This window comes from Rhizobium sophorae, from assembly GCF_013087515.1.
Classification (GTDB): domain Bacteria; phylum Pseudomonadota; class Alphaproteobacteria; order Rhizobiales; family Rhizobiaceae; genus Rhizobium; species Rhizobium sophorae.
The window spans coordinates 1-55587 of the sequence record NZ_JABFCN010000019.1 but is presented as its reverse complement, the minus strand read 5'-3'; the positions used below and the strand labels follow the sequence as shown (position 1 = coordinate 55587).

Annotated in this window: 59 protein-coding genes, 1 tRNA gene and 1 pseudogene (1 of these 61 only partly in view); 28 read left to right on the top strand and 33 right to left on the bottom strand. The window is 61.4% G+C overall.

Annotation, left to right across the window (positions count from 1 at the left end; translation table 11 throughout):
- The 15 genes and pseudogenes from G9X64_RS11570 to phnG form a co-directional block, all read right to left on the bottom strand.
- Window positions 1-371 (bottom strand): annotated as a pseudogene (locus tag G9X64_RS11570) (GrpB family protein); it reaches 135 nt to the left of the window's first position.
- Window positions 372-390: 19 nt separating this feature from the next.
- Window positions 391-987 (bottom strand): phosphonate metabolism protein/1,5-bisphosphokinase (PRPP-forming) PhnN, encoded by a 597-nt coding sequence (phnN, locus tag G9X64_RS11565; RefSeq protein ID WP_168312766.1) that lies wholly within the window; start codon window positions 985-987, stop codon window positions 391-393.
- A complete protein-coding gene (locus G9X64_RS11560) occupies window positions 984-2123 on the bottom strand; it encodes an alpha-D-ribose 1-methylphosphonate 5-triphosphate diphosphatase (protein ID WP_168312765.1) in 1140 nt (379 codons plus the stop codon). Before G9X64_RS11560 ends, phnN begins: the two co-directional genes overlap by 4 nt.
- Window positions 2124-2136: 13 nt before the next feature.
- A complete protein-coding gene (locus G9X64_RS11555; protein WP_168312764.1) occupies window positions 2137-2832 on the bottom strand; it encodes a DUF1045 domain-containing protein in 696 nt (231 codons plus the stop codon).
- Window positions 2833-2951: 119 nt separating this feature from the next.
- Window positions 2952-4304 (bottom strand): phosphonate ABC transporter, permease protein PhnE, encoded by a 1353-nt coding sequence (gene phnE, locus G9X64_RS11550; RefSeq protein ID WP_168312763.1) that lies wholly within the window; start codon window positions 4302-4304, stop codon window positions 2952-2954.
- On the bottom strand, window positions 4304-5284 hold the full coding sequence (phnE, locus tag G9X64_RS11545; RefSeq protein WP_168317256.1) for a phosphonate ABC transporter, permease protein PhnE: 981 nt from the start codon (window positions 5282-5284) through the stop codon (window positions 4304-4306). The genes phnE (G9X64_RS11550) and phnE (G9X64_RS11545) overlap by 1 nt, the downstream gene beginning before the upstream one ends.
- Window positions 5285-5352: 68 nt before the next feature.
- Window positions 5353-6264: a phosphonate ABC transporter substrate-binding protein gene (gene phnD / locus G9X64_RS11540; RefSeq protein WP_168312761.1), complete on the bottom strand. Its 912-nt coding sequence runs from the start codon at window positions 6262-6264 to the stop codon at window positions 5353-5355.
- Between the two features lie 72 nt (window positions 6265-6336).
- Entirely contained in the window at window positions 6337-7179 is an 843-nt protein-coding gene (gene phnC / locus G9X64_RS11535; protein WP_168312769.1) for a phosphonate ABC transporter ATP-binding protein, read from the bottom strand.
- Between the two features lie 117 nt (window positions 7180-7296).
- A complete protein-coding gene (locus G9X64_RS11530) occupies window positions 7297-7914 on the bottom strand; it encodes a DapH/DapD/GlmU-related protein (RefSeq protein ID WP_168312760.1) in 618 nt (205 codons plus the stop codon).
- Complete coding sequence (phnL, locus tag G9X64_RS11525) at window positions 7911-8618, bottom strand: phosphonate C-P lyase system protein PhnL (protein WP_003544411.1); 708 nt, start codon at window positions 8616-8618, stop codon at window positions 7911-7913. Before phnL ends, G9X64_RS11530 begins: the two co-directional genes overlap by 4 nt.
- Before the next feature lie 30 nt (window positions 8619-8648).
- Complete coding sequence (phnK, locus tag G9X64_RS11520) at window positions 8649-9425, bottom strand: phosphonate C-P lyase system protein PhnK (RefSeq protein ID WP_168312759.1); 777 nt, start codon at window positions 9423-9425, stop codon at window positions 8649-8651.
- Window positions 9422-10297 carry an alpha-D-ribose 1-methylphosphonate 5-phosphate C-P-lyase PhnJ gene (locus G9X64_RS11515; RefSeq protein WP_029873730.1) on the bottom strand — a complete coding sequence of 292 codons (876 nt, stop codon included), beginning with the start codon at window positions 10295-10297 and terminating at the stop codon, window positions 9422-9424. Before G9X64_RS11515 ends, phnK begins: the two co-directional genes overlap by 4 nt.
- Window positions 10294-11400 carry a carbon-phosphorus lyase complex subunit gene (locus G9X64_RS11510; RefSeq protein ID WP_168312758.1) on the bottom strand — a complete coding sequence of 369 codons (1107 nt, stop codon included), beginning with the start codon at window positions 11398-11400 and terminating at the stop codon, window positions 10294-10296. Before G9X64_RS11510 ends, G9X64_RS11515 begins: the two co-directional genes overlap by 4 nt.
- A gap of 4 nt (window positions 11401-11404) precedes the next feature.
- Window positions 11405-12013: a phosphonate C-P lyase system protein PhnH gene (gene phnH / locus G9X64_RS11505; protein ID WP_168312757.1), complete on the bottom strand. Its 609-nt coding sequence runs from the start codon at window positions 12011-12013 to the stop codon at window positions 11405-11407.
- Entirely contained in the window at window positions 12013-12489 is a 477-nt protein-coding gene (gene phnG, locus G9X64_RS11500; protein WP_168317252.1) for a phosphonate C-P lyase system protein PhnG, read from the bottom strand. The genes phnH and phnG overlap by 1 nt, the downstream gene beginning before the upstream one ends.
- A gap of 174 nt (window positions 12490-12663) precedes the next feature.
- On the opposite strand from phnG, the gene phnF reads away from it, so the two are divergent.
- Window positions 12664-13401: a phosphonate metabolism transcriptional regulator PhnF gene (gene phnF, locus G9X64_RS11495; protein WP_168312755.1), complete on the top strand. Its 738-nt coding sequence runs from the start codon at window positions 12664-12666 to the stop codon at window positions 13399-13401.
- Window positions 13402-13440: 39 nt separating this feature from the next.
- Here the strand turns inward: phnF and G9X64_RS11490 are convergent, their stop codons facing one another.
- The 6 genes from G9X64_RS11490 to mepA form a co-directional block, all read right to left on the bottom strand.
- A complete protein-coding gene (locus G9X64_RS11490; RefSeq protein WP_072640036.1) occupies window positions 13441-14076 on the bottom strand; it encodes a 2,3-bisphosphoglycerate-dependent phosphoglycerate mutase in 636 nt (211 codons plus the stop codon).
- Window positions 14077-14097: 21 nt separating this feature from the next.
- Window positions 14098-14922: a 4-hydroxy-tetrahydrodipicolinate reductase gene (gene dapB / locus G9X64_RS11485; RefSeq protein WP_168312754.1), complete on the bottom strand. Its 825-nt coding sequence runs from the start codon at window positions 14920-14922 to the stop codon at window positions 14098-14100.
- A gap of 15 nt (window positions 14923-14937) precedes the next feature.
- Entirely contained in the window at window positions 14938-16725 is a 1788-nt protein-coding gene (locus G9X64_RS11480; RefSeq protein ID WP_168312753.1) for an ABC transporter ATP-binding protein, read from the bottom strand.
- 145 nt (window positions 16726-16870) lie between these two features.
- Window positions 16871-17896 carry a glucokinase gene (locus tag G9X64_RS11475; RefSeq protein ID WP_168312752.1) on the bottom strand — a complete coding sequence of 342 codons (1026 nt, stop codon included), beginning with the start codon at window positions 17894-17896 and terminating at the stop codon, window positions 16871-16873.
- Window positions 17897-17913: 17 nt separating this feature from the next.
- The gene (locus tag G9X64_RS11470) at window positions 17914-18294 is read right to left on the bottom strand and encodes a methylglyoxal synthase (RefSeq protein WP_020052384.1); all 381 of its coding nucleotides are present in this window, start codon (window positions 18292-18294) and stop codon (window positions 17914-17916) included.
- Between the two features lie 85 nt (window positions 18295-18379).
- Window positions 18380-19456, bottom strand: coding sequence for a penicillin-insensitive murein endopeptidase (mepA, locus tag G9X64_RS11465; protein WP_168312750.1), 1077 nt, complete (start codon window positions 19454-19456; stop codon window positions 18380-18382).
- Window positions 19457-19719: 263 nt separating this feature from the next.
- On the opposite strand from mepA, the gene G9X64_RS11460 reads away from it, so the two are divergent.
- The 7 genes from G9X64_RS11460 (at window position 19720) to pncB (ending at window position 28467) form a co-directional block, all read left to right on the top strand.
- Entirely contained in the window at window positions 19720-21552 is a 1833-nt protein-coding gene (locus G9X64_RS11460; RefSeq protein ID WP_168312749.1) for an extracellular solute-binding protein, read from the top strand.
- A 150-nt stretch (window positions 21553-21702) separates the two neighbouring features.
- A complete protein-coding gene (locus tag G9X64_RS11455; RefSeq protein WP_168312748.1) occupies window positions 21703-22791 on the top strand; it encodes a microcin C ABC transporter permease YejB in 1089 nt (362 codons plus the stop codon).
- Window positions 22791-23939, top strand: coding sequence for an ABC transporter permease (locus tag G9X64_RS11450; protein ID WP_168312747.1), 1149 nt, complete (start codon window positions 22791-22793; stop codon window positions 23937-23939). The genes G9X64_RS11455 and G9X64_RS11450 overlap by 1 nt, the downstream gene beginning before the upstream one ends.
- Window positions 23936-25573 carry an ABC transporter ATP-binding protein gene (locus tag G9X64_RS11445; protein WP_171376579.1) on the top strand — a complete coding sequence of 546 codons (1638 nt, stop codon included), beginning with the start codon at window positions 23936-23938 and terminating at the stop codon, window positions 25571-25573. The genes G9X64_RS11450 and G9X64_RS11445 overlap by 4 nt, the downstream gene beginning before the upstream one ends.
- A gap of 8 nt (window positions 25574-25581) precedes the next feature.
- A complete protein-coding gene (locus G9X64_RS11440) occupies window positions 25582-26541 on the top strand; it encodes a 2-hydroxyacid dehydrogenase (RefSeq protein WP_171376578.1) in 960 nt (319 codons plus the stop codon).
- Between the two features lie 87 nt (window positions 26542-26628).
- Window positions 26629-26976: a hypothetical protein gene (locus G9X64_RS11435; RefSeq protein ID WP_171376577.1), complete on the top strand. Its 348-nt coding sequence runs from the start codon at window positions 26629-26631 to the stop codon at window positions 26974-26976.
- A 186-nt stretch (window positions 26977-27162) separates the two neighbouring features.
- Window positions 27163-28467, top strand: coding sequence for a nicotinate phosphoribosyltransferase (gene pncB / locus G9X64_RS11430; RefSeq protein WP_168312744.1), 1305 nt, complete (start codon window positions 27163-27165; stop codon window positions 28465-28467).
- On the opposite strand, the gene G9X64_RS11425 is transcribed toward pncB, so the two are convergent.
- From G9X64_RS11425 to G9X64_RS11410, 4 genes are all read right to left on the bottom strand, one after another.
- On the bottom strand, window positions 28449-28688 hold the full coding sequence (locus tag G9X64_RS11425; protein ID WP_129422351.1) for a CrpP-related protein: 240 nt from the start codon (window positions 28686-28688) through the stop codon (window positions 28449-28451). The two genes, pncB and G9X64_RS11425, sit on opposite strands and share 19 nt — an antisense overlap.
- A 289-nt stretch (window positions 28689-28977) precedes the next feature.
- Entirely contained in the window at window positions 28978-29118 is a 141-nt protein-coding gene (locus tag G9X64_RS11420) for a hypothetical protein (protein WP_168312743.1), read from the bottom strand.
- Between the two features lie 10 nt (window positions 29119-29128).
- On the bottom strand, window positions 29129-29338 hold the full coding sequence (locus G9X64_RS11415; protein ID WP_129422324.1) for a KTSC domain-containing protein: 210 nt from the start codon (window positions 29336-29338) through the stop codon (window positions 29129-29131).
- A 241-nt stretch (window positions 29339-29579) separates the two neighbouring features.
- Window positions 29580-30200: an RBBP9/YdeN family alpha/beta hydrolase gene (locus tag G9X64_RS11410; protein ID WP_168312742.1), complete on the bottom strand. Its 621-nt coding sequence runs from the start codon at window positions 30198-30200 to the stop codon at window positions 29580-29582.
- A 41-nt stretch (window positions 30201-30241) separates the two neighbouring features.
- On the opposite strand from G9X64_RS11410, the gene G9X64_RS11405 reads away from it, so the two are divergent.
- The gene (locus tag G9X64_RS11405) at window positions 30242-30718 is read left to right on the top strand and encodes an Lrp/AsnC family transcriptional regulator (protein ID WP_168312741.1); all 477 of its coding nucleotides are present in this window, start codon (window positions 30242-30244) and stop codon (window positions 30716-30718) included.
- 97 nt (window positions 30719-30815) lie between these two features.
- Here G9X64_RS11405 and G9X64_RS11400 read toward each other — a convergent pair.
- Window positions 30816-30905, bottom strand: a tRNA-Ser gene (locus tag G9X64_RS11400).
- A 230-nt stretch (window positions 30906-31135) separates the two neighbouring features.
- On the opposite strand from G9X64_RS11400, the gene G9X64_RS11395 reads away from it, so the two are divergent.
- From G9X64_RS11395 to deoA, 9 genes are all read left to right on the top strand, one after another.
- Window positions 31136-31453, top strand: a complete 318-nt coding sequence (locus G9X64_RS11395; protein WP_003555860.1) for a hypothetical protein — start codon at window positions 31136-31138, stop codon at window positions 31451-31453.
- A gap of 317 nt (window positions 31454-31770) precedes the next feature.
- On the top strand, window positions 31771-32763 hold the full coding sequence (locus G9X64_RS11390; protein ID WP_129422326.1) for a BMP family lipoprotein: 993 nt from the start codon (window positions 31771-31773) through the stop codon (window positions 32761-32763).
- An 88-nt stretch (window positions 32764-32851) separates the two neighbouring features.
- A complete protein-coding gene (locus tag G9X64_RS11385; protein WP_168312740.1) occupies window positions 32852-34363 on the top strand; it encodes an ABC transporter ATP-binding protein in 1512 nt (503 codons plus the stop codon).
- Window positions 34364-34370: 7 nt separating this feature from the next.
- Window positions 34371-35474 carry an ABC transporter permease gene (locus tag G9X64_RS11380; RefSeq protein WP_168312739.1) on the top strand — a complete coding sequence of 368 codons (1104 nt, stop codon included), beginning with the start codon at window positions 34371-34373 and terminating at the stop codon, window positions 35472-35474.
- 10 nt (window positions 35475-35484) lie between these two features.
- Entirely contained in the window at window positions 35485-36456 is a 972-nt protein-coding gene (locus G9X64_RS11375) for an ABC transporter permease (RefSeq protein WP_168312738.1), read from the top strand.
- A 1-nt stretch (window position 36457) separates the two neighbouring features.
- Entirely contained in the window at window positions 36458-36847 is a 390-nt protein-coding gene (locus tag G9X64_RS11370; RefSeq protein WP_168312737.1) for a cytidine deaminase, read from the top strand.
- Window positions 36844-37644 carry a purine-nucleoside phosphorylase gene (locus G9X64_RS11365; protein ID WP_168312736.1) on the top strand — a complete coding sequence of 267 codons (801 nt, stop codon included), beginning with the start codon at window positions 36844-36846 and terminating at the stop codon, window positions 37642-37644. Before G9X64_RS11370 ends, G9X64_RS11365 begins: the two co-directional genes overlap by 4 nt.
- Before the next feature lie 114 nt (window positions 37645-37758).
- Window positions 37759-38535, top strand: a complete 777-nt coding sequence (deoC, locus tag G9X64_RS11360) for a deoxyribose-phosphate aldolase (protein WP_168312735.1) — start codon at window positions 37759-37761, stop codon at window positions 38533-38535.
- Window position 38536: 1 nt separating this feature from the next.
- Window positions 38537-39844 (top strand): thymidine phosphorylase, encoded by a 1308-nt coding sequence (deoA, locus tag G9X64_RS11355; RefSeq protein ID WP_168312734.1) that lies wholly within the window; start codon window positions 38537-38539, stop codon window positions 39842-39844.
- Window positions 39845-39850: 6 nt separating this feature from the next.
- On the opposite strand, the gene G9X64_RS11350 is transcribed toward deoA, so the two are convergent.
- The 7 genes from G9X64_RS11350 to G9X64_RS11320 form a co-directional block, all read right to left on the bottom strand.
- Entirely contained in the window at window positions 39851-40420 is a 570-nt protein-coding gene (locus G9X64_RS11350) for a TIGR02281 family clan AA aspartic protease (RefSeq protein ID WP_168312733.1), read from the bottom strand.
- Between the two features lie 125 nt (window positions 40421-40545).
- Window positions 40546-41175 carry a uracil phosphoribosyltransferase gene (gene upp / locus G9X64_RS11345; RefSeq protein WP_003544477.1) on the bottom strand — a complete coding sequence of 210 codons (630 nt, stop codon included), beginning with the start codon at window positions 41173-41175 and terminating at the stop codon, window positions 40546-40548.
- 103 nt (window positions 41176-41278) lie between these two features.
- Window positions 41279-42247, bottom strand: coding sequence for an adenosine deaminase (locus tag G9X64_RS11340; RefSeq protein ID WP_168312732.1), 969 nt, complete (start codon window positions 42245-42247; stop codon window positions 41279-41281).
- Entirely contained in the window at window positions 42244-43464 is a 1221-nt protein-coding gene (locus G9X64_RS11335; RefSeq protein ID WP_168312731.1) for a phosphopentomutase, read from the bottom strand. The genes G9X64_RS11340 and G9X64_RS11335 overlap by 4 nt, the downstream gene beginning before the upstream one ends.
- A gap of 208 nt (window positions 43465-43672) precedes the next feature.
- On the bottom strand, window positions 43673-44254 hold the full coding sequence (locus G9X64_RS11330) for a TadE/TadG family type IV pilus assembly protein (RefSeq protein WP_168312730.1): 582 nt from the start codon (window positions 44252-44254) through the stop codon (window positions 43673-43675).
- A complete protein-coding gene (locus G9X64_RS11325; protein WP_168312729.1) occupies window positions 44254-44889 on the bottom strand; it encodes a TadE/TadG family type IV pilus assembly protein in 636 nt (211 codons plus the stop codon). Before G9X64_RS11325 ends, G9X64_RS11330 begins: the two co-directional genes overlap by 1 nt.
- 115 nt (window positions 44890-45004) lie before the next feature.
- Window positions 45005-45409 (bottom strand): pilus assembly protein N-terminal domain-containing protein, encoded by a 405-nt coding sequence (locus tag G9X64_RS11320; RefSeq protein WP_064653455.1) that lies wholly within the window; start codon window positions 45407-45409, stop codon window positions 45005-45007.
- A 379-nt stretch (window positions 45410-45788) separates the two neighbouring features.
- On the opposite strand from G9X64_RS11320, the gene G9X64_RS11315 reads away from it, so the two are divergent.
- The 10 genes from G9X64_RS11315 to G9X64_RS11270 all read left to right on the top strand — a co-directional run bounded on the left by G9X64_RS11315 (window position 45789) and on the right by G9X64_RS11270 (window position 55532).
- Window positions 45789-45977: a Flp family type IVb pilin gene (locus G9X64_RS11315; RefSeq protein WP_168312728.1), complete on the top strand. Its 189-nt coding sequence runs from the start codon at window positions 45789-45791 to the stop codon at window positions 45975-45977.
- 122 nt (window positions 45978-46099) lie between these two features.
- On the top strand, window positions 46100-46612 hold the full coding sequence (locus G9X64_RS11310) for an A24 family peptidase (protein ID WP_168312727.1): 513 nt from the start codon (window positions 46100-46102) through the stop codon (window positions 46610-46612).
- 110 nt (window positions 46613-46722) lie between these two features.
- Window positions 46723-47538: a Flp pilus assembly protein CpaB gene (gene cpaB / locus G9X64_RS11305; RefSeq protein ID WP_168312726.1), complete on the top strand. Its 816-nt coding sequence runs from the start codon at window positions 46723-46725 to the stop codon at window positions 47536-47538.
- Window positions 47539-47549: 11 nt separating this feature from the next.
- The gene (locus G9X64_RS11300) at window positions 47550-49049 is read left to right on the top strand and encodes a type II and III secretion system protein family protein (protein ID WP_168312725.1); all 1500 of its coding nucleotides are present in this window, start codon (window positions 47550-47552) and stop codon (window positions 49047-49049) included.
- A complete protein-coding gene (locus G9X64_RS11295) occupies window positions 49046-49798 on the top strand; it encodes a CpaD family pilus assembly protein (RefSeq protein WP_171376576.1) in 753 nt (250 codons plus the stop codon). Before G9X64_RS11300 ends, G9X64_RS11295 begins: the two co-directional genes overlap by 4 nt.
- Window positions 49799-49812: 14 nt before the next feature.
- A complete protein-coding gene (locus tag G9X64_RS11290) occupies window positions 49813-51090 on the top strand; it encodes a CpaE/TadZ family protein (RefSeq protein WP_077977208.1) in 1278 nt (425 codons plus the stop codon).
- 132 nt (window positions 51091-51222) lie between these two features.
- Entirely contained in the window at window positions 51223-52698 is a 1476-nt protein-coding gene (locus tag G9X64_RS11285; protein ID WP_171376575.1) for a TadA family conjugal transfer-associated ATPase, read from the top strand.
- A 5-nt stretch (window positions 52699-52703) separates the two neighbouring features.
- Window positions 52704-53705, top strand: a complete 1002-nt coding sequence (locus G9X64_RS11280; protein WP_171376574.1) for a type II secretion system F family protein — start codon at window positions 52704-52706, stop codon at window positions 53703-53705.
- A gap of 15 nt (window positions 53706-53720) precedes the next feature.
- Window positions 53721-54707: a type II secretion system F family protein gene (locus G9X64_RS11275; RefSeq protein ID WP_020052420.1), complete on the top strand. Its 987-nt coding sequence runs from the start codon at window positions 53721-53723 to the stop codon at window positions 54705-54707.
- A gap of 192 nt (window positions 54708-54899) precedes the next feature.
- Window positions 54900-55532 (top strand): LysE family translocator, encoded by a 633-nt coding sequence (locus G9X64_RS11270; protein ID WP_171376573.1) that lies wholly within the window; start codon window positions 54900-54902, stop codon window positions 55530-55532.
- The last annotated feature ends 55 nt before the right edge of the window (window positions 55533-55587 follow it).

The following is a 55587-nucleotide window of genomic DNA, read 5'->3' as shown; positions in this document are numbered from 1 at the left end:
GGGTGATCCCTGATATAATCGCGAAACAGCATGCGGTCCCGATGCGCGCGATTATTGGGCCCGCAAAGATAGAGCCTGAACCCATAACCGTCATGATCACGGGTGAGGGCCCATCGTTGCTCTCCAGTATCGCCGTGGAAGACGAAGTCGGCAGCGCGCACGATCTCGATCGCCGCTGGCAGGAAGGCGTCTGATATCATCACGGCAGCAAGGTCGATCTTCGGCTTGGCCGGCAGGCCAGGCACCGACGTGCTGCCGATATGATCGATGGAAAGCAGACGGTCACCGAGCAAGGCAGAGACTTCGGTGCTGATCTCGGTAAACAGCCGCGGCCAGGAAGGATCATAGTCGACGACCTTGATGGCGCGCATACCCTTCCTTTCGATCTGTTCAGGGCGCCTTGGCCAGCAATCCGTCCAAAATCTCGATCATCTTCTGCTCGGCCTCTTCGAGCGAGCCGCTATTGTCGAGCTCCACCACGTCATATTCACCACGCACCGTCAGCGGTCCGCGGGCAAGCCGGGCCATGATATCCTCATGCGTCTCGCGTCCGCGCGCCTCCAGCCGGCCGGCAAGCACCTCGGGGCGGGCGGTGACGTTGATGACCTTCAGCCGCGGGAATGCGGCCTGGAAACGGTGAAGCGCCGAGCGTGAACCGTTGGCGACGACAATGTGGCCTCGCGAAAGCGCCACCGAAACCTCGGCCGGAATGCCGTATTTCAGGCCATGCGCTTCCCACCAGACGGCGAAGGAGCCTGACTGCTCCATAGCGGCAAAACCTTCGAGGGAGACGGAAAGATGATCTTCGCCGCCGGCGTCACGGTGACGGGTGATGACGCGGCGGACGAAATGCACCTCGTCGCGGCCCTTGAAACGCCGGGCCGCGAGGTTCATCAGCGTGTCCTTGCCAGCGCCGCTCGGTCCGACGACGACGACCATGATGCCGCGCTCGGCTCCGGCTCCTGCGTGGGGTTCGTGCGACATCATGCGACACGGCGTCCTTGGCGCCAGACCGAGCGCGTCACCGGCACGCCATGCGAACGGTGGACGCGGACAAGATCGGCGCGCAGCCCCGTTGCGACCCGGCCGCGGTCATCGAGGCTGACGGTGCGGGCGGGCGTCGACGTCACCATGGCGATCGCCTTCGGCAGGCTGATGCTGTCGACTTCGTCGGCGAGGATGAAGGGCGCATGCAGCAGGCTGAGCGGCACGTAGTCGGAGGAAAGCACGTCGAGCACCCCCATCTCGGCAAGGTCGCGGGCGGCGATATTGCCGGAATGGGATTTGCCGCGCACGATGTTCGGCGCGCCCATCAGCACGCTCATGCCATGTCCGTGCGACGCCCGGGCGGCGTCGAAGCTGGTGGGAAATTCGGCCAGGCGCACCCCGTTGTCGATCGCCTCGTCGACATGCGAGAGCGTCGCGTCGTCATGGCTTGCCACGGTGATGCCGCGCTCGGCGCAGACCTTGGCGATGGCATTGCGGTGCGGCGTCGAATTGCGCGCCGATTCTGCCTGGCGCTTGGCGACGAAACGGGCGAAGGCCTCGTCGCTCAGGCCGCGCTTCTTCTGGTAGTAGAAAATATATTGATCCATCGTCTGGAACTGACGCTGGCCGGGCGCATGATCCATCAGCGAGACGAGCCGCACATGCCGGTCGTTTTCGAAATCGGCGAAATGTTCGAGCACATTGTCGGCCGAGACCTCGCAGCGCAGGTGGATGAGGTGCTCGGCGCGCAGCCTGCCTTCCGTCTCCGCCGACTGGATGGCATCGGCCATCTCGCGCATCTCGCCGTGTTCGAAGCCGCCGTCTTCGTCCGCCCCCATGCGCAGGCAGTCGAACACTGTGGTGATGCCTGAGGTGACGATCTGAGCGTCATGCGCCTGAACCGCGGCGGTCTTGTTCCAGCGAATGCCGGGACGCGGCTGGTAATGGCCTTCGAGATGATCGGTGTGCAGCTCGACGAGGCCTGGAATAACGTAGTCGCCTTCGAAATCTTCGCCGGCTACCGAGTTGCCCTCGGAGATGTCGGCGATCTTCCCGTCGCGAATGAGGATCGAGCCCGAGAGGATGTCGTCCTCGAGAACGATGCGGGCGTTGGAAAACACGGTCTCTTTGCTCATAGCGTCAGGTCTTTCAGCGTTTGGCGCCGGCAAGCGGCAGCCAGGAATGAACTTTGAACGGGGCGCCGCGCGTCTCCTCGATGAAGACGGCAAGGCCGGAAATCGAAAGCGGCCGGCCGGTAAAATCGGCAAACTGCTCGGTCAGGATCGCCTTCATCACCTCGGCGCGTGTCTCGGGCACCTGGCCGGTCAGCGTCATGTGAAAGCCGAAATCCTCCATGACGTAAGGGTAACCCCAGCGCTGCAGATGGGCGCGCTGGCTGTCGCTGAGTTTCTCCGGGTTGCGCCGCGCCATATCGGCCTCGGAAAGCGCTGCGCGGAACGGTTCGAATGACCTTACCACCTTCGCGGCGAAATCCTGAAGAGGTTGATGATGAGAACCGGGAACGAGGGCAAAAAAACGGCCGAGCTGGCCAAGCACGAGTTCAGGAATCTCGAAGGCTTGCGTGCGCTGGGCAAAATCCTCGGCAACGGTCATGAGATCTTTCTCGGTGACCGAGGAGGCGAGCGAAAACGGCGCCTTGATCGTTGCGTGAAAGCCGTAGCGGCGGGGGTCGGCGGTCAGCTCGAATTGTTCTGCAGCACCCAACTGCTCATGGTCCGGTGCTGGATAGGTCTCGCCGGTGAAGGCATTGCGGCCGAGCCAGAGCGAGGCCGCGCCGGTCAGGGGATCATCCTTCGGCGGCGAGAAATAGAGAGCGTAGCGCAAGGCTTTTATCCTGGGGATCGTCCAAACGGGGAGCGCACAGTGCAGTGATTTGGCGGCGAACCGCAAGCAGGCTCCCGGCTAAAAGATTTCCGTGACAGAATGATGATGGCGTCAATTCGTCAGTGGCCCTTTTTTCCCATCACGCGCGAACGCAGCGCATTCGAGAGATTGTCGAAGGCGAAGACCACGAGGAGGATCAGCAGGACCATATAGGCGACTTTGTCCCAGTCCGAATTGGTCTTCATGGATTCGAGCAGCTTGAGGCCAATGCCGCCCGCACCGACGGCGCCGATGACGGTCGCCGAGCGGGTATTCGATTCCCAGAAATAGAGCGATTGCGAGATGAACACCGGCAGGACCTGGGGGATGACCCCATAACGTTGGACGGCCACCGGTGCCGCACCGACCGATTTCACGCCCTCACGCTGCTTATCGTCGATGTTCTCAAGCGCTTCGGCATAGACCTTTCCGAGCGCGCCCGTATCGGTGAAGAAGATAGCCGCGATGCCCGGAAGCGGCCCTGGGCCGAAGGCACGGGTGAAGAACAACGCCCAGATCAGCATGTCGATCGAGCGCAGGAAGTCGAAGAGCCGCTTCGTGGCCCAGTTCGCAGCGCGGCTCCGCGTGATGTTGCGTGCGGCGACGAAGGCGAGCGGGAAAGCGACCAGCGTGCCGAAGAGCGTACCGACAAAGGCCATGACCAGCGTCTGCATCAACTTCGACAGGATGTCGCCATGCTGCCAGCTTGCGTTGTTCAGGAAGTTGTCCAACGCCAGCGAGGCATTGGACTGGTTCGGATCGAGCCGTTCACCGGAGAACATCAGGCCGACGACCTCAGGCAGGTTGCGGCCCCAGAAGGGCGAACGCGTATCGAAGAAGAAGTTTGCCCAGCCGAGAAAGCGGCGCTGGACGTAGACCTGGCTGGTACGGATTTCCGCCTGTCCAGCGAAGCCGTAATAGACGTTCACCTTGTTGTCGTCCTGCGCCATCTGGGCGGGCGCATCGGACGGCAGGGAGGCTCGATCGCGGGTAATGGTCACGGGATAGAGCTTGCCGTCGATATAGACGTCGACGTGGCTCGGCGTCACTTCCAAGCGGTCGCCGTCGCTGCCGAAGGTGACGGTGTATCGGCTGCCATCGGCATTGGGTTTCAGCCAGTTGATATCGCCGCCCTCGGGATACTGGCGGCGGCTCGTCCATTGGGGGACGACCTGATCGTTCTGGAAACGCAGGCGCGGCTGGGCGCGCCAGGAATACCAGTCCTGGACATAGATCGCCGCGCGGTCCCAGTTGCCGTTCACGAAGGTGGGGATGACGTTGAAGAAGGCGAAGCAGAAGGCTAGGTAAACGAAGACCGCAGCTGAAATGAGGAGCAGACCCCAGCGCTGCATGAAGCTGCGATGGAAGACGTCCGGATAGGCGGACAGCAGGCGGTTGCGCTCGGCAGCGTTGATGGTCGGAACAGAGGACATCACGCCGCTCCCCGGCCAAATTCGAAGGACTGCTTGCCGATCAGCCGGCGGCGCAGCCAGGCCGAGAACTGGTCGACGCAAATGACGGTGATCAGCAGCAGGATGATGATCGCATAGGTCTTGGCAGCATGGTCGCGTCCGATCGACAGGCTGAAGACCTCGCCTATGCCGCCGCCGCCGACGGCGCCGATAATGGTCGAGGCGCGCACGTTGATCTCAGTCCGCAGCAGCGTGTAGGAGACGAAGTTCGGCAACACCTGCGGCAGGATGGCGAAGCGCACGCGCTCCAGCCAGCCGGCGCCGGCGGCGCGCAGGCCTTCATCCGGCTTCATGTCGGCATTCTCGACGACTTCGAAGAACAACTTCCCAAGCGCGCCGACAGTATGGACCCATACCGCGATGATCGCCGAAATCGGACCGATCGACAGGATCGCGGCGAGAAGACCGGCGATGACGATTTCCGGGAAGGCGCGCATGATTTCCATGATGCGCCGCACGACCCAGCGCGTCACGCCTGCACCGACCAGATTGGTGGAAGCGAAAAAGCAGAGCAAGAACGCGCCGCTCGCACCGAGAATGGTGGAGACGATGGCGATGTTGAGCGTGATCGCGAGCTGGTAGAAGAAATTCGGGATGTAGAAACTATCGGTGATCCAGACGCGGTCGCTTGTATAGTCGTATTTGATCGAACCGTCGGAGAAGGGCGACGGCAGGTCGAACATGGCGCGGAAAATCTCCAGCGGACTGTCCGGCACGAAGCTCTTCATGAAGTCGAAGAAATAGGGAAGGCGCTCGAAGAACTTGCCCGAATTGGCGCTGTTGGCGAAATCGAGCGAGGCGCCGAGGATGATCAGGAAGACCACGATTGAAACGACGGTATAGATCCGCCGCGTTCGAACCTGGCTCTGATAATGATCGAGGATGGTGCGGGAGCTCTCCTGCAATCCGCTCAGAGAGTCCGCGCCGGCCGAGTGCGCCATATGTGGCTTCCTTCCTGAAAAACGGCGGCATCATCATGATGCCGCCGCGAGATTGTTCAGACTGAGGATCAGCCGCCGATAACGGCCTTACGGGCGTCGATGATCGTCTGGTAGAAGCTCTGGTCGACCGGCGCCCAGTCAACGTAGCCGCCGCCCGTGAACGATTCGAAGCAGCTCTTGTCTGTCTTCGGCAGTTCGGCGAAGTAGGCGGTAACCTTCTTCTGGAGGTCGGCCGGCAGCTTCTGGGAAACCATCAACGGACCGTTCGGGATGAGCGGCGACTTCCAGACTTCGACGATATCGTCCATGTCGAGCAGGCCCTTGGTGACCATCTGGTGCAGATTTCCGGAGGTGTAGCCCTGCGCCCAGTCGCCCTGACCGGAACCGAAGGTGGTACCGACATCGAACTTCTTATCGAGAACGCCGAGAACGAGGTTCTCGTGGCCGCCGCCAAAGCCGGTTTCAGAGAAGTACTGCTTGACCGGAGCACCGGTGTCCTTCGGAAGGGCAACGTTCGGAACAAGGTAGCCGGAGGTAGAGTCCGGATCGGCGAAGCCGAGCTTCTTGCCCTTGGCGTCGGCAAGTGTCTTGATGCCGGAGTCCTTGCGCGCAACCATGATCGAGTAGTAGCCGGTCGAACCGTCTGCCTGCTTGGTAGTCAGAACCGGGGTGACGGCGTTCGGATCCTTGATATAGACCGCGGCGTAAGAGGCGGCGCCCATGACGGCGAGGTCGATCGTGCCGCCAAGGAGACCCTGGATGACGCCGTTGTAGTTCGGCGACGGGAAGAGCTGGACTTCGGAGACGCCGGTGGCGGCGATCAGGCCCGGCTTGACGCATTCGGTGCGGCGAACCTGGTCGGCTTCGTTTTCACCGCCATCGAGACCGATGCGGAGGACCTTGACGTCCTGGGCAGCGGCATTGCTGGCGAGGGCGGCGACGGCGATGGTTGCCATCAGGATCTTGCGGAATGCAGACATGGAAGTCTCCTTTTGTGACGTGGTTTGTTTGTCAGTTATTTTTCCGACCGTTGTCCCGTCGGCCGGAAACGGTCAGTGCACGGCAGCGGCTTTGGCCACCATGCCGGATGAGAGATCCGCGGCGCGGCGCTTGGATTCGAGGCTGGTCGAGGTCAGCGTTTCGTCGATGCCGGCGCCGTCCTTGTCGGTCCCGTAGATTTCCTTCACCGCTTCGGCGGTCAGCTCCGAGGGCTGGCCGTCGAAGACGACGCGGCCGCCGGCCATGCCGACGATGCGCTCACAATAGCTGCGGGCGGTATCGAGCGTGTGGAGGTTGGTGATGACGGTGATGCCTTCGCGCTCGTTGATGTCGCGCAGCGCATCCATGACGATCTTGGCGTTCAGCGGATCGAGAGAGGCGATCGGCTCGTCGGCGAGAAGCATCTTCGGGTTCTGCATCAGCGCGCGGGCGATCGCCACGCGCTGCTGCTGGCCGCCGGAAAGCGTGCCGGCTGCCTGCAGCGCCGTCTGCTCGATGCCGAGGCGTTCGAGTGCCGCGATGGCATGGACGCGTTCCTCGCGGGTGAAGATGTTGAGCAGGCTCATAAGCGTCGAGCGATGATTGAGGCGGCCGAGCATGACATTGGTGAGAACGTCGAGGCGCGGCACCAGGTTGAACTGCTGGAAGATCATCGCGCAGTCGCGCTGCCAGTTGCGCAATGCCTGGCCGCGAAGCCCGGAGACCTCGACGCCGGCGAAATGAACGGAGCCAGAGCTCGGCTCCTGAAGGCGGTTGATCATGCGTAAGAGCGTCGACTTGCCGGCGCCGGAGCGGCCGATGATGCCGACCATCTGGCCTTGGGGAATGGCGAGCGTGACGGAATCGACAGCGAGCTTTTTTCCGAAACGACGTGTGACATTCTTCAGCTCGAACATCATGCTCTTCCCTTGCGATCCAGGCCTTGTCAGCATCGCATTAGTCCCGCTTGATGAACCTCGCATGTCATATTTGTGTAAGTCCTGTCACAATTCTCCGCCCCCATATCGGAGGTTTTAACCGCCGTAGCGGGACAGGAAATCTTCCGCGTCAAGGTTGCGGAAATCCTGGAGCGCCTGGCGCAGGCGGTCGTGCTCCCAGTCCCACCACGAGAGCCTGTCCATCCGTTCTCCGATCTCTCTTGGAAAGCGCTCGCGGATGAGTTTGGCCGGTACGCCGCCGACGATCGTATAGGGTGCGACGTCCTTCGACACGACGGCGCCGGCCCCAATCACCGCGCCGTTGCCAACGTTGACGCCGGGCAGGATGGTCGCGCCGTGACCGATCCAGACGTCGTTGCCGATCGTCACGCGGTTTGCGCGCCGCCAGGCGAAGAAGTCCGTTTCCATGTCGCCGTCCGGCCAGTAGTCGGCGGCGCGATAGGTGAAATGATGCAGTGTCGCGCGCCAGGTCGGATGGTTGGTGGCGTTGATGCGCACAGCGGCGGCGATATTGACGAACTTGCCAATCGTCGCACACCAGACGGAGCCATCCTGCATGATGTAGGAATAGTCACCGAAGCTGGCCTCGCTGATGCGGCAGCGTTCCGAGACCTCCGTATACCGCCCGAAAGTGGATTCGCTGACGGACGCCGTTTCATGAAAGTAGGGCTCGATGCCCAGCTTGCGGCTCATGCAGCGATCTTTCTGGGTGAGAACTGCTGGACGTCGAGGATGCGGTCGGCGACGGCTTCGCGCACTTCCTCGTCGTGGAAGATGCCGAGAAGGGCTACACCCGCCTTCTTCTTTTCCGCTATCATGCCAACAACGACGGCACGGTTCCTGGCATCGAGCGAAGCTGTGGGCTCGTCGAGAAGCAGAATCGTGTGCTCGGTGATGAAGCCGCGTGCGATGTTGACGCGTTGCTGCTCGCCGCCGGAGAAGGTGGCGGGCGGAAGCTGCCAGAGCGTTTCCGGCAGATTGAGCCTGGCAAGCAGGGCGCCTGCCTTTTCCCGTGCCGTGACAGCGTCCTCTCCGCGTGCCACCAGCGGCTCTGCAACCACGTCGATCGCCGCGACGCGCGGCACGGTGCGCAGGAACTGGCTGACATAACCGAGTGTATTGCGGCGGACGTTGAGCACGGTGCGCGGATCGGTGGAGGCGAGGTCGACGATCCGTCCGTCGTGGCGGATGAGGATCTGGCCGGTATCGACGGCATAATTGCCGTAGATCATCTTAAGCAGCGAACTCTTTCCGATGCCCGATGGGCCACCGAGTACGACGCATTCGCCTGACGCAACCGAAAAGGCGACATCGGAGACGACCGGCAGCTTGATGCCGTCACGCAGATGCATGGTGAAGCTCTTCGAGACTTCGGAAACGACGAGGGGCGTTGCCATGATTTCTTCTTTCTGGTTTCGGGCCGAGGATTAGACCTGCAGGATCGAGGAGACGAGCAACTGGGTATAGGGTTCGCGCGGATCGTCGAGCACGCGATCGGTGAGTCCCTGTTCGATGACGTAGCCGTCCTTCATCACCATCATCCGGTGCGAGAGAAGGCGGGCAACAGCGAGATCGTGGGTGACGATGATGGCCGAGAGGCCGAGATCGTTGACGAGGCCGCGCACGAGATCGAGCAGGCGCGCCTGCACCGAGACGTCGAGGCCGCCGGTCGGCTCGTCCATGAAGACGAGGCGCGGGCCGGTGACGAGGTTGCGGGCGATCTGCAATCGCTGGCGCATGCCGCCCGAAAAGGCGCGCGGCTGGTCGTCGATGCGGTCGGCGTCGATCTCGACGCGTTCGAGCCAGTCGATCGCCGAAGCCCGGATCTTGCCGTAGTGCCGGTCGCCGATCGCCATCAGCCTTTCGCCGACATTGGCCCCGGCAGAGACAGTCATGCGCAGGCCGTCGGCCGGGTTCTGATGCACGAAGCCCCAGTCGGTGCGCATCAGGAAACGCCGCTCGGCTTCGTTCATGCGATAGAGATCGCGGTAGTTTTCGTCGCGCATGTGATATTCGACGCTGCCGGTGCTCGGCAGCAGCCGGGTGGAGAGGCAGTTGAGCAGCGTCGTCTTGCCGGAGCCGGACTCGCCGACGATGGCGAGCACTTCGCCGGGCCAGAGCTCGAAGGAGACGTCGCGGCAGCCGATGCGGTTGCCGTAAAATTTCGAAACGTCGTGGACTTTGAGAAGCGGGGTATCGTTCATTCTGCAGCCTCCCGGGCCAGCATCTCGCCGGCATGGCCGTGCGCGCGGCGGTCTTCGCAATGATCGGTGTCGGAGCAGACGAACATGCGCCCGCCCTTGTCGTCGAGAACCACTTCGTCGAGATAGACGTCCTCGGCGCCGCAAAGGGCGCAGGGTTTATCGAAGCGCTGGATATCGAAGGGGTAATCCTCGAAATCCAGGCTGACGACGTCGGTATAGGGTGGAACCGCATAGATGCGCTTCTCGCGTCCGGCGCCGAAGAGCTGCAGCGCGTCCGACATATGCATCTTCGGATTGTCGAATTTCGGCGTCGGTGACGGGTCCATGACATAGCGGCCATGGACCTTCACCGGATAGGCGTAAGTCCGCGAGATGCGGCCGTTATGGGCGATGTCCTCGTAGAGCTTTACATGCATGAGGCCGTATTCTTCGAGTGCGTGCATCTTGCGGGTCTCGGTCTCGCGCGGCTCGAGAAAGCGCAGCGGCTCGGGGATCGGCACCTGGTAGACGAGCACCTGGCCGGGTCCGAGCTTTTCCTCGGGAATGCGGTGGCGCGTCTGGATGATCGTCGCATCCTTGGTATGCGTCGTCACCGCAACATTGGCGACCTTCTGGAAGAAGGCGCGGATGGAAACGGCGTTGGTCGTGTCGTCGGCACCCTGGTCGATGACTTTCAGCACGTCGTCCGGTCCGATGATCGAGGCCGTCACCTGCACGCCGCCGGTGCCCCAGCCGTAGGGCATCGGCATTTCACGCGAGGCGAAGGGCACCTGGTAACCCGGAATGGCGATTGCCTTCAGGATAGCGCGGCGGATCATCCGCTTGGTCTGTTCGTCGAGATAGGCGAAGTTGTAGCTGGCCAGATCGGTCATTCGGCGGCTTCCTTCATGTCTTCGCCACCGTTGCGGGCGGCTTCGAATTCGCGGCGCATGCGGCGGACGAGATCGAGTTCGGCCTGGAAATCCACGTAGTGCGGAAGCTTCAGGTGCTCGACGAAGCCCGTCGCCTGGACGTTGTCGGAATGCGAGATGACGAATTCCTCATCCTGTGCCGGCGCGGTGATATCCTCACCGAGTTCTTCGGCGCGCAACGCCCGGTCGACCAGCGACATCGCCATCGCCTTGCGCTCGCTCTGGCCGAAGACCAGGCCGTAGCCGCGGGTGAATTGCGGCGGCGCCTTGGCCGAACCCTTGAACTGGTTGACCATCTGGCATTCGGTGATCTGGATCGTGCCGAGCGAGACGGCGAAACCGAGTTCCGGCACATCGAATTCCACTTCGACCTCGCCGATGCGGATTTCGCCGGTAAAGGGGTGGTTGCGGCCATAGCCGCGCTGGGTGGAATAACCGAGCGCCAGCAGGAAGCCCTCGTCGCCGCGGGCAAGCGCCTGCAGGCGGAGATCCCGGGTCATCGGGAATTCCATCGGCTCGCGGGTCAGGTCGCCGATTTCGTGATCTTCCGGCATGTCGCCGTCGGCCTCGATCAGGCCTTCCTCGCCGAGAATCTCGGAGACGCGCATGACACGGCCGGTCTCGGCGGCGCGCTGAGCGGGCGTTTCGACCGCCTCGTCCGAAAGCAGCGAGGGATCGAGCAGGCGGTGGGTATAGTCGAAGGTAGGCCCAAGAAGCTGGCCGCCCGGCAGATCCTTGTAGGTCGCCGAAATGCGGCGTTCGATCGTCATCTCAGCCGTGTCGAGCGGCTTGGAATAGCCGAAACGCGGCAGTGTCGTGCGGTAGGCGCGCAGCAGGAAGATCGCCTCGATCATGTCACCCCGCGATTGGCGGACGGCAAGTGCGGCGAGCGTGCGGTCGAAAAGCGAAGCCTCGGCCATGACCCGGTCGACGGCGAGCGCCAGCTGCGCCACGATCTGGTCGATGCCGATCGCCGGCAGCGAACGGTCGCCGCGGCGGCGGTCGGCCAGCAGGCGGTGGGCATTGGCGATGGCGGTCTCGCCACCCTTGACGGCAACATACATGAGCTCAGATCTCCGTTGCTGTGATCTTGGTGGTGCGCGGCAGGCAGAGGAAACGCTTGCCCGCCGTCAGCACGATGTCGACACCGCGCGGAAAGAGCGCACGGTTCTCGGTCCAGAGCCGCAGGAAGGTCTCCGGCAGGCCGATAGGCGCGATCTCCGTTACGCTCTGGATGCCGGGTCCGATCAGCGCCAATCTGCGGCCGCCCTCGAGGTCCGCGAGCTCGATGACAATAGTCGTCGACCGGTCGGGATATTCCTGCGTACCTGATGCAAAGAGGCCGAAGGAGGAAAGGGCGATGCCGGCCTCGGTGAAGGCAAAACGCGCTTCGGCTTTTTCGCCGGTCAACGGCGCGCCGGTATGGAAGCCGAGCCACTCCGGCACGGCGGATTTCGCCAGTCCCTGGGAAAGCCAGACGGGCGTGTCGTGGTCGCAAAGCGTCAGCGCGATGGTGCCGGCGGCGATGCCGAGCGGTGTCGGCGGAGCGACGTCGGGCTGAACGGTCTGGATCGTGCCGGGGCGGGCCATGCCGTCCATCAGCATCTTGAAGACGCTCTGGGCATGGAAGACCGGCTCGGCAAAGCCGCCGGTCAGAGCTTCTGTCTTCAGGCCCATCAGTTATCTCCCCGCACCATGGTGAAGAAATCGACGCGGGTTGCCGCCGTCTCGTCCGCCTTGCGGCGTTCGGCATCGGCGATCCGCTCGGCAACCGGTAAAAGCAGTGCCTGTTCGACGAAATCCTTCGTCGCCTCCTCCTGCCAGAGCGCGTCGAAGATCGCCGCAAGCCGTGCCTTTTCACGGTCGGTGCCGAGCGCCTGTGCATGGCCGACCGAGCCGGAGTCGAGCCGGACCGTGGCCCGCGTCACGGTCACTTCGCCGAGATTGAAGGGAGCTCCGCCGCCGCCGATGCGTCCGCGCACCATCACCAGCCCGGTCTCCGGTCCGCGCACCTGATGGGCCACAGGCTTTTGCGGCAGCGCATCGAAGACTGCCAAGAGTTCGCTGCGCTCCGCGCGCGCCAGCAGATCGGCGGCGCGTTTGCGCCCGGATACCGTCTGTGACGCAGCGTCTGTCCTGTCCGCTGATATCATCGCCGCTTCCCTTAAAATGTCTATTGATATAGACAACCATACAAGATATACTTAGCTCTAAATCGATGCCGTGACAAGCGTGTGACATCCTACAGCGCCGCGCGTCTTTTCAGACGCGCGGCGCTGTAGCGCTTTGAATTATGCAGAAGGCGTGAAATGGCAGGCAGGGGTGGAATGGCGGGATTGAAACAGGTGCAAAGGCAAACCGGCGTGGCGCTCTGGCGCCAGATCGCCGATCGGATTCGTGAGGCGATCAGCACCGGAGCCTATGACGAAACGGGAATGGTGCCGCCGGAAACCATGCTGGCGCTGCAATTCGGCGTCAACCGGCATACGGTGCGCAGCGCGCTGGCGGCGCTGGCGCAGGAAGGTATCGTGCGTGCGGTACAAGGTCGCGGCACGCTTATCGAGCGCAAGGAGCGGCTGAATTTCCCGATCACAAGGCGCACGCGTTTCACCGCTGGCATCGGCGATCAGGCGCGTGAAATGCGCGGCCTGCTGCTCGATGAGGCGAAGGAGGAGGCGAGTGCCGAGATCGCCCGCTGGCTGGGCCTGAAGCCGGGGGAACAGGTGATCCGCCTGGAAACATTGCGCCAGGCAGACAAGCGGCCGGTTTCAAGGGCGACGAGCTGGTTTCCCGCCAAGCGCTTTGCCGGTATCGGCGCGGCTTACCGGGCGGGGGAATCGATCACCAAGGCTTTCGCCGAACTCGGCCTGCCGGATTATGTGCGCGCCACGACCGAGGTGACGGCCGCCCATGCCAGTGCTGCCGATATGGCCGACCTCGAACTCACCCCCGGCGCCATCCTTCTGATCGCCAAGGCGATGAATACCGATCTTGAGGGTATGCCAGTGCAATATTCGATCAGCCGCTTCGCGGCCGACCGGGTGCAGTTCACGATCGAGAACTGAGCGCCTTTCCCCGCCGAAGCGGGGAAAGATCAGCTGAGATCAATGTGCGCCCGACATGTCGCCGAGCACTTCCTTGGAGGCGACGGTAGAATCCGCCTTCAGCGTGTAGACCATCGGAACGCCGGTCGCGAGGTTGAGGGCGAGCACACCTTCTTTGCTCAGCTTGTCGAGCACCATGACAAGCGAACGCAGCGAATTGCCGTGTGCGGCGACCAGCACCTTCTCGCCTCTGAGCACGCGCGGCAGGATTTCGGTGAGGTAGTAGGGCCAGACGCGGGCGCCGGTGTCGCGCAGGCTTTCACCGCCGGGAGGCGGCACGTCATAGGAACGGCGCCAGATATGCACCTGTTCCTCGCCCCATTTTGCGCGTGCATCGTCCTTGTTGAGGCCGGAGAGATCGCCGTAGTCGCGCTCGTTCAGCGCCTGGTCGCGGATCGTCAGGAGATCGGGCTGGCCGACCTTGTCGAGAATGAGCTTCAGCGTGTGCTGCGCACGCACCAGCACCGAGGTATAGGCGACGTCGAATTTGATACCGTATTCGGCGAGCGCCGCGCCGCCTGCATTGGCTTCCTGGATGCCGAGCTCGGTCAGATCGGGATCCTTCCAGCCGGTAAAGAGATTCTTTAGGTTCCAGTCACTCTGGCCGTGGCGAACGAGGACGAGGGTACCGCTCATGAATATGCCTCCGTAGTATCGTTATGAGGAAGAGAGCCCGAGCACGTCGAGCATGGAATAGAGACCCGGCTTCTTGTCACGCGCCCAGAGGGCCGCCTTGATGGCGCCGCGCGCAAAGATCGAGCGGTCGGCCGCACTGTGCGACAGGGTGACGATTTCACCTTCGCCGGCAAAAAGCACGGAATGCTCGCCGATGACGGAGCCGCCGCGCAGCGTCGCAAAGCCGATCGTACCCGCCTCGCGGGCCCCGGTATGGCCGTCGCGCACCCGGACCGACTTCGAAGCAAGATCGATGCCGCGCCCTTTTGCCGCGGCCTCGCCGAGGAGAAGGGCAGTGCCGGAGGGCGCATCCACCTTGTGCTTGTGGTGCATTTCCAGGATCTCGATGTCCCAGTCGACAGAATCGAGCGCACGCGCTGCCTGCTCTGCGAGCACGCCAAGCAGGTTGACCCCGAGGCTCATATTGCCCGATTTGACGACGCGCGCATGCCGGGCCGCCGCGGCGATCCTGGCATTGTCGTCGTCCGAACAGCCGGTCGTGCCGATCACATGGACGATGCGGGCTTGCGCGGCGAGGCCTGAGAATTCCACCGTTGCGGCAGGCGAGGTGAAGTCGAGCACGCCTTCGGCATGCAGGAAGGCCTGGAGCGGGTCGTCGCCGATGACGACGCCGGTCGGGCCGAGACCGGCGATTTCGCCGGCATCCTTGCCGACGAAGGACGAGCCAGCGCGCTCGACCGCAGCATGCAGCTTGACGCCCTCGATGGAATGGATGAGCCGGATCAACGTCTGCCCCATGCGTCCTGCTGCGCCAACCACCACCAGTTTCATCGCAGCATCGCTCATGTCAGTCTCGCCAGATCAGTTTGAATCGGAGGCCGAAGGCCTCTGCAGGTTGTTGAGGCGAGCGTAAAGACCGTCGCTGACCTTCGCAAGCGTCTCGTGATTGCCTTCCTCGACGACGCGACCCTGCTGCATCACGATGATCTTGTCGGCCCGCACCACGGTCGAAAGCCGGTGGGCGATGACAACGACGGTGCGTCCGCTCATCGCCTCGTCGAGCGCCTTCTGCACGGCCGCTTCGGATTCGGTGTCGAGGGCCGAGGTCGCCTCGTCGAGAAGCAGGATCGGCGCATTGCGCACCAAAGCGCGCGCGATCGATAGTCGCTGGCGTTGGCCGCCCGAAAGCGTCACGCCGTTTTCGCCGACCGGCGTCTCGTAACCCTGCGGCTGTGCCGAGATGAAGTCATGCGCATAGGCAAGCCGGGCGGCCTCTTCCACCTCGCCATCGGTCGCTTCCGGCCGGCCATAGCGGATATTGTCGCGGATCGTGCCCTCGAACAGATAGGGCTGCTGCGAAACATAGGCGAGCTGCTGGCGCAGCGACTTCTTGGTGATGTGGGCGATGTCCTGTCCGTCGATCAGGATTTCGCCCTCGCGCGGATCGTAGAAGCGCGGAATGAGGCTGATGACGGTGGATTTGCCGGCGCCGGAGGGGCCGACCAGCGCTGTGGTCGCGCCGCCCTCGGCGATGAAACTGACGCCGCTGAGCACGCTCTCATTGCCGTAGGCGAAGGACACATTGCGGAATTCGATCCTCGCCTGCGTCACCGTCAGCGGCCGGGCATCCGGCAGGTCGCGCTGGCGCGGTTCCATGTCGAGCAGTTCATAGATCATCCGCGCATTGACGACGGCGCGCTCCATCTGCACCTGCAGGCGGGCAAGTCGGCGGGCCGGGTCATAGGCAAGCAGCAGCGCCGTGACGAAGGAGAAGAAGGCACCCGGGGGTACATTGTAGTAGATCGAGCGGTAGGCGGCATAGGCAAGCACGCTGGCGACGGCAAAACCTGCGAAGCTTTCCGTCAGCGGAGACGTGCGTTCGGAAAGCCTTGCAATCCGGTTCGCCCGGCTTTCGGCGCCTTTGATCAGTTTGTTGACCTTGCGCTCCAGTTCTTCTTCCATCGTGAAGGCTTTCACGATGGCGATGCCCTGGATCGTCTCCTGCATGGCGCCGAGAACGTGGCTGTTCAGATGCACGGCCTCGCGGGTGGCCGAGCGCAGCCGCTTGGAAACATAGCGCAGTGCATAAAGCAGCGGCGGAGCCATGATGAACACGGCAAGGCTGAGCAGCGGATCCTGGATGATCATCACGGCGAGCAGTGACACGAAGGTCAGCAGGTCGCGCACCGTCGAGGTGATCGTCAGGTTGAGCACGTCGCGGATGCCGCTGACATTCTGGCTTACCTGCGCGGCGATATGGGCCGAGCGCGCCTCGCTGAAGAAGCCGACCGAAAGCGTCATCAGATGCGCATAGAGCCGGCGCTGGTAGCGGGCGACGATATCGTTGCCGACCCTGGAAAGCGCCACCGCCTGGCCATAGCTCGCAAAACCGCGCAGCACGAAGGCGATGAAGATCGAAAGACAGATGATCCAGACGACGTCGGCGCGGCGATTGGCGAAGGCCTCGTCGATGATCGCCCGCATGATCCAGGCGGTGAATGCCGTCGAAAGTGCCACCACGATGAGGCAGGCAATCGCAAAGACATAGCCCCAAAGATGATCGCGGCCGTTTTCAGCGATGATGCGCTTCAGGATGCCGGTTACGGTATCGCTGCTGACGCTCTGCGTTCTGCTTTCCGCCGCTTCCAAATAGGGTTTCCTGTCTCGGGCCAAGCGCCCCGTGAGGGCGACACGCACTTTTGCCGGGGTCTATAAAGAGTTGGGATTGGTTTGGCTAGAGCGCCGCGCCTCCGCATAGGATGTGCCAATGACGCTCTATTGTTCTGCGCCGGGCTCAGCGCCGCCAGCGGCGGCCCTCGGTAGAGACGCCGAAATTCGCCGGCATGCGCGCATAGGAGGAAAGTCCGGCGAGCGCTGCCAGCGGGTGCGTCACCACATAGGTCGGGATGGTGCGAAGTAGCGCCGTATGCGGCGCCTTGTCCTCGAAGGCGATGCGGAATTCCGGTCTCTTCAGCGCCGGGAGGATCTTCTGAGAGATGCCGCCGGAGAGATAGACGCCGCCGCGCGCCATGAACACCATCGCCATGTCTCCCGCCACGCGGCCGAGATAGGTGGCAAACAGCGAGACGGTCTCTACCGCCGCCTTGTCGCTGCCGGCAAGCGCGTGCGAGGTGATGTCGGCCGGATCCTTCATCGTCGGCTCGATCCCATCGACCATGCAGATGGCATGGTAGAGGTTGACGAGGCCGCGCCCGCAGAGGATCTGCTCGGCCGAAACGCGGCCTTCAATCGTCTCGATATGCGGGAAGATTTCATAGTCGCGCTTGCTGCGCGGCCCGAGATCGACATGGCCGCCTTCGCCGGGAACCGGGATCCAGCTGTGCTGGGCATGCACGAGCCCGCCGACGCCGAGACCGGTGCCCGGGCCGAGCACGACGCGCGACGCGACCATGTCGCCGGTGGCGTCGCCGATGCGTTCGCGGTTTTCATCCGAAAGCGCGGCGATTGCCAGCGCCTGCGCCTCGAAATCGTTGACGACGAGCACGTCCTCCATGCCGAGGCCCTCGATCATCGTCTTTGGCCGCACCACCCAGTCGCAATTGGTCAGCGGGATTTCGTCATCGTTGATCGGGCCGGCGACGGCAAGGATCGCCGAGCGCGGCTGCACGGCGGTCTTGTCGAGCACGCCTTGCTGGATCGCTTCGTCGATCGTGGCGAAATCCGCCGTGCGTACGTTCGGAAATTGCTTCGGCTCGGCATAGGCATCAGTCAGGATGGAGAAGCGGGCATTGGTGCCGCCGATATCGCCGATCAGGATCGGGAAAGGCAGCGGAGCGGTGCTGTTGTTCGGTTTTGGCATGGCCGGTTCCGTGCTGATCAGGCTTTAAGTGTGGGAAGGAGTTTTATAGCGGTCGCGTGGTTGAGCGCCATCGGAATATCGTAGACGATCGCCAGCCGCATCAGCGCCTTCACGTCGACATCGTGCGGCATCGGAGTCAAGGGGTCGACGAAGAAGATCAGGGCGTCGACCTCGCCGGTCGAAATCAGCGCGCCGATCTGCTGGTCGCCGCCGAGCGGCCCGCTTTTCAGCCTGACGACGTCAAGATCGGGGGCAGCATCGAGCACCCGCCCGCCGGTCGTGCCCGTCGCGACGATCTTCCAGCGCGAGAGAATATCCCGGTTGGCGCGGGCGAACGCCGCCATGTCGTCCTTCTTCTGGTCATGCGCGATCAGCGCAAGGCATTTGCCGCCGGCCATGAAGTGAATCTCCGCCCCACAATTCAATCGATTTGACCGCTGTATACCAAGAGCTTGCGATTTGAAAGACAGCGCATCCGCCCCTTCATTGGATCGCCGGCTTGTCGTTCGGAACCGGGCCGACATCCGGTAACGCCTCATCAGTGTCATCAGCCGACGCGGCTGCCGGAGCGGCGGCGAGCGCGCTTGCGGCGGAGGGTCCACCATAGGTGGCGGCCTGCATCGAAGCAACGGAAGCGGCGTTGAGCACGGCGGCGCAAGCGTTGGGCAGATCGGTGACCATCATCTCACGCGGCGGTTTCGGCGGCTTGGCACCGGGCTTGGGCGGCTTCGGCGGCGCCCAAGGCGCCGGCGTGAACCAATAGGCGAGCGACTTGTCGCAGCCGTCGCCGGCGGGGACAGGAGCTTGCGGCGTGCATCCGGCAGCGCCCGGCGGGCATTTGATGCGGATGTGGAAGTGCGAGTCATGGCCGTATATCGGCCGGAGCTTACCAAGGTTGGTGCGGTCGCCGGCCCAGGTGTCGCACATCTTCTTCTTGATCGCCGGATTGACGAAGATGCGCTCCACTTCGGGATAGCTCGCCGCCAGCATCAAAAGCCGCGCGCGCGATTCTGTCCATACCTTGGGGTTGACGGTGAGGAACTTGTCCTTCTGCAGCATGCTGGTGAAGGGCAGGTCCTCGCGTTCCTGGGCCGTCATGCGGCGCGCCGGCATCGGGCTAAACCAGATATCGGCGTCGAGGCCGATCTGGTGCGAGGAATGGCCGTTGAGCATCGGCCCGCCGCGTGGTTGCGCGATATCGCCGACAAGGATGCCGGGCCAGCCGGCATATTTGACCGCATCCTGCGAAAACCGCTCCAAGAGCGCGATCATCGCCGGATTGCCCCAGCGACGGTTGCGCGAAAGCCGCATCGCCTGCCAGGTCGGGCCATCGGTCGGCAGCGCCACCGCACCCGTCATGCAGCCCTTAGCATAGAAGCCGATCGGCTGCGCTGGCCCCCGCGTCGGCAGGCCGGCGCCGCCGAACAGCGCCTTGGCGCTGCCTGGGCTTGGCGTCTTCTGCTCAGCGCCGACGTCGCCAGCGGCAAGGCCTGCGCCGATCGCGCCGGCGAGCGCCAGTTTGCCTAATGTCCTGAAAGCCTGGGCGAAGCCGAAAGCCATGCTGTTCCCTTAATTCGATGTCGAAGTGATTTGCACTCGAATCTATCCTGAAAAGCGATTTTGGTGAATCGATGATTTGCCGGACGGGCGCAGGAGGGGCCGGTGACGGAAGGCCGCAGCGCCTCAGGCATTGACTGGAGCTGACATTCGACAGGAGCTGGCGGCTCAAAATTTCGCGAGCCCGGCAAAAACCAGACTCTCTCCTGTTTTTCGCCCCTATTTCTCGTATTGTCGTATCCATCAATATTCAGGGGAAAATGGGAATGGCGGCATTGTGGTCGAAAATCGGTCTGTTTCTGTCGCTCGCGGGTGCTCTGGCGCCGCGGACGGCATTGGCTGAGGGCCAGCCGTTTCAGATCGGAAGCTCGGTCATCAGCGAGATGAAGTACAAGCCGGGCTTTGCTCATTTCGACTACGTCAATCCCGATGCTCCAAAAGGCGGAGACCTCCGTCTTTCTGCAAGTGGCGCTTTCGACACCTTCAATCCTCTGCTTGCCAAAGGCCAAGTGGGAGTAGGCCTGACGCTCGTATACGACACCTTGATGAAGGCGGCAGATGACGAACTGCTTGTCTCCTACGGCTTGCTCGCCGAAGGGCTGTCCTTTCCCGCCGATGTCTCGAGCGCGACCTTTCGCCTGCGTAAGGAGGCAAAATGGGCAGATGGTCAGCCGGTAACGCCCGGGGATGTCATCTTCAGCCTGGATAAGACGAAGGAACTGAATCCCATCAGCGCGAACTACTACCGGCACGTGGTGAAGGCCGAGAAGACCGGCGAACGCGACGTGACCTTCACTTTCGACGAAAAGAACAACCGGGAGCTCCCGAATATTCTCGGTCAGTTGGTGGTCGTGCCGAAACATTGGTGGGAGGGGCAGGGACCAGACGGCAAGCCACGCGATATCTCAAAGACGACGCTCGAGCCGGTGATGGGTTCGGGACCTTACAAGATTGCTTCCTTCTCGCCCGGCGCGACGATCCGTTATGAACTGCGTGACGATTATTGGGGTAAGAACCTCAATGTAAATGTCGGCCAGAACAATTTCCGCAACGTCATCTACACCTATTTTGGTGATCGGGACGTCGAGTTCGAAGCCTTTCGCGCCGGCAATAGTGACTACTGGCAGGAGACCACGGCTGCCCGCTGGGCGACGGGATATGATTTCCCCGCGGTGAAGGAAGGACGTGTCAAGAAAGAGGAGGTTGCAAACCCGCTGCGCGCCACCGGCATCATGCAGGCTCTCGTGCCCAACATGCGACGTGACCTCTTCAAGGACATCAGGGTCCGCGAGGCGCTGAACTATGGACTGGATTTTGAGGAGCTGAACCGCACCGTTGCCTTCAACAGCTACAAGCGCATCGACAGTTATTTCTGGAATACCGAACTCGCCTCCTCCGGCCTTCCACAAGGTAGAGAACTGGAAATTCTGCAGGGCATGAAGGATAAGGTTCCGCCCGAAGTCTTTACGACGCCCTATGCCAATCCTGTCGGAGGCGATCCGCAGAAGAGCCGCGACAATCTACGCAAGGCGATTGCGCTTCTGAAAGAAGCCGGCTGGGAGATCAAGGGCAATCGCATGGTCAATACCAAGACTGGCCAGCAGATGAGTTTCGAGATCCTGTTGTCGAGCCCCATACTGGAACGCTGGGCGGTGCCCTATGCCAGCAATCTCAGGAAAATCGGCATAGATGCGCGCGTGCGGACGGTCGATGCCTCGCAAAACGTCAACCGTGAACGCAGTTTCGACTTCGACATGATCTGGAATGTCTGGGCGCAGACGATGAACCCCGGCAACGAACAGGCCGACTATTGGGGATCTGGTTCGGTCAATCAGCAGGGGTCTCAAAATTACGCGGGCATCGCCAATCCGGCCGTCGATGAACTCATCCGCATGATCATCTTCGCGCCGAACCGCGATGAACAGGTCGCGGCGATCAAGGCGATGGACAGGGTACTGCTTGCAAACCATTACGTCATCCCGCTGTTCTACCGCGGTACCCAGAACATCGTCTATTGGAACACGATCACCCATCCCGCCGAATTCCCGGCCTATAGCCTAGGCTTCCCCGATGCCTGGTGGTCGACCTCAGCGAAATGAGCGGGCTTGCATTGAAGGCGGCCTCGGCTCCAAATGGCGCAAGCGAATCACGACAAGCCGGTACGGCCGGCAAGGGAAGGCTGGCGGATTGAGCAGCATCGGACTGGACGGCAGGCAGACAAGAAGAAGATTTCCGGAGGCTGAAGGCTGATGGGCGCCTATGTCATTCGCCGCCTGCTTCTGATGATCCCGACCATCGTCGGCATCATGGCGATTTCCTTCATCGTCATTCAATTCGCACCGGGAGGTCCGGTCGAGCAGGTGATCGCCCAATTGACCGGTCAGGCCGATGGCGCCGATCAGCGCCTGTCCGGTGGCGGTGACCTGATGGGTGACGGAGGAGGGGACGACGGCTCCAGATACCGCGGCGCCCAAGGGCTCGATCCGGAACTGATCGCCAAACTCGAAAAACAGTTCGGCTTCGACAAGCCGCCGCTGACGCGTTTCGGCGAGATGATGTGGAATTACATCCGCTTCGATTTCGGCGAGAGTTTCTTCCGCAACACCTCTGTGCTCGAACTCATCAAGGAGAAGCTTCCGGTATCGATCTCGCTCGGCATCTGGATCCTGATCTTCTCCTATGCCATTTCCATCCCGCTCGGCATCCGCAAGGCGGTCAAGGACGGATCGACCTTCGACGTCTGGACGTCGGGCGTCATCGTCGTCGGCTACGCTGTCCCGAGCTTCCTCTTCGGCATTCTGCTGATCGTGCTTTTCGCCGGCGGCTCCTTCTACGACTGGTTTCCGTTGCGCGGCCTGGTCTCCGACAATTTCGATCAGCTCGCCTGGTGGCAGAAGCCGCTCGATTATTTTTGGCACCTCACCCTGCCACTGATCTCGCTTTCGCTTGCAGCCTTCGCGACGACGACCCTACTGACCAAGAATTCCTTCATCGAGGAAATCAAGAAGCAGTATGTCGTCACCGCCCGCGCCAAGGGTCTGAATGAGCGGCAGGTCCTTTACGGCCATGTTTTCCGCAATGCCATGCTGATCATCATCGCCGGCTTCCCCGGCGCTTTCATTTCCGCCTTCTTCACCGGATCGCTGCTGATCGAAAATATCTTCTCGCTCGATGGCCTCGGCCGTCTCGGTTATCTCTCGGTAGTCAACCGGGATTATCCTATCGTCTTCGCCACGCTCTACATCTTCTCGCTGCTCGGTCTGTTCGTCAGCTTGATTTCCGACTTGATCTACACCTGGATCGATCCGCGCATCGATTTCGAGCGGAGGGATGTCTGATGGACGCCGCCGCAAATCCTGTCACTGCAACCCCCGTCAAGCCGCCGCGCAAGGGGCTGCTATCGCCAACGAACATCCGTCGCTGGAAGAATTTCCGGGCGAACGGCCGCGGCTACTGGTCGCTGTGGCTTTTCCTGCTGCTGTTCGGGCTCAGCCTGTTTGCAGAATTCCTCGCCAACGACCGGCCGGTCATCGCCTCCTACAAGGGCGAAATCCTCTTTCCCGTGCTGATCGACTATCCCGAGGAGAAGTTCGGCGGCTTCCTGGCAGAAACCGACTATCGCTCCTCTGTCATTGCCGACGAGATCAACGCCAATGGCTGGATGATCTGGCCGCCGATCCGTTATTCTTACCGCTCGGTCAATTCGAACATTCCGCATTCGGCGCCGACCGCCCCGTTCTGGCTGATGACGAAAGAGGAGCGTTGCTCCGGCTATCCGCAAGGAATGAACGATCCCGCCTGCACTCTCGGCAATCTCAACTGGCTCGGCACCGACGACCAGGCCCGAGACGTGCTCGCCCGCGTCATCTATGGATTCCGCATATCGGTGCTCTTCGGCTTGGCGCTCACCATCTGCTCGGCGATCATCGGCGTCACGGCAGGTGCGGTGCAGGGCTATTTCGGCGGCTGGACCGACCTCTTGCTGCAGCGTTTCATCGAAATCTGGTCGTCGATGCCAGTGCTTTACATCCTGCTGATCATCGCCGCCATCCTGCCACCAGGCTTTTTCGTGCTGCTCGGCATCATGCTGCTCTTTTCCTGGGTCGGTTTCGTCGGCATCGTGCGCGCCGAATTCCTGCGCGCCCGCAATTTCGAATATGTCCGCGCCGCCCGCGCGCTCGGCGTCAACAACCGCACCATCATGTGGCGGCACATGCTGCCGAACGCCATGGTCGCGACACTGACCTTCCTGCCCTTCATTCTGTCCGGATCGATCACGACGCTGACTTCGCTCGATTTCCTCGGCTTCGGCATGCCACCCGGCTCCCCTTCGCTCGGCGAGATGATCGCCCAGGGCAAGACCAACCTGCAGGCGCCCTGGCTCGGGCTGACGGCCTTCTTCACCATGTCGATCATGCTTTCCCTTTTGATCTTCATCGGCGAAGCCGTGCGTGATGCCTTCGATCCGAGGAAGACGTTTCAATGAGTGACATGACAGAACCGCTTCTTTCCGTCCGCGATCTCTCGGTTGCCTTTCATCAGGGCGGCGAAACTTCGCTCGCCGTCGATCACATTTCTTTCGATATCGCCAAAGGCGAGGTCGTGGCGCTCGTCGGCGAATCCGGCTCCGGCAAATCGGTCTCGGCCAACTCGATCCTGCGGCTTTTGCCTTATCCCTCCGCAAGCCATCCCTCCGGCGAAATCCTGTTCAAGGGCAAGGACCTTCTGCAGGCGTCGGAGCGGGCCCTGCGCGAGGTGCGCGGCAACGACATCACCATGATCTTCCAGGAGCCGATGACCTCGCTCAATCCGCTTCATACGATCGAGAAGCAGATCGCCGAGATCCTCGCCCTGCACCAGGGGCTCACCGGCCAGGGGGCGCGTGAGCGCGTGCTGGAACTGTTGAATCAGGTCGGCATCCGCGAACCGGAAAAGCGGCTGAAGGCCTATCCCCACGAACTGTCAGGCGGCCAGCGCCAGCGCGTCATGATCGCCATGGCGCTCGCCAACCGACCGGAATTGCTGATCGCCGACGAGCCGACCACGGCGCTTGACGTCACCGTGCAGGCCCAGATCCTCGAATTGCTCCGGCAGTTGAAGGCCGTCCACGGCATGTCGCTGCTGTTCATCACCCATGATCTCGGCATCGTGCGCAAATTCGCCGATCGGGTCTGCGTCATGACCAAGGGCAAGATCGTCGAAACCGGGACGGTCGCGGAGGTCTTCGCCAATCCCAAGCACGACTATACCCGCCACCTTCTCGCTTCCGAACCGCGTGGCGAGCCGCCGCTTGCCGATCCGTCGAAACCATTGGTGATGGAAGGTTCGGATATCCGCGTCTGGTTCCCGATCAAAGCAGGGCTGATGCGTCGGGTCGTCGATCACGTCAAGGCGGTCGACGGCATCGATCTTTCGCTGCGCGCCGGCCAGACTCTCGGCGTCGTCGGCGAGTCCGGTTCCGGTAAGACCACGCTTGGCCTGGCACTCACCCGGCTGATCTCCTCGCAAGGGCGAATTGCCTTTGTCGGGAAGGATATAGCCGGCTATTCATTCAGCGAAATGCGGCCGCTGCGCAACCAGCTGCAAGTCGTCTTCCAGGATCCCTATGGGTCGCTCAGCCCCCGCATGTCGGTCGGCGATATCGTCGCCGAAGGGCTGAAGGTGCATGAGCGCTCCCTGACATCGGAAGAGCGTGACCAGCGCGTCTGCTGGGCGCTGGAGGAAGTGGGTCTCGATCCCCTGACCCGCTGGCGTTATCCGCACGAATTCTCCGGCGGCCAGCGCCAGCGTATCGCCATCGCCCGGGCCATGGTGCTGAAACCGCGCTTCGTCATGCTCGACGAGCCGACCTCCGCGCTCGACATGAGCGTGCAGGCGCAGGTGGTCGATCTCCTGCGCGATCTGCAGAAGAAGCATGACCTCGCCTATCTCTTCATCAGCCACGACCTGAAGGTGGTGAAGGCGCTCGCCAACGACGTCATCGTCATGCGTTTCGGCAAGGTGGTGGAGCAGGGACCGTCCTCGGAAATCTTCCGCGCGCCGAAGGACGATTACACCCGGGCGCTTATGGCCGCCGCTTTCAACATCGAGGCGGTGCCGACACCCGCCGTACAGCAATAAAGAAGATCATGCCCGCAAGTTCTCCCGTTCTCGTCGACATCAAGTTTAATCCCGAAGGCGTCGCCCGCGTGCTGAAGACCGCCTTTGCCGACCGCGGCAGCATCAATCTTGCCGATCCGGCCGATCGGGCGCGCGATCTCCGCGAGGTCGAATACGCGCTTCTCTGGAAGCCCGATGCCGATCTTTTCGTGCGGGCGCCGAACCTCAAGGTCATTTTCTCGGGCGGCGCCGGCGTCGACCACATCATCGGCATGGACGGCCTGCCAGAGATCCCGATCGTCCGCTTCGTCGACCGCAGCCTGACGACTCGCATGAGCGAATGGGTGGTCATGCAATGCCTGATGCATCTGCGCGGCCAATACGCCCATGACAGCCACCAGCGGCAGCGTGAATGGGCCAAGCTGATCGCGCCGGAGGCGGCGGAAGTGACGGTCGGCGTCATGGGTCTCGGTATTCTCGGGCAGGATGCCGTCGCCAAGCTGAAAGTGATGGGGTTCAACGTCATCGGCTGGTCGCGCAGCCGCAAGCAGATCGACGGCGTCGAAACCTTCGATGCCAGCGGGTTGGACAGCTTCCTCGCCAGGACCGATATCCTCGTCGGCCTGCTGCCGCTGACGCCTGAAACATCAGGCTTCTATGACGCCGGGCTGTTTGCGAAGCTGCGCCGCAACGGCGCGCTCGGGCAGCCGGTCTTCATCAATGCCGGCCGCGGTAATAGCCAGGTCGAGGCCGATATCGTGTCCGCCATCCGTAACGGCACCCTCGGCGGCGCTTCCCTCGATGTCTTCGAGACCGAGCCGCTTGCCGCCGACAACCCCTTGTGGGAATTGCAGAACGTCTTCATCACGCCGCACGACGCGGCAGTCTCAGAAGAAAACGCGCTGTTCCGTCATGTCGAGACGCAGATCGCCCGCTTCGAGCGCGGCGAGCCGCTACAATTCGTGGTCGACCGCGCCGTCGGCTATTGAGCTTTCGGAACCTTCCAGACAGCCACCCGTTTCCTCTGCGAAAATCGTCGCGGCCGTATCGGCCCGTCAAGACAGCGGAAGGAGACGATGATGGCCCATCAGACCGAAACGCGCTGGGAAAAGTCGGATGGAAAGCTTCACAAGGAAGAGCAGATCCCGCCCGTGAAGGCAAGGCAAGGACGCATGGGTTATCGCATCCTGACGGTTCTGATCGTCGCGCTGGTGCTTGCCTTCGTGGTTTGGATCCCGGTCGAAATCTGGGGTAGTCGTGAGGCCGACGAAGTGGCACCGCAACAGCCGGGTCAGCAGCTCCAGTCGCAGCAGCCTGCTCCGGCTCCCGCGCCGACGCTACAAAACGGTACTGCCGTACCAACCGAAACGCCGAACACCACGCCGGCCGCTCCGAATGTGGCGCCTGCAACTCCGGCCCAATAATCGTAAGCAAATCATGTTCACGTCCCGCCGCCACACTGCGGCGGGACGTTCATCGTTTTGTCTGGACTTTAGCCTCCGATTTTTCGATAAGAAGGCGCACGAGCCGGTTTTGTGCGCCGGCTGGGAACTTGGCAGTGCCCAGGATTTTGGCAGCACCTGACCGGAGTGGACAGGGGCGGGAGTTTGATGGCCAGGACCGATATTGCAAGACGCGTCTACAATCACGCCTGGAAACTCGATCCGATCATCCGCAGCCTGATCGATACCGACTTCTATAAGCTCCTGATGTTGCAGATGATCTGGAAGCTTTATCCGGACGTGAACGCTTCCTTCACCCTCATCAATCGTACCAAGCGGGTACGTCTGGCCGAGGAGATCGACGAAGGCGAGTTGCGCGAGCAACTCGATCATGCCCGCACGCTGAGACTTTCCAAGAAGGAGATGATCTGGCTTGCGGGTAACAGCTTCTATGGTCGCGCGCAGATCTTCGAACCGGAATTCCTTGCGTGGCTTTCCAATTTCCAGCTTCCCGAATACGAGCTGTCGAAGAAGGACGGGCAATATGTGCTGGATTTCCACGGATCGTGGAAGGAAACCACCATGTGGGAAATCCCGGCGCTCGCCATCGTCAACGAGCTGCGCTCGCGCTCGGCGATGAAGGCGCTCGGTCCCTTCACCCTCGATGTGCTCTATGCGCGCGCCAAGGCGAAGATGTGGTCGAAGGTCGAACGGCTGAAGGAACTGCCGGGCCTACGCATCTCCGACTTCGGCACCCGTCGCCGGCACAGTTTCCTCTGGCAGCGCTGGTGCGTCGAGGCGTTAAAGGAAGGCATCGGCCCGGCCTTTGCCGGTACCAGCAACGTATTGCTGGCTATGGATTCCGATCTCGAGGCCGTCGGCACCAATGCTCACGAGCTGCCGATGGTGGCCGCCGCCCTTGCCGAAACCGATGAGCAGCTGCGCAACGCCCCCTACAAGATCCTGCGCGACTGGAACAAGCTCTATGGCGGCAACCTTCTGATCGTTCTGCCGGATGCCTTCGGCACCGCCGCCTTCCTGCGCGACGCGCCGGAATGGGTGGCCGACTGGACCGGCTTCCGTCCGGACAGTGCTCCGCCGATCGAAGGCGGCGAAAAGATCATCGACTGGTGGAAGAAGATGGGCCGTGATCCGCGCCAGAAGCTGCTGATCTTCTCCGATGGCCTCGATGTCGACGCCATCATCGATACCTACCGGCATTTCGAAGGCCGTGTGCGCATGAGCTTCGGCTGGGGCACGAACCTGACGAACGATTTTTCCGGCTGCGCGCCGATCGAGATTTCCGGCCTAAACCCGATCTCCGTCGTCTGCAAGGTCAGCGACGCCAACGGCCGTCCGGCGGTGAAGCTCTCCGACAACCCGCAGAAGGCGACCGGCGAACCGGCAGAGGTCGAACGCTACCTGAAATTCTTCGGCGCCGAAGACAGGGTCGATCAGACCGTTCTCGTATAGGTCCGGGACAAGGCGCCGCCATCCCGCGGCATATTGATATGCCCCGCCATCGCATCCTCGATCGACCAACCGAAGCGCCAGGCGTCGAACATCGAGTACCATTCCTGGAAATCGGCGATCGGCAGGATATCCGGCTTCGACATCGGATTATCGGCCAGGCTGCGGCCACGCGCACGGTCCCGTGCGCCACGCTCCTGCATCTCAAGCAGATTCTCGAACATCATCACCCCCGATCCTATCCGATAGCTTTATGCAATCATGCTAATAAAGCATTGTCGAGTCCTGATGTAATGATTCGGGTTTTTCACAGGATTAGCCCCAATGCGCTAGTTCACCGGATGGAGACCGGAGCCCGCGGAGCATCATGCGATCTCAATTAAACAAGAGGAGCAGAGGGCATCTGAAACCCACTCATGCGTTTCGCCACTACAACTCCACCAAGCATGCCGTGACGGGGAGGCCCGGCTTCCTGGCTGGGGTCCGCCACCGAGCCTCCCGGCTGGCCGACTTTTAACCAGCCGGCAGCACCGACAAACTGCCGCCTTCCGGCAGGCGTGATCCAACCCAGATGATATCGATGGCTAACAACAAGTTAATATCCACCGGCATCGTCCCGATCTTACGCAATCCTGCAACGTAGGCTGGCGGCATTCCTGGGGTTTCAGGCAGCCAACCTGCGAAACCGGGTTCTGATCCGGTCGAGATAATAATGGCCGGGAGACGGCGCCACCGTCATCGCATGGGCTTCCGAGGAGGGAACGCCTTCAAACAGACGCTCCTCGCCATTCTTGAAACAAATCCTGAGCCGCCCGTCTTCCTGGCTGAAATAGACGGATTTGATGATCTTCGACTGTACCGAAAGTTCTTCCACCTGTTTTACCTCTGTTTTTTTAAATTTGGCAGACGGTAAACCCAAACGTGCAAAGAGGCGGTGAAGCCGCATGGTAAAAATTCAGGAATCTTTCGACGCTTTAGAACTCGCCGCGCCGGAGCGACGGGTTCGATGAGCCTCGAACCCACGCTTGCAAGCGGGCTTTCGTTGCTCCGTCTCGACGCGTCCAGCACAGGCAAAGGCCTGTTTTGGCCGTTTGATCGTGAACTCGAAAACAAGATCAAGCCCGATCAGATTTTGCCAATCCGGCGGAAAACGCCGTCAGCAAGGCTTTTCCCTGGCCCCAGTCCTCAAGTCCGCTTTGCCCGTTGACGTGGCCGAAAGGACCGATCGCGACAAGACCGCTGCCCCACAGATCGGCTCGCGCATGGGAATAGTCGAGCGTGCCGAAGGGATCATCGGCGCTTGCGATGATCAGGGTGGGGAAGCGCATCTTTTGCGACGGAGGATCGGCGAATCCGGCGGCCTCCTCAGGGAATGAAGCGGACTGCGGATCCGGGACCGCCACAAGAAACGCTCCGGCAACGGCAAGCGAAGAAACCTGCTGCCAATGAGCAACCAGCAGACAGGCAAGGCTATGGGCGACCAGCAGGGGAGGGGTTGCCGATGCGCCGACGGCGCGCTCCAGGGCTGAAATCCAGTCCGCCAGATCGGGTTTTTCCCAATCGGCTGGTTGAAAACGTCGCATTTCCGGGTTCGACCGTTCCCAGCGTGTTTGCCAATGAGCCTCGCCCGAACCGCCAATCCCCGGCAATATGATGATGTCCTTCATGTCTTTTCCTCTGATCATCCGCGCAGGTGAAAATGATGCATTTTCATTTGCTTCGGAATGAATGATCATCGGAAAACCGCGCCTCTGTCCGATGATTTTAAGGTGATCCTATGGCTTTTCAGGAAAACAATCGGGTGCTGCTCGATCCAACCGATATCGCCATTATCGAAGCGATGCAGGAAAATGGACGCATTGCGATTTCCGAACTCGGTCGACGGGTCGGGCTCTCTCAGCCGGCGGCATCGGAACGGGTCAAGCGGCTGGAAGACCGCGGCATCATTGTCGGTTACTCCGCCCGTATCGACCCCACCGCTTTGGGAATCGGAATGACGGCTGTGCTTCGCCTGCGCACGACGCATGAGCATATCAAACCCTGTCTGAAACAGTTCGCGGAGATGCCTCAAGTCATGGAAGTACTGCGCCTCACCGGAGAGGACTGTTTCCTCTTAAAGGTGCTGGTTCCGTCGCCGGGGGAGCTGGAAACGATCGTTGACACGATCGCGCGTTTTGGGGCCGTGACGACATCTCTGGTGTTACGCAGCGAGAATCCGAAGCCGATTGGACGCGCCCTGCTTCAGCGCCCTTGAATATGCGGACGACCAGTTTGTTCGAAACGTGCCGCCAAAAACGCTTCCGCGTCCCGCTCTCGGATACGGTTTAAATCAATATTGAAAATGCGGGATATGGCGGACAGGGTGGGATTCGAACCCACGGTACGCTTTCACGTACACACGCGTTCCAGGCGTGCGCCTTAAACCACTCGGCCACCTGTCCTTTTTTTGGCGTTCGCGCCTAGGATAGGAGCAAATCGTCGGAACGGCGCGATATATACCGATGAATTTTTGCCGATCAACCGAAATCTAACAGTTTTTTGACTTCTTCCGATAAAACTCGCCTTGGCCACTCCATTGTGCTTCACCTCATCGATGACTATGTAATTCTCTAAGGTGGAGAATGGCGCGGCCGGCCGGAATTGTCCGGCATATCAAGCGTCGGAGGAATTGATGCGTTTCCTGTTGCGTCTGGCGAGTCTTGTCGCGCTTGCGGCGGCCGTTATTGCCGGAACCATCGATTCGATCCAATCGGTTGCGGCGTCCTCCGTGGTGATGACGCCGATCTCCGATGCCTGGCAGGATGTGAGCCCGACAACGCTGACGTCGCTGCAATCCTCCCTTTCCTATTATATCCACCCGCGTTTCTACACCGTCATCTTCCAGTGGCTGATGCTCCAACCGGCCTTTGCCGTTTTCCTGGTGATAGCGCTACTTCTGTGGATGATCGGCTACAAGAAGCCGCCGGTGGCCGGTCGCTTCACTGCATAGCAAGGTGGTTTTGCCGGCGCGATCCGGCGAGAAATCCGGATGGGCGGCACCCGCTCTTCGACCTCGGTATTTGCCGCCGGATTGGCTAGAAAATCCGCATTCGGATGCAATGAATGTCCAAAAATCAGCCCCGAAGATCTGATTTTCGGCAATCGCTGCAAATCTTTACCAGCTGAAAAATTTCTGGTGAATTTTTCCGTGAGCCATGCAAGGATGCACGCAGCCAGGCCTCCGGGGGGAGGTCGGTGGTTCCGCAGACATGTCCGAAAAGGGCTTGCGGGAGGACCCCTAACGAATAGCAACAACAGGGCTGCACAATGAAAAAATCCCTTCTCACTCTCTTTGCCGTGGCTGCCATGTCGACGACGGCGCTTGCCGCCGATGTCAAGCCGGCGCTGGTTTACGGCACCGGCGGGAAGTTCGATAAGTCCTTCAACGAGGCGGCCTATAACGGTGCCGAGAAGTTCAAGGCCGAAACCGGCATTGCCTATCGCGACTTCGAGCCGACGGGCGACACCCAGGGCGAACAGGCCATCCGCAACTTCGCCAGCCGCGGTTTCAATCCGGTGGTTGCAGTTTCCTTCGCCTGGACCTCGGCCATCGAGAAGGTTGCAGCCGAATTCCCTGATACCAAGTTCATTATCGTCGACTCCGTCGTCGATAAGCCGAACGTCCGCTCGGTGGTCTACAAGGAAGAAGAAGGCTCTTACCTCGTCGGCGTTCTCGCCGGCATGGCCTCCAAGACCGGCAAGGTCGGCTTCGTCGGCGGCATGGACATTCCGCTGATCCGCAAGTTCGAATGCGGCTACGAGCAGGGTGCACGCTCCGTCAAGGCCGATATCGAGGTCTTCCAGAATATGACCGGCACCACGGGCGCTGCCTGGAATGACCCGGTCCGCGGCGGCGAGCTCACCAAGAACCAGATCGACCAGGGCGCTGACGTTGTTTATGCGGCAGCCGGTGCCACCGGTCTCGGCGTTCTGCAGACGGCCGCCGACAACAAGAAGCTGTCGATCGGCGTCGACTCCAACCAGAACTATCTGCATCCCGGTTCGGTCCTGACCTCCATGGTCAAGCGCGTCGACCTCGCCGTCTACAATGCCTACAACGACACCAAGAACGACAAGTTCACCGGCGGCGTCCAGGCGCTCGGCGTCAAGGAAGACGGTGTTGGCGCCGCGATCGATGAGCACAACAAGTCTCTGATCACGCCGGAAATGCAGGCTGCCGTCGACAAGGCCAAGGCCGACATCATCGCGGGAACCGTCAAGGTTCACGATTACACCTCGGACAACGCTTGCCCGAAGTGATCCGCGCCCGAATGTGATCGACGATTGAGATCGGGCGTATGGCGGAGGGGATTTTCGCCATACGCCCTTTTCTTATTTGGAGTCTGCAGTGACAGATAAGCCCGCTATCGAGCTTGTCGGCATCGACAAGAAATTTGGTGCCGTCCATGCCAACAAGGATATCAACCTGACCGTTGCCAAGGGGACGATCCACGGCATCATCGGCGAAAACGGTGCCGGCAAATCGACCCTGATGTCGATCATCTATGGTTTCTACCATGCCGATAGCGGCGAGATCCGCGTCAACGGCAATCCCGTCACCATCCGCGATAGCCAGGCGGCGATCGCCACCGGCATCGGTATGGTGCACCAGCATTTCATGCTGGTCGATAATTTCACCGTTCTTGAGAACATCATGCTTGGCGCCGAAGGCGGCATGCTGCTGGCGAGGGGCGTCGCCTCGGCCCGCGCCGAGCTCAAGCGGCTGGAAACGGAATATGGCCTCGAGGTCGATCCGGACGCACTGATCGAAGAGCTTCCGGTCGGCCTGCAGCAGCGCGTCGAAATCCTGAAAGCCATGTATCGCGGCGCTGAGATCTTGATCCTCGACGAGCCGACGGGCGTATTGACGCCGGCTGAAGCCGATCACCTTTTCCGCATCCTCAAGGTGCTGCGCGACCAAGGCAAGACGATCATCCTCATCACCCACAAGCTGCGCGAGATCATGGCGATCACCGACACCGTCTCGGTCATGCGCCGCGGCGAGATGGTCGCGACCCGCACGACGGCGGAAACGACGGTGGAAGAGCTTGCCGAGTTGATGGTCGGTCGCCGCGTGCTGCTGCGCGTGCAGAAGGGCGAGGCGAACCCTGGGGCCGCCGTGCTGTCTGTCCGCAACCTCACGGTCAAGGACAATCGCGGTGTCACCATGGTCGACAATGTCTCCTTCGACGTGCGCGCCGGTGAGATCGTCGGCATCGCTGGTGTCGCCGGCAATGGCCAGTCCGAATTGCTGGAGGCGATTGCCGGCATCCGAAAACCGACCTCCGGTGAAATTCTTCTCGACGGCCAGACGATCGACAAGGCCGATCCCGCCCGCCTGCGTGATCTCGGCCTCGCTCATATTCCGGAGGATCGCCACCATATGGGCCTGGTGCTGAAATTCGAGGAATATGAAAATTCCGTGCTCGGCTATCATCGCCGCCCGGCCTACAGCAAAGGCCCGCTGCTCGATCTCGAAGCGATCCGCAAGGATGCGATGGAGAAGATCGAGAAATACGACATCCGTCCGCCGAACCCGCGGCTGAAGACGGCGAATTTTTCCGGCGGCAACCAGCAGAAGATCGTCGTTGCCCGTGAGATCGAACGCGATCCGAAGATGCTGATCATCGGCCAGCCGACACGCGGCGTCGATATCGGCGCTATCGAATTCATCCACCGCCGGATCATCGAAATGCGTGATGCGGGCAAGGCGATCCTGCTCGTCTCCGTCGAACTCGATGAAATCCGCTCCCTTTCAGACCGTATCCTTGTCATGTTTGCCGGCCATATCGTCGGCGAGAAGACGCCCGATGCCGGTGAACAGACCCTCGGCCTGATGATGGCCGGCATTGCCGCGTGAGGCCTTTATGAGCACTGCTTCCGTTCCGCTACCAAACTGGATCAACTACGGCCTCATCCCGCTTTTGAACCTTATCGTCGCCTTCCTGATCTCCGGCTTCGTCGTCTGGCTGATCGGCGAGAGCCCGCTCGATGCACTGTCGCTGTTGATCCAGGGCGCGCTCGGCAATGGCGAAGGCATCGGCTTCACGCTATATTATGCGACGAGCTTCATTTTCACCGGCCTCTCCGTCGCGGTGGCGATCCATGCCGGTCTCTTCAACATCGGCTCCGAAGGCCAGGCCTATCTCGGCGGCCTCGGCTGCGCGCTTGTGGCGCTTTCGCTCGACCGCTACGTGCCATGGTATGTAACGATGCCGATCGCGGTTGTCGGCGCCGGCCTGTTCGGCGCAGCCTGGGCCTTCATCCCGGCTTTCCTGCAGGCAAAACGCGGCAGCCACATCGTCATCACGACGATCATGTTCAACTATATCGGCGCAGCACTGATGGTGTACTTGCTGGTGCATGTGCTGATCGTGCCGGGCAAAATGGCGCCGGAAACCCGCACCTTCCTGGAAGGCGGCCAATTACCGAAGCTCGGCTGGGTCATGCAGCTGTTCGGTGCCAAGCTGGGTGCTGCCCCGTTCAACGTCTCCTTCATCATTGCGCTTGTCGTCAGCTACCTCGTCTGGCTGCTTGTCTGGCGCACCAAGCTCGGTTTCGAGATGCGCACGCTGGGCGTCAGCCCAACGGCGGCGGCCTATGCCGGCATCCCCTATGCCCGCACCGTGATCATCGCCATGCTGCTCTCCGGCGCACTCGCCGGCATGATGGCGCTGAACCCCGTCATGGGCTCGTCGGCCCGTCTGCAGGTGGAATTCGTCGGCGGCGCCGGCTTCGTCGGCATCGCGGTCTCGCTGATGGGCCGCAACCATCCACTTGGCATCATCATGGCAGCGATCCTCTTCGGTATCCTCTATCAGGGCGGCGACTGGATTTCCTTCGAAATGCCGAATATCACCCGCGAGATGATCCTCGTCATCCAGGGTCTGGTGATCCTCTTTGCCGGTGCGCTGGAATATATGTTCCGGCCGGCGATGGTCCGCCTCTATCAGCAGTTCAAGCGCGGTTAAGGAGCGGGCGATGGATTATTATGACATCTTCATCAGCGTTCTGAGTTCGACCATCCGCCTGTCGATCCCGCTGATCTTCACTGCCCTTGCTGGTCTGTTTTCGGAACGCGCCGGTATCTTCGATATCGGCCTCGAGGGCAAGATGCTGGGCTCGGCCTTTGCCGCCGCCTGCGTTGCCTATCTCACCGATTCGGCCTGGCTCGGACTTGGTGCCGGCATCGTCTGTTCGGTGGCGCTGAGCCTGGTGCACGGCTTTGCCTCGATCACCAACCGCGGCAACCAGATTGTGTCAGGTGTGGCAATCAACTTCTTCATCGCCGGCATCACCATCGTCCTTGGTCAGGCCTGGTTCGGCCAGGGCGGACGCACGCCGCAGCTGGCGCCGGATTCGCGCTTTGCCCCGATCATCCTGCCGGGTGCCGATGCCGCCCGCGACATACCGATCATCGGCCCGCTTTATGCCAATGTCATATCCGGCAACAATATCCTCACCTACCTCGCCTTCCTCGCCGTGCCGTTTTCCTGGTGGGTGCTTTACCGCACACGTTTCGGCCTGCGGCTGCGCGCCGTCGGCGAAAATCCGGGCGCGGTCGATACGGCCGGTATTTCCGTTGCCTGGCTGCGCTACCGCGCCGTCATGTGCGCCGGTATTCTCTGCGGCTTTGCCGGCACCTATCTGGCCATCGCCCAGTCCGCCGCCTTCATCAAGGACATGTCGGCCGGCAAGGGTTATATCGCGCTCGCAGCTCTCGTCTTTGCCAAGTGGAAGCCGGTGCCTGTCATGTTTGCCTGCCTGCTCTTCGGCTTCCTCGATGCGCTGGCAAACTTCATGCAGGGCAAGCAGGTGCCGCTGATCGGCGAAGTGCCGGTTCAAGTCTTCCAGGCGCTACCCTATGTCCTCACCTGCGTCCTGCTTGCCGGCTTCATCGGCGTCGCAACCCCGCCGAAAGCTGGTGGCGTGCCCTATACGAAGGAGCGTTGATATGTCTCACGATCTGTTCGAAGCCGCCCGCGGCGCAATGGCCTTTGCCCATGCGCCCTATTCGAAATTCCCGGTCGGCGCGGCGATCCGCGCCGAGGACGGCAAGGTCTATACCGGCGCCAACATCGAAAACCTCTCCTTTCCGCAAGGATGGTGCGCCGAGCCGACGGCGATCGGCGCCATGATCATGGGCGGCGCAAGGAAGATCGTCGAAATGGCGGTCATTGCCGAGAAGCTGCCGCTCTGTCCGCCCTGCGGCGGCTGCCGCCAGAAGATCTCCGAATTCGCCTCCAAGGAGACGAAGATCTACCTTTGCGATGAAGCCGGCGTGAAGAAGACCATGACGATGGAAGAGCTTCTTCCCTTCAGCTTCGAGACCGAACTCGGATGAAGGCGACGGTCAACCTGCTCGCCGCATTGCTCGGCAGCATCAAGCCGCGCCACGGCATCGTGCTCGGCTCCGGTCTAGGCTCCCTCGTCGGTGCGCTCGAGGGCGCCGTGCGTGTTCCCTATCGCGACCTGCCGGGCTTTCCCGTCAGCGCCGTCTCCGGCCATGCAGGCGAAGTCGTCGCCGGCCGCTTAGGCGGCGTGCCCGTCGTCATGCTCTCCGGCCGCGTGCATTATTACGAGAAGGGCGATGCCAACGCCATGCGCCTGCCGATCGAGGTGCTGAAGGCACTCGGCGTCGAAGCGCTGATCTTGACCAATTCGGCCGGATCGCTGCGCGATGACCTGCCGCCCGGTTCGGTGATGCAGATCACCGATCACATCAACTATTCCGGCATGAATCCGCTGATCGGCGAGGAAAGCGATCACCGTTTCGTCGGCATGACCAATGCCTATGATGCGGAGCTTGCTGCGGCGATGCAGAGGGCAGCGGCGAAGCTTAGAATCGAGCTGGCGCAGGGCGTCTATATGTGGTTCTCCGGTCCAAGCTTTGAAACGCCGGCGGAAATCCGCATGGCGCGCATCCTCGGTGCTGATGCCGTCGGCATGTCGACGGTGCCCGAGGTCATCATCGCAAGAATGCTGGGCCTGAGGGTTGCGGCCGCCTCCGTCATCACCAACTATGGGGCAGGCATGACCGGCAATGAGCTCAGCCATGAAGAAACCAAGGACATGGCGCCCATCGGCGGCGCCCGTCTCGCCGCCATATTGAAAGATATGATTGCGGCTGGAACAGGATGATTTCAGGCCGGGTCGGCCTAAAATCTGAATCCTGTTCTACATTATAGAGTTGGAACATGATGTCGTCCGAAAACCGCTCATACTTTTCGGCATCATGCTCGAGAGGAAGCGAAGATGAATAGCCATTCCAACCGGGAGACGGCGGCTGTCGCCCTTTCTCTTCTCGATCTCACCAACTTGAAGGATGATTGCACCGAGGCGCAGATCGATGCGCTCTGCGCCCGCGCGCAGACGCCCTACGGCAACAGCGCTGCGATCTGCATCTGGCCGCGATTCGTCGCCCAAGCCCGCAACATCCTCGGCACCGGGCACGCCGTGCGTATCGCGACCGTCGTCAACCTCCCCTCCGGCGATATGGAAGTAGCCGATGTCGCCGCTGAAGCACGCGAGGCGATTGCCGATGGCGCCGATGAGATCGATCTGGTCATCCCCTACCGCAAGCTGCTCGCCGGCAATGAGAAGGCGGTGACCGACATGGTCAAGACCGTGCGCGCCGAATGCGCCGGCCCCGTCCTGCTGAAGGTCATCATCGAGACTGGCGAGCTGAAGGATGCCGCATTGATCCGCCGTGCCTCCGAACTCGCCATCGAAGCCGGCGCCGATTTCATCAAGACCTCGACCGGCAAGGTCGCCGTCAATGCGACGCTCGAAGCCGCCGACATCATGATCCGCGCTATCCGCGAGAGCGGCCGCAAGGTCGGCTTCAAGCCGGCCGGCGGCATCGGCTCGGTGGCCGATGCCGCACTCTATCTGAGCCTTGCCGAAACCATCATGACACCGGACTGGGCGATGCCGTCGACGTTCCGCTTCGGCGCTTCCGACCTACTCGACGATATCCTGGCGGTTCTGAGCGGAACACAGGCGGCACCCGCTGCAGCATCGAGCTACTGAAATGATTCCGCAGGAGATCATTCGGCGCAAGCGCGATGGCGACGAACTTGACGCCGCCGAGATCAGCTCCTTCATTGCTGCGCTCGCTGCCGGTCGATTGTCGGAAGGCCAGATCGGCGCATTCGCCATGGCCGTCTGGTTCAAGGGCATGTCACGGGCCGAAATCGTGGCCTTGACGCTGGCGATGGCCGATTCCGGTGACAGGCTGCAATGGGCCGATATCGATCGCCCGATCGCCGACAAACATTCGACCGGCGGCGTCGGCGACAATGTTTCGCTGATGCTGGCGCCGATCGCCGCCGCCTGCGGCCTCGCCGTTCCGATGATCTCCGGGCGCGGCCTCGGCCATACCGGCGGCACGCTGGATAAGCTCGAATCCATTCCCGGCTATATGATCACCCCGGATGCGAACCTGTTCCACAAGGTCGTGAAGGAGGCGGGATGCGCCATCATCGGCCAGACCGGCACTTTGGCGCCCGCCGACGGCAGGCTCTATGCCGTGCGCGACGTGACCGCCACCGTCGATTCCATTCCCCTCATCACCGCCTCGATCCTCTCGAAGAAACTTGCGGCGGGGCTTCAGACGCTGGTGCTTGACGTCAAGGTCGGCAACGGCGCCTTCATGGCGGATCGCGGCCAGGCAGAGATCCTCGCGAAGTCGCTGGTCGAGGTCGCCAATGGCGCCGGGGTGAAGACTTCGGCCTTGATCACCGACATGAACCAGCCGCTTGCCGATAGTGCCGGCAATGCCGTCGAGATGCGCAACTGCCTGGATTTCCTGGCGGGTAGAAAGGCAGACACGCGGCTTGAGACCGTCGTTCTTGCCTTCGCCGCCGAGATGCTGGTGAAATCCGGCATCGCCGCTTCGCCCGATGAAGCAGAGAGGATGGCGCGTCAGGCCCTGTCATCGGGAAAGGCGGCAGAGGTCTTCGCGCGCATGGTATCGATGCTCGGAGGCCCGGGCGATCTCATCGAAAACCCTGACCGATACCTGGCCAGGGCGCCGGTCGAAAAGCCTGTTCCGGCCGCCCGGTCCGGCTGGCTTGCCGCCTGCGATACGCGTGGTATCGGCGTCAGCGTCATCGACCTCGGCGGCGGAAGACGCCATCCGGCAGACCGGATCGATCATCGCGTCGGCTTTTCCGAACTCCTGCCGCTCGGCACCCGCGTCAATGCCGGCGAACCGATCGCGATGGTTCACGCCGCCGACGAAGCCGCGGCGGAAAGGGCGGCTGCGGGACTTGCCGCGCACTACCGCATTACCGAGGACAAGCCGGAGCTGACACCGGTCATTGCGGGCCTGATCTGACGCGGTTTACTGCTTGAGGCTGAGCGAACCGTCGGCGACGGAATAGGAGGCGAGCTTCTGCAGGAAGCTCATGCCGACCAGCGTCGTCGTCAGCGAATTGTCCTTCAGGACGAAGGCTTCGACCTCACGCACGCGGATGCCGCCGATCTCGACCCGGTCGAGCGTCACGTGTGCTGCCTTCGTCTGGCCGTTCGCGGTATTCACCCCGTAGCGGAAATCGAGCTGGTTGGCGGTGTAGCCGAGCCGGCGGGCGAGCGTCTCGTTGAGCGCCACATAGGTGGCGCCGGTATCGATCAGACCCTGCACCGGCTTGCCGTTGATCTTGAAGCTGCCGGTATAGTGGCCCTGCGAATCGGCCTGCAGACGGATCGCATTGCTGCCGTAGACGGGCTCCGGTGCGACCGGCTGCTCGGTTTCGGTCGATACGAAATTGGCGGAGAGAGCGTCAGCGGGCTGCTGGCTGGTGCTTCCAAAGAAGGAAGGCACCTGTGTGGCGAGCGCTGCGGCGATGCTGGCGAATAGGACGGTACGCACGAGCATGAAACAGAAATCCTTCCTGTATAAACCCGGCTTCATGCAGGGCCTCATGCTCCAAGCTTGCTAAACCTCAAGTGCTGATAAGTTGCTAATGTCGACGCCAAAAGGCCCGGAATGAACCTCCGGGCCGTAAAGTCTTTCGATTTGGTAAAGGAAGGCTGAAACTACTTGGTGCCGTACATGCGGTCGCCAGCATCACCGAGGCCGGGCATGATGTAGCCCTTTTCGTTGAGATGACTGTCGATTGACGCGGTAAAGACCGGAACATCGGGATGCGCGGCGCGGAAGTTGCGGATGCCTTCCGGGGCGGCAAGCAGGCAGAGGAAGCGGATATTGTGGGCGCCGCGTTCCTTGAGCTTGTCGATCGCCGCGATCGAGGAATTGCCGGTCGCAAGCATCGGGTCGACGACGATGATCAGCCGCTCGGCCACGTCTTCCGGCGCCTTGAAGTAATATTCGACCGGCTGCAGCGTCTCGTGGTCGCGGTAGACGCCGATATGCGAGACGCGCGCGGAAGGCACGAGATCGAGCATGCCTTCGAGCAGCCCGTTGCCGGCGCGTAGGATCGAGGCGAAGACCAGCTTCTTGCCCTCGAGGATCGGCGATTCCATCGTTTGCAGCGGCGTCTCGATCGTTTCCATCGTCAGTTCGAGGTCTCGGGTGACCTCGTAACAAAGCAGCGTCGAGATTTCGCGCAGCAAGCGCCGGAAACTTCCCGTCGATGTCTCCTTGCGCCGCATGATGGTGAGCTTGTGCTGCACAAGCGGATGATCGATGACCGTGACGCCGTCCATGGGGAAGCCTTTCATTCTTTCTATCGAATGTTTCTTTCACGGAAATCGGCTGGACCGCAAGAGTGGCGGTCAATTTGCGCCGATCATCCCCAGTCTCTAGCCCTCAAATTCGGGCGAGCAGGGCCTTGCGTGTCTCATCGTCGACGAAGGCCGCTTCAATCGCCGTGCGCGTCATGGCATCGATCTCGGCGTCGCTGAAGCCGAAAGTCCCGGCCGCAAGTTCGTATTCCCGCTTGAGCGAGGTATGAAAGAAAGGCGGATCATCCGAGCTGATCGTCACCCGCACGCCTGCTTCCTTCAGCCGGCGCAGCGGATGGGACGCGAAATCGGGAAAGACCCCGAGCGCGATATTGGAGCCTGGGCAGATCTCGAGCACGGTGCCGAGATCGGCAAGCCGCGTTACCAGATCGAGATCCTCGATGGCGCGTACGCCGTGGCCGATGCGCGAGGGGCGCACGGCATCGAGCGCGTCGGCGACGCTGAAGGCGCCGCAGACCTCGCCGGCATGGATGGTGAGCCCGAGGCCGGCATCGCGGGCGATATCGAAGGCGCGGGCATAATCGGCCACACGGCCCATGCGCTCCTCGCCGGCAAGGTTGAAGCCGGTAATCAAAGGATTGCCGGCCTTTGCCGCATATTCGGCAGCACCTATCACGCTCTCCGGACCGAAATGCCGCTCGCCGGTGACGATCAGCCGGGCCTCGATGCCGCTCTTTTCCCTGGCCCGCCGGATGCCTTCGCAGATACCTGATATGTAGGCATCGGCGCCCAGCCCGATGCGCTTGCCGTGGTCGGGCGAAACGATGAGCTCGCTGTAGATCGTATCGATGCCGGCGAGTTCGTCTAGATAGGTTTCGGTCAGCAGCGCATAGTCCTCCTCGGTCTTGTAGACCTCGGAAACCTTGTCGTAACATTCGAGGAAGCTTGCGAAATCATGCCAGACATAGGCTCCGTCGCGAAGCTCAGCGCTGATGTCGACGCCGTATTTCTGCGCCTGCGCCGCGGTCAGAGCTGGAGGTGCCGCACCCTCCAGATGGCAGTGCAGTTCGACCTTCTTCAAATGCGATGTCACAGAAAACTCCTTCCGTGCGCTCCGGCCGGAATGCCGAGATGCCGGGCGATGCTCTCGCCGATATCGGCATAGCTGCGGCGCACGCCGATCGAACGCGACCGGATGCCAGGTCCATAGGCGATGACAGGCACGCGCTCGCGCGTATGGTCCGTGCCGCGCCAGGTCGGATCGCAGCCGTGATCGGCGGTGAGCACGACAAGATCGCCGGGCTTCAGTTTCCTGTGAACGTCGGGCAAGCGTGCATCGAAAGCTTCGAGTGCCGCGGCATAACCCGGCACGTCGCGGCGATGGCCGTAGATCATGTCGAAATCGACGAAATTGGTGAAAACGAGATCGCCATCCTCAGCCTCATCGATCGTCGAGAGCGACGCATCCATCAGCGCCTCGTTGCCATTTGCCTTGATGACCCTGGAAATGCCCTGATGCGCGAAGATGTCGCCGATCTTTCCCACAGCATGCACCTGCCGGCCGTGCTCGATCAGCCGGTCGAGCAGCGTCGGCTCCGGCGGCAGCACGGAGAAGTCGCGCCGGTTTCCGGTGCGCTGGAAAGTGGAGGCCGACTGGCCTATGAAAGGCCGGGCGATGACGCGGCCGATATTGTAGGGATCGAGCAGCCCCCGGGCCAAACGGCAGAAGGCGAGCAGGCGATCGAGACCGAAATGCACCTCGTGCGCCGCGACCTGGAAGACGGAATCCGAGGAGGTGTAGCAGATCGGCTTGCCGGTGCGGATATGTTCCTCGCCGAGCCGGGCGATGATCTCCGTTCCCGAGGCATGGCAATTGCCGAGAATGCCCGGGACGTCAGCCTCCCTGCACAATGCCTCGATAAATTCCTGAGGAAAGGCGTCTCCCTCCGTCGGGAAATAACCCCAATCGAAACTGACAGGTGTTCCCGCGATCTCCCAATGGCCCGACGGCGTATCCTTGCCGCGGGAAATTTCGGTGGCGGCGCCATAAATGCCGTAAACCTTCTCCGGGACGGGCATTCCGGCCGGAAACCGGCCGGAGGCGGACCGCGCGATCTGCATCAGCCCGAGTTCCGACATGTTGGGCAGGGAAAGCGGCCCTTCGCGCAATCCGGCGCGGTCTGCGGCTCCGGCTGCGCAGAACTCGGCGATATGGCCAAGCGTATCGGCGCCCTCGTCGCCATAGGCCGCCGCATCCGGCGCTCCGCCGACGCCGAAGGAATCCAGAACAAAAAGAAAGGCACGCGCCATTTTACACCCGAGAGAGCCGATCGCCGGCCTCTGCAATATCGGAGGCGGCTGAGATCCAGCCATATAATGCCGCGGCCGGCTTGGCAAATTACAGCGCCGCGCGTCTTTTTCAGACGCGCAAAGGACGCTGTAACACTTTGAATTACCGCATAACTCCCCAATCGATTTCGATTGAGGGAGTTATGCGGCAGAAGAGCGGGAAGGGCCGTCAGCAGTCGCCGCAGGAGATCGAGTCGCCTTGCCGCTGGCGGTAGAAATAACTGCGGCTGATGGTGATCGTGCGCATGCCATCCGGCATGAAGTTCGGGGCGAACAGGAACATCGTATAGGGGATGCTGAGCTCGGTGCGGACCAGGAAACTGTTCGCCGTCTTCATATCAGACGGCAGGTCGCTCACCGCGGCGTTCTTGGCATAGGGCACCGTCCCGTCTTGCGCCCAGGACCAGAGCACTTTCGCATTGGCGCCGGCGTCGATGCTAATCCCGGTGATCTTCATCGTCAGCGACGTCGTGTTGTAGGGCAGGAAGATTGCGTTTGCGACCGATGGCATTTGCGCAAGCGCACTCTTGGTGACGGATTGCTGCTGGGTGACGAGGTCGGCCACCGTTCCTGCGGCGCGTGTCACGCGCTTGCTGACACTAAGGCCGACCGTGATCTCGAAAGCGCCGATATAGAGCATGACCAGCACAGGAAAGAGGATCGCGAATTCGATCGCTCCGGCGCCCTTGCGGTCGCGCGCCAGCCGCCGCACCGTCAGGACAAATCTGGTGAACGGATTGCGCAACGCCATTATGGATACTGCTCGTTCTGGAAGGCCGCGGTCCCGACGATCAGATATTGTCGCGGCATCGAAGCGTCGGCGGGACGTATCGTGGTGATGTAAGGCCGAACCAGATCTGCGGTGATGTCCCAGCGATAGTAGGCGCGCAGCATGTTGATGGTGCCGGCGCCGCCCGGCGTAAATCTGAAGGCCGCCGGGTTGATGTCGGCATATTTGTCGGTGGAAACTTTGGGGATCGTCGTCGGAATGGCCGAGAAGGTGCTGAACGTCTGCACATCCAGGTACAGCTTGCTCGGCGTGGCGACCTCGGTCGCCGAGCAGCGGATCAGGATCGAGATCTCATCGCAGAAAGCCTGGCGGAATTGCGCCTGGTTCATATCGGTCGTGCGGCCGAGATTATAGGTGATCTGCCCGGTTCGCATCCGGCGGCTCATCGTATCGACGGCATTGGAGACGAGTTCCTCGGCGGCGAAGGCGACGAAAGTTTCGAGGATTGCGAAAATCACCAGGAAATAGGGAATGGCGAGCAGGGCGAATTCGATCGCCGCAGCACCCTCGCGCGAGCGGGCGAGAGCGCGAAACCGTAAGAAACGGAACGGCACGAAAGCGCGCCCCTTATCCGTCTGCTGATCAATTACCGTCATTGCCTGGATCCGAGCGACATTTTCCAGTCGTCAGACTAAGGTCCGTTCGTTGATTTTCCGTTTCAACCTGACACGACGATTTTAACGAATGGTCGAGGAAGTTGAAAAGAGAACGTTAGGGTGAGCCCGCGGTCGCTTGCTGCGCATGCTGCTCGCAGTTCGGCGTGCAGGATAGCACGGAGCGCTGGGTCTGCCGGTAGACGCGCACCGTATTGCCCTCGTCGATCGACACCAGGATGCGTTCGTCGAGGATTGCGTTGCCGTCAGCATCGAGGAGAACCAGATTGGTGGTGCCGAAGCTGCGTCCCGTGAGCACGATGGTCTTGGCGTCGGCAACGGTCGCATCGGCGACTGCGGCATTGCCGACAATCACCTTGCTGACAGGGCGATCGAGCTTCAGCACGCGCGCGTGATCCATGTAGACACGCAACATGTCATCGTCTGCGGCTGCGGACACTCCCGAAATACCGAATACGGCGATCATGCCGGCAAAGAAAATGGTTTTGCCGCTCGATGACATTGGGTCCTCTTTCACGATCACAGCGCAATATCCGCATAGAATGGAAAAAATTGGTGAACGAAGCCTTAAGCCTACCACTCTGTTCCGGGATGAGGCGCAATGATCCGATTTGGTACGGCTTCGGCCGGCGCACGCCTCGGTTAGGAACAGGATATGCGCTATTTCCGGATGAATGCAGCGGTTATTCTACGAATATCGTTAAATATTGAACTAAGCTGATAAGAAAATACTGACTCTACAGGGGCATATTGTCTCCTTCACATGCCGTTAACTCTTTTCCTTAAGCCGATGGAAACGGCCATTCGCTAGGTTGCAGTCATCCGATCAACGGCAAACAGTTGGCGGACGTGCTGAACATCAACTGGAGTTAGGAGTTACCATGACCAAGCTTTTTAGCCGTTTTCTGAAGGACGAATCCGGCGCGACCGCAATCGAATACGGCCTGATCGCTGCTCTCATTTCCGTAGCGCTCATCACTGGCGCAACGACCCTCGGCGAAAAGATCGGCAACACGTTTAACGGCTTGAGCACCAAGATGACGGGCGCTCAGACCGCAAGTGGCGGCTAAGTCAAGTATCGTCAGAACGGCATTCGAATGCCGGCCGGATTTGCTCTGGCCGAACTATCGGGCGGGCTCACAGGCTGAACGGCCGTGAGCCTTTTCGCATCAAGTCACGATCGGGTATGAGCATGATCGCAGCCGCAGTTTTCCTGATACTGCCACTCTGCCTTGCGATGGCGGCGTTCTCCGATCTGTTCACCATGACGATCCCGAACCGCATTTCCGTGATCCTGATCGCCTCTTTCCTCGTCCTCGCGCCGTTCTCCGGCTTGGGACTGGAAATGATCGGCATGCATCTTTCCGGCGCCGCCATCGTCTTCAGCGCCTGCTTTGCTCTTTTCGCCTTCAACGTGATGGGCGGCGGCGACGCCAAGCTGTTGAGCGCCACCGCGCTCTGGTTCGGTCTGAACGAATCCCTGCTTTTCCTGATGACCGACGTCGCCATGATCGGCGGCCTCATCACCTTGCTGATCCTGCTGGTGAGAGCGCAATCGGACACCATCCTGGCCATCGGCCTGCCGGTGCCGAACTCGGTCCTGCTCGCCAAGAAGATCCCCTATGGCATTGCCATCGCCATCGGCGGCTACATGGCCTTCCCGTCCTCACCGATCTTCATCGCTGCGCTGGAAAGCCTGAAATAACGGCATTTTAAATGCCCGTTAACTTAAAATGTAAGCATTCCATTAACCATAATTATACCAATTGCTGAGCATCCTACAGGGCGAACATATAGTGCCCTGAGGAATGATCGATGAAACCGGCCCGCCTTATAATCCTAGCTGTCGCCGTGGCGGCAGCCGGCCTTGCCGGCCTCCTGGCAATGCAAATGGCGGGCAGTGGCGGTGTCGTCACCCAGGTCCGCTCGGTCGTCGAGAAGGAACCGACCGTCAACGTCCTCGTCTCGAGCGCCAATCTGGCGGTTGGCGAAAGGCTGAGCGACCAGTCGGTGCATTGGATGGCCTGGCCGCAGGGCGGCGTCGTCCCCGGCCTCATCACCGAAGCCGACAAGCCGGATGCGATCAAGGATCTGCAGGGCGCCGTCGTGCGTCTGCCGATCTTCGAAGGCGAACCGATCCGGCCGGAAAAGGTCGCCGATTCCAGCAGTCGTATCCTCTCCTCGCTGTTACCGGCCGGCAAGCGCGCCGTCGCGACCGAGATATCGGTGGCAACCGGCGCCGGCGGTTTCATCCTGCCGAATGATCGCGTCGACGTCATCATGGTCCGCAAGGGCGCTGAGGCCGACAAGCTCATCACCGAAACCGTGCTAAGCAATGTCCGCGTCCTCGCCATCGACCAGCAGATCCAGGAAAAGGACGACGGCTCGAAATCGGTGGTCGGCACGACCGCGACGCTCGAACTCACGCCCGATCAAACGAAGGTCCTTGCCGTCGCCCAGCAGATGGCGGACCGGCTGTCGCTGGCGCTGCGCTCGGTCGCCGATGCGCAGGAGCAAGACACCAGTGCCGCCGACTATCTGCTGAGCGGCGACAACGGCAGTGCGATCATCCAGGTCATCAAATCGGGCGCCATCGTCACGGATGCCGGCGCCGCGCCGAAGGCGGAGTAAGGGACGTGCAAATGGGCAATTCAACGCGGCGCGCCGGACCTCTCCTGACAGGCTGCCTTTCGCTGGCAGTCGGCCTCTCAGGCATGGCGCCGGCCTCTTTCGCCCCGCTTTTCGGAGCAGGTGAGGCGCGCGCCGATTCCGATAGCCTGGTCCGGATCTCGCAGACCGGTTCCAATGCTCATCGTCGGCTGAAGCTCGGGCTCAATAAGGCCGTCGTCGTCGATCTGCCGGAGGATGCGCATGATATCCTCGTCTCCGATCCGACGATGGCCGATGCCGTGACCCGCACTTCGCGGCGCATCTACCTGTTCGGCAAGAAGGTCGGTCAGACGAATATCTTCGTCTTCGGCGCCGGTGGACAGGAGATCGTCAATCTCGATATCGAGATCGAACGCGACGTCTCCGGCCTCGAAGTCAATCTCCGCCGCTTCATTCGCGACTCCAATATCAACGTCGAAATCGTCTCCGACAACATCGTGCTGACCGGCACGGTGCGCACGCCACAGGATGCCACGCAGGCGGCCGATCTGGCGCAGGTTTTCCTCAAGGGCGGCGAGGCGACGACTAGAACCGAAACGGCATCCGGCACCGGCGGCGACAGCTCGGTGGCGCTCTTTGCCGAAGGTCGCCAGACCTCACAGGTCGTCAACCTCCTGCAGATCGAGGGCGAGGACCAGGTCACCCTCAAGGTAACCATCGCCGAGGTCCGCCGCGAGGTACTGAAGCAGCTCGGCTTCGACAATCTGGTTTCCAATTCCTCCGGTATGACGGTCGCCCAGCTCGGCAGTCCGAGCGCCGACAGCGCAACAGCGACGGTCGGCGGCGGCCTGGCGGCGCTCTTCAAGAGCTCGATCGGCAAATACGACATTTCGACTTACCTCAACGCGCTGGAACAGGCCAAGGTCGTCAAGACGCTCGCCGAACCGACGCTGACGGCGATATCGGGTCAGGCCGCGACCTTCAATTCCGGTGGCCAGCAGCTTTATTCGACGACCGACAGCGACGGCAACGTCACTGTCACGCCATTTAACTACGGTATCAGCCTCGCCTTCAAACCGGTCGTACTGTCATCGGGACGCATTGCTCTTGAAATCAAGACCAATGTTTCGGAGCCAGTGGCCGGCAGCGGCAACGCCACTTATCAGCGCCGGTCGGCCGAGACTTCGGTGGAGCTGCCCTCGGGCGGTTCGATCGCGCTGGCCGGCCTTATCCGCGACAATGTTTCCCAGACGATGGGCGGCACACCCGGCGTTTCGAAGATCCCGCTGCTCGGGACACTTTTCCGCCAGAAGGGGTTCGAGCGTCAGGAAACCGAACTCGTCATCATCGCAACACCCTATCTGGTGCGCCCGGTGGCGCGCAATCAGCTCAACCGGCCGGACGACAATTTCAGCCCTGAGAATGACGGTGCGACCTTCTTCCTCAACCGTGTCAACAAGGTCTATGGCCGCCGCGAGGCGCCCGTCGCCGATGCGCAGTTCCACGGCTCGATCGGGTTCATCTACAAATGAGCGGGGCGCGAGCGGCAGCGATGGCAGAAAACAGAGATCAGGCGATGGCCCATATGAATGCGATGACACCCCGCCTCGGACTCTCGAAGGCGGTTTTTGCCACGGTCGCCATTTCGGTGGCGATACTTTCCGGATGCGCCGGCCCGCATGACCAGCTGACGACCGGCGGCATTCCGGACGATTACCGCGCCCGCCACCCGATTATCGTCACGGAAGCGGAGCAGACGGTGGATATACCCGTCGCCTCCACCGATCGCCGCCTGACCATCGCCCAGCGCGACCTCATCCGCGGCTTTGCCGCAAACTACATCTCGCGCGCCTCGGGGCCGGTTTACGTGCTGTCGCCGCAAGGCTCGCCCAATTCGGCGGCAGCCTATCAGTTGCGCAATCAGGTCCGTGCCGAGCTGACATCGAGGGGGATCGCAAGCTCGAAAATCGTCAACACCTCCTATGTCGCGGTCGGTCCCGGCGATGCGGCCCCGATCCGGCTGAGCTTTACCGGCACCACCGCGGTCACCACGCAATGCGGTCAATGGCCGAAGGACATATCGAACGATTTGACCAACCAGAACTACTATAATTTCGGCTGCGCCTCGCAGAACAACCTTGCCGCCCAGATCGCCAATCCGGAGGATCTGGTGGCGCCCCGCGGCATGACCCCGATCGATGCGCAGCGGCGCAACAATGCGATCCAGGAATACCGGACGACGACGACGACGATCGAAGATGCCGGCGACGGCGGATTCTGAGGCGGAACGGAACGATGAGCGCGATCGAATACGAAATCAGGAATCCCAGCGAGCTTCGCAACGCCGAGGAGGCGGTGCGCATGGCGGATCTGGAAAACATGCGGCCGCTGCCGCGCATCTCTGTCCATGCCTTCTGCGAGAGCGAGGCCTTGCAGCATGTCATGGAACGCTGCGCCAATGATCGGCGCGTGGCGAAAGTCAGCATGCGCATCACCAGCGGCGGCATCGCCGCTGCCGCCAATATGTTTTCCGGCGCCCCGACGCCGAACCTCATCATCCTCGAGACCAAGGCGAATGCCGCGAACCTGCTCGGCGAACTCGCGCCGCTCGCCGCAGTCTGCGATCCGACGACCAAGGTCGTCATTATCGGCTATTACAACGATATCGGGCTTTACCGCGAGCTCATCCGCAACGGCATTTCCGAATATATGGTCCAGCCCGTCGCCATGCCCGATATCCTTACGGCGATGGCCTCGATCTTCGTCGATCCTGACGCCGAGCCGCTCGGCCGCAGCATCGCCTTTATCGGCTCGAAGGGCGGCACCGGCGCCTCGACCATCGCGCATAATTGCGCCTTCGGCATTTCCAATCTCTTCTCCACCGAGACGATCCTCGCCGATCTCGACCTGCCCTATGGCACGGCGAACATCGACTTCGACCAGGATCCGGCCCAGGGCATCGCCGAAGCGGTCTTCGCACCCGATCGTCTGGACGAGGTCTTCCTCGACCGGCTGCTGACGAAATGCTCCGAGCATCTGTCGCTGCTTGCTGCACCCTCGCTGCTCGACCGTGCCTATGATTTCGACGGCCAGGCCTTCCAGCCGGTGCTCGACGTCCTGCAGCGTAGCGCGCCCGTCACCGTGCTCGATGTTCCGCATGCATGGTCGGAATGGACGCGCTCGGTGCTATCGAGCGTCGACGAGGTGGTCATCGCAGCGGTTCCCGATCTCGCCAATCTGCGCAACGCCAAGAACATGCTGGACGCGCTGCGCAAGATGCGGCCGAACGACCGGCCGCCGCATCTCATCCTCAATCAGGTCGGTATGCCGAAACGGCCGGAGATTTCGCCGTCGGATTTTTGTGAGCCGCTGGAGATCGATCCGATCGCGATCATCCCCTTCGACATAAATCTCTTCGGCAACGCCGCCAACAGCGGCCGGATGATCTCCGAAGTCGACCCGAAGTCGCCGACGGCGGAAACCTTTTCGCAGATATCGCACATCGTCACCGGCCGTGTCGCGATCAAGAAGGCGAAGAAGGGCGGCCTGCTGGGCCTCCTGAAGCGCAAGTAGACGATGAGCAATTCCAGCAAAAGCGGGCAGCGGTTTTGCCTCCGGAATTGCGTGAAAACAAAAAGAGAGAGCATTTCCGTGACTCGGAGAGATCGGGAAATGCTCTAGAACGAGCAGATTGGATCGACTGGCATGTTTGGAAAACGCGGAAACGAAGGTTCCGGAAAGGTGGGAGGGGCGATTGCTCCGCCGCCGCCGGTTCCGGCCGCCGCCCCTGCGACCTCTTCCCCCTCCATTCTGGTCGAACCCTCGCGCGAGTCCGCACGCCAGCAGGCGACGCCGCCGCCGATGCAGACGCCGCAGCGCAAGCGCCCGGCCCGCACCGATGAATATTACGACACCAAGGCGCAGGTCTTTTCCGCGCTGATCGACACGATCGATCTCTCGCAGCTCTCCAAGCTCGACGGCGAAAGTGCGCGCGAGGAAATCCGCGACATCGTCAACGACATCATCACCATCAAGAACTTTGCGATGTCGATCTCCGAGCAGGAAGAACTGCTCGAGGATATCTGCAACGACGTCCTCGGCTACGGCCCGCTGGAGCCGCTGCTGGCGCGCGACGACATTGCCGACATCATGGTCAACGGCGCCGGCCAGACTTTCATCGAAGTCGGCGGTAAGACGATCGAATCCGAGATTCGCTTCCGCGACAATGCACAGCTTCTCTCGATCTGCCAGCGCATCGTCAGCCAGGTCGGCCGCCGCGTCGACGAATCGAGCCCGATCTGCGACGCCCGTCTGCCGGATGGTTCGCGCGTCAACGTCATCGCGCCGCCGCTGTCGATCGACGGGCCGGCGCTCACCATCCGCAAGTTCAAGAAGGACAAGCTGACGCTCGATCAACTCGTCCGTTTCGGCGCGATCACGCCGGAAGGCGCAACCGTGCTGCAGATCATCGGGCGCGTGCGCTGCAATGTCGTCATTTCAGGCGGCACCGGCTCGGGCAAAACCACGCTTCTGAACTGCCTCACCAATTATATCGACAGGGACGAGCGCGTCATCACCTGCGAGGATACGGCAGAACTGCAGTTGCAGCAGCCGCATGTCGTCCGTCTCGAAACGCGCCCGCCGAATATCGAAGGCGAGGGCGAGATCACCATGCGCGATCTCGTCAAGAACTGCCTGCGTATGCGTCCCGAGCGCATCATCGTCGGCGAAGTGCGCGGACCGGAGGTCTTCGACCTGCTGCAGGCGATGAATACCGGTCACGACGGCTCGATGGGCACCATCCACGCCAATACGCCGCGCGAATGCCTTAGCCGTATCGAATCGATGATCGCCATGGGTGGTTTCGCCCTGCCGGCAAAGACGGTGCGCGAGATCATCTCCAGCTCGGTCGACGTCGTCATTCAGGCGGCGCGCCTTCGCGACGGTTCGCGCCGCATCACCCAGATCACCGAGGTGATCGGCATGGAAGGCGACGTCATTATCACTCAGGATCTGATGCGCTACGAGATCGAAGGCGAGGATGCGAATGGCCGCCTGATCGGCCGGCATATGTCGACCGGCGTCGGCAAGCCGCATTTCTGGGATCGCGCCCGCTACTTCAATGAGGAAAAGCGTCTTGCCGCCGCCCTCGACGCGATGGAAGCGAAAACGAAGGAATAGGCGATATGTTCGGGTTCGATCCCATAGTCCTGGCAATAGTCGTCCTCGCCGCCGTCTCCGCGGCGGCGGTCGCCTATGCGCTGTTGTTTTCCAAGATCGAGGCCGACAAGAAATCGGCAAGCCGGATCAATCGTGTCAAATCGGCCGAAAGCGACCGGGTCAAGGTCAAGGCTGCCCGTGACCGGGTGCAGGAGCTGTCGAAGCGCCGTAAATCGGTGCAGGACAATCTGAAGGATCTGGAAAAGCGCCAGAAGACCAAGAAGACCGTGTCGATGAAATCGCGGCTGGTGCAGGCCGGCCTGACGATCACGGCGGCGAAATTCTATCTCATCAGTGCCGTCTTCGCCTCTCTTCTGATGCTTGTCGCCTTGGTCGTCGGCGCATCGTGGATGGTCATGGTCGGTATCGCCGTCGTTGCCGGTCTCGGCCTGCCGCGCTGGGTCGTCGGCTTCCTGATCAAGCGTCGCCAGACCAAGTTTTTGAACGAGCTCCCCAATGCGCTTGACGTCATCACGCGCTCGATCAAATCAGGCCTACCGCTCAACGATGCTATCCGCCTTATCGCCACCGAAGGCACCGAGCCTGTCAAGAGCGAGTTCCTGCGGGTGATCGAGGCGCAGCAGGTAGGCCTCAGCATTCCCGACGCCTGCGCCCGCATGACGATCCACATGCCGCTCCAGGAAGTCAACTTCTTCGCCATCGTCATCGCCATCCAGTCGCAGGCCGGCGGCAATTTGTCGGAAGCGATCGGCAACCTCTCCAAGGTGCTGCGCGAGCGCAGGAAGATGAAGGCCAAGGTCCAGGCGCTCTCGATGGAAGCCAAGGCGTCGGCCGTCATCATCGGGGCTCTGCCCTTCATCGTCGCGACCCTCGTCTACATGACGTCGCCGAACTACATGATGATCCTTTTCACCGATCCGCGCGGCCATTTCATCATGGGTGTCTCGGCGATCTGGATGTCGATCGGCATCTTCGTCATGCGCAACATGGTCAATTTTGACATCTAGCCGGAAGGAAGCACCATGTCGCAGGATCTTGCCGCAACGCTGACCAATCCGAGCATGCTGATCGCCCTTCTCGTCGCGATCGCCGTCTTCGCCACTTTTTACACGATTGCCGTTCCTTTCTTCGAGCGCGGCGACCTGAACAAGCGCATGAAGGCTGTTTCCACAGAGCGCGAGCAGATCCGTGCCCGCGAACGCGCCCGTATGAACACGGAAACCGGCGCCGGCAAGGCCTCGCTCAGGAGCCAGAACAATCGCTCGGTACGTCAGATCGTCGAGCGCTTCAACCTGCGCAAGGCGCTGGTCGACGAAAACACGGTCAACAAGCTGCGTGCCGCCGGCTTCCGTTCGGAGAATGCGCTGAATACCTTCCTCGTGGCACGTTTCCTGCTGCCTTTCCTTTTCCTGGCGCTTGCTGCCTTCTGGGTCTTCGGCCTCGGCAATCTCGCCGAAAAGGGCACGCCGATCCGCCTCTTCGCCGTCATCGGCGTCGGTTATCTCGGCTTCTATGCGCCGAACATCTATATCTCCAACCGTATGGGCAAGCGCCAGCACTCGATCAAGCGCGCCTGGCCGGATGCGTTGGACCTGATGCTGATCTGCGTCGAATCCGGCATCTCGATCGAGGCCGCGATGCGCCGTGTGTCGGAAGAACTCGGCGAGCAGTCGCCGGCGCTCGCCGAGGAGATGGTGCTGACCACAGCCGAGCTCTCCTTCCTGCCGGATCGCCGCGTGGCGCTCGAAAATCTCGCCACCCGCACCCAGATCGAGCTGGTGCGTTCGGTGACTCAGGCGCTGATCCAGGCCGATCGCTACGGCACGCCGGTCGCGCAGGCGTTGCGCGTTCTCGCCCAGGAAGGACGCGACGAGCGCATGAACGAAGCGGAAAAGAAGGCGGCCGCGCTGCCGCCGAAACTGACGGTGCCGATGATCCTGTTCTTCCTGCCGGTGCTGATCGCCGTTATTCTCGGTCCGGCCGGCATTCAGGTGGCAGACAAATTCTGAAGGTTGCGCCGGCCCCGGAAAGCGGATGCCGCCTTCGGCAGAGACGATGTTGCCTCGAAGACGGTCCGATCTGCAGCTTCAAACACGCGTGACCGCCGCCGGCATAGCTGGTAAATGGGATGGACGACCATCAGCGCGCGGATGCAAGCGCAGTGCCCTTGGCGCTCGTTCAATCCAAGAGAGAGGTTTCCGATGTCTTCTGCCGGCATTTTCATCAGCATCATGGCAGCCTTGGCCGTCGGCGCGATGAGCCCCGGCCCGAGCTTCGTCGTCGTCTCCAGGATCGCTATCTCGCGTTCCAGGCTGGATGGCCTTGCGGCCGCACTCGGCATGGGCGCCGGCGGTGTCGTTTTTGCCGTGCTGGCGCTGGCCGGGCTGACGGCGCTGCTGTCTCAGTTCGAATGGCTCTATGTCCTGCTAAAGGTCGCAGGCGGCGCCTATCTCGTCTATATCGCGGTCAATATCTGGAGGAGCGCCGGTGAGCCGCTCGAAGTCGCTGACGCCGTCAACGGCAACCGTGCGCTGAGATTGAGCTTCATGACTGCGCTGCTGACCCAGCTCAGCAACCCGAAAACCATCATCGTCTATGCCAGCCTCTTTGCGGCACTTCTGCCGAGAACGGTGCCCCTCGATCTCATCGTCGCGCTGCCGCTCGGCGTCTTTGCCGTGGAGGCGGGGTGGTATTCGATCGTGGCCTTCGCTTTTTCGGCCCGCCATCCGCGGCGCCTCTATCTTGCCGCCAAGGGCTGGATCGACCGGGCCGCCGGTGCCGTCATGGGCGGCCTGGGTTTGCGTCTCATTCTTTCGGGCCTGAGCGCCCGCTAGGAGCTGTGGACACTTATCTGAGCCATAGGATTGTTGCGGCCAAAGCGAGCATGGC

Excerpts from the sequence above, each read along its gene's own strand:
- phnN (WP_168312766.1), bottom strand. The coding sequence starts at position 987 with ATGATGTCGCACGAACCCCACGCAGGAGCCGGAGCCGAGCGCGGCATC.
- G9X64_RS11560 (WP_168312765.1), bottom strand. The coding sequence starts at position 2,123 with ATGAGCAAAGAGACCGTGTTTTCCAACGCCCGCATCGTTCTCGAGGAC.
- phnE (WP_168312763.1), bottom strand. The coding sequence starts at position 4,304 with ATGTCCTCTGTTCCGACCATCAACGCTGCCGAGCGCAACCGCCTGCTG.
- phnE (WP_168317256.1), bottom strand. The coding sequence starts at position 5,284 with ATGGCGCACTCGGCCGGCGCGGACTCTCTGAGCGGATTGCAGGAGAGC.
- phnD (WP_168312761.1), bottom strand. The coding sequence starts at position 6,264 with ATGTCTGCATTCCGCAAGATCCTGATGGCAACCATCGCCGTCGCCGCC.
- phnC (WP_168312769.1), bottom strand. The coding sequence starts at position 7,179 with ATGTTCGAGCTGAAGAATGTCACACGTCGTTTCGGAAAAAAGCTCGCT.
- G9X64_RS11530 (WP_168312760.1), bottom strand. The coding sequence starts at position 7,914 with ATGAGCCGCAAGCTGGGCATCGAGCCCTACTTTCATGAAACGGCGTCC.
- phnL (WP_003544411.1), bottom strand. The coding sequence starts at position 8,618 with ATGGCAACGCCCCTCGTCGTTTCCGAAGTCTCGAAGAGCTTCACCATG.
- phnK (WP_168312759.1), bottom strand. The coding sequence starts at position 9,425 with ATGAACGATACCCCGCTTCTCAAAGTCCACGACGTTTCGAAATTTTAC.
- G9X64_RS11515 (WP_029873730.1), bottom strand. The coding sequence starts at position 10,297 with ATGACCGATCTGGCCAGCTACAACTTCGCCTATCTCGACGAACAGACC.
- G9X64_RS11510 (WP_168312758.1), bottom strand. The coding sequence starts at position 11,400 with ATGTATGTTGCCGTCAAGGGTGGCGAGACCGCCATCGCCAATGCCCAC.
- phnH (WP_168312757.1), bottom strand. The coding sequence starts at position 12,013 with ATGGGCCTGAAGACAGAAGCTCTGACCGGCGGCTTTGCCGAGCCGGTC.
- phnG (WP_168317252.1), bottom strand. The coding sequence starts at position 12,489 with ATGATATCAGCGGACAGGACAGACGCTGCGTCACAGACGGTATCCGGG.
- phnF (WP_168312755.1), top strand. The coding sequence starts at position 12,664 with ATGGCGGGATTGAAACAGGTGCAAAGGCAAACCGGCGTGGCGCTCTGG.
- G9X64_RS11490 (WP_072640036.1), bottom strand. The coding sequence starts at position 14,076 with ATGAGCGGTACCCTCGTCCTCGTTCGCCACGGCCAGAGTGACTGGAAC.
- dapB (WP_168312754.1), bottom strand. The coding sequence starts at position 14,922 with ATGAGCGATGCTGCGATGAAACTGGTGGTGGTTGGCGCAGCAGGACGC.
- G9X64_RS11475 (WP_168312752.1), bottom strand. The coding sequence starts at position 17,896 with ATGCCAAAACCGAACAACAGCACCGCTCCGCTGCCTTTCCCGATCCTG.
- G9X64_RS11470 (WP_020052384.1), bottom strand. The coding sequence starts at position 18,294 with ATGGCCGGCGGCAAATGCCTTGCGCTGATCGCGCATGACCAGAAGAAG.
- mepA (WP_168312750.1), bottom strand. The coding sequence starts at position 19,456 with ATGGCTTTCGGCTTCGCCCAGGCTTTCAGGACATTAGGCAAACTGGCG.
- G9X64_RS11460 (WP_168312749.1), top strand. The coding sequence starts at position 19,720 with ATGGCGGCATTGTGGTCGAAAATCGGTCTGTTTCTGTCGCTCGCGGGT.
- G9X64_RS11455 (WP_168312748.1), top strand. The coding sequence starts at position 21,703 with ATGGGCGCCTATGTCATTCGCCGCCTGCTTCTGATGATCCCGACCATC.
- G9X64_RS11450 (WP_168312747.1), top strand. The coding sequence starts at position 22,791 with ATGGACGCCGCCGCAAATCCTGTCACTGCAACCCCCGTCAAGCCGCCG.
- G9X64_RS11445 (WP_171376579.1), top strand. The coding sequence starts at position 23,936 with ATGAGTGACATGACAGAACCGCTTCTTTCCGTCCGCGATCTCTCGGTT.
- G9X64_RS11440 (WP_171376578.1), top strand. The coding sequence starts at position 25,582 with ATGCCCGCAAGTTCTCCCGTTCTCGTCGACATCAAGTTTAATCCCGAA.
- G9X64_RS11435 (WP_171376577.1), top strand. The coding sequence starts at position 26,629 with ATGATGGCCCATCAGACCGAAACGCGCTGGGAAAAGTCGGATGGAAAG.
- pncB (WP_168312744.1), top strand. The coding sequence starts at position 27,163 with ATGGCCAGGACCGATATTGCAAGACGCGTCTACAATCACGCCTGGAAA.
- G9X64_RS11425 (WP_129422351.1), bottom strand. The coding sequence starts at position 28,688 with ATGTTCGAGAATCTGCTTGAGATGCAGGAGCGTGGCGCACGGGACCGT.
- G9X64_RS11420 (WP_168312743.1), bottom strand. The coding sequence starts at position 29,118 with ATGCCGCCAGCCTACGTTGCAGGATTGCGTAAGATCGGGACGATGCCG.
- G9X64_RS11410 (WP_168312742.1), bottom strand. The coding sequence starts at position 30,200 with ATGATCATTCATTCCGAAGCAAATGAAAATGCATCATTTTCACCTGCG.
- G9X64_RS11405 (WP_168312741.1), top strand. The coding sequence starts at position 30,242 with ATGGCTTTTCAGGAAAACAATCGGGTGCTGCTCGATCCAACCGATATC.
- G9X64_RS11395 (WP_003555860.1), top strand. The coding sequence starts at position 31,136 with ATGCGTTTCCTGTTGCGTCTGGCGAGTCTTGTCGCGCTTGCGGCGGCC.
- G9X64_RS11390 (WP_129422326.1), top strand. The coding sequence starts at position 31,771 with ATGAAAAAATCCCTTCTCACTCTCTTTGCCGTGGCTGCCATGTCGACG.
- G9X64_RS11380 (WP_168312739.1), top strand. The coding sequence starts at position 34,371 with ATGAGCACTGCTTCCGTTCCGCTACCAAACTGGATCAACTACGGCCTC.
- G9X64_RS11375 (WP_168312738.1), top strand. The coding sequence starts at position 35,485 with ATGGATTATTATGACATCTTCATCAGCGTTCTGAGTTCGACCATCCGC.
- G9X64_RS11370 (WP_168312737.1), top strand. The coding sequence starts at position 36,458 with ATGTCTCACGATCTGTTCGAAGCCGCCCGCGGCGCAATGGCCTTTGCC.
- G9X64_RS11365 (WP_168312736.1), top strand. The coding sequence starts at position 36,844 with ATGAAGGCGACGGTCAACCTGCTCGCCGCATTGCTCGGCAGCATCAAG.
- deoC (WP_168312735.1), top strand. The coding sequence starts at position 37,759 with ATGAATAGCCATTCCAACCGGGAGACGGCGGCTGTCGCCCTTTCTCTT.
- deoA (WP_168312734.1), top strand. The coding sequence starts at position 38,537 with ATGATTCCGCAGGAGATCATTCGGCGCAAGCGCGATGGCGACGAACTT.
- G9X64_RS11350 (WP_168312733.1), bottom strand. The coding sequence starts at position 40,420 with ATGAAGCCGGGTTTATACAGGAAGGATTTCTGTTTCATGCTCGTGCGT.
- upp (WP_003544477.1), bottom strand. The coding sequence starts at position 41,175 with ATGGACGGCGTCACGGTCATCGATCATCCGCTTGTGCAGCACAAGCTC.
- G9X64_RS11335 (WP_168312731.1), bottom strand. The coding sequence starts at position 43,464 with ATGGCGCGTGCCTTTCTTTTTGTTCTGGATTCCTTCGGCGTCGGCGGA.
- G9X64_RS11330 (WP_168312730.1), bottom strand. The coding sequence starts at position 44,254 with ATGGCGTTGCGCAATCCGTTCACCAGATTTGTCCTGACGGTGCGGCGG.
- G9X64_RS11325 (WP_168312729.1), bottom strand. The coding sequence starts at position 44,889 with ATGACGGTAATTGATCAGCAGACGGATAAGGGGCGCGCTTTCGTGCCG.
- G9X64_RS11320 (WP_064653455.1), bottom strand. The coding sequence starts at position 45,409 with ATGTCATCGAGCGGCAAAACCATTTTCTTTGCCGGCATGATCGCCGTA.
- G9X64_RS11315 (WP_168312728.1), top strand. The coding sequence starts at position 45,789 with ATGACCAAGCTTTTTAGCCGTTTTCTGAAGGACGAATCCGGCGCGACC.
- G9X64_RS11310 (WP_168312727.1), top strand. The coding sequence starts at position 46,100 with ATGATCGCAGCCGCAGTTTTCCTGATACTGCCACTCTGCCTTGCGATG.
- cpaB (WP_168312726.1), top strand. The coding sequence starts at position 46,723 with ATGAAACCGGCCCGCCTTATAATCCTAGCTGTCGCCGTGGCGGCAGCC.
- G9X64_RS11300 (WP_168312725.1), top strand. The coding sequence starts at position 47,550 with ATGGGCAATTCAACGCGGCGCGCCGGACCTCTCCTGACAGGCTGCCTT.
- G9X64_RS11295 (WP_171376576.1), top strand. The coding sequence starts at position 49,046 with ATGAGCGGGGCGCGAGCGGCAGCGATGGCAGAAAACAGAGATCAGGCG.
- G9X64_RS11290 (WP_077977208.1), top strand. The coding sequence starts at position 49,813 with ATGAGCGCGATCGAATACGAAATCAGGAATCCCAGCGAGCTTCGCAAC.
- G9X64_RS11285 (WP_171376575.1), top strand. The coding sequence starts at position 51,223 with ATGTTTGGAAAACGCGGAAACGAAGGTTCCGGAAAGGTGGGAGGGGCG.
- G9X64_RS11280 (WP_171376574.1), top strand. The coding sequence starts at position 52,704 with ATGTTCGGGTTCGATCCCATAGTCCTGGCAATAGTCGTCCTCGCCGCC.
- G9X64_RS11275 (WP_020052420.1), top strand. The coding sequence starts at position 53,721 with ATGTCGCAGGATCTTGCCGCAACGCTGACCAATCCGAGCATGCTGATC.
- G9X64_RS11270 (WP_171376573.1), top strand. The coding sequence starts at position 54,900 with ATGTCTTCTGCCGGCATTTTCATCAGCATCATGGCAGCCTTGGCCGTC.